The 55,092-nt window shown below is 69.4% G+C and carries 57 protein-coding genes and 1 pseudogene (1 of these 58 only partly in view); 29 read left to right on the plus strand and 29 right to left on the minus strand.

The annotated features are described in order from the left end of the window. Window positions 1-91: 91 nt before the first annotated feature. The 3 genes from ACFC1R_RS23490 to ACFC1R_RS23500 form a co-directional block, all read right to left on the minus strand. Complete coding sequence (locus tag ACFC1R_RS23490; RefSeq protein ID WP_375941605.1) at window positions 92-238, minus strand: hypothetical protein; 147 nt, start codon at window positions 236-238, stop codon at window positions 92-94. 244 nt (window positions 239-482) lie between these two features. After that, window positions 483-653: a hypothetical protein gene (locus tag ACFC1R_RS23495; RefSeq protein WP_375941607.1), complete on the minus strand. Its 171-nt coding sequence runs from the start codon at window positions 651-653 to the stop codon at window positions 483-485. Between the two features lie 53 nt (window positions 654-706). Then, window positions 707-940, minus strand: coding sequence for a hypothetical protein (locus ACFC1R_RS23500; protein WP_375941609.1), 234 nt, complete (start codon window positions 938-940; stop codon window positions 707-709). Between the two features lie 247 nt (window positions 941-1,187). Between ACFC1R_RS23500 and ACFC1R_RS23505 the strand changes: the two genes are divergently transcribed. Together ACFC1R_RS23505 and ACFC1R_RS23510 are read left to right on the plus strand one after the other, a co-directional pair. After that, window positions 1,188-2,378, plus strand: a complete 1,191-nt coding sequence (locus ACFC1R_RS23505) for a helix-turn-helix domain-containing protein (protein ID WP_375941611.1) — start codon at window positions 1,188-1,190, stop codon at window positions 2,376-2,378. Then, a complete protein-coding gene (locus ACFC1R_RS23510; protein WP_375941613.1) occupies window positions 2,375-2,950 on the plus strand; it encodes an HD family hydrolase in 576 nt (191 codons plus the stop codon). Before ACFC1R_RS23505 ends, ACFC1R_RS23510 begins: the two co-directional genes overlap by 4 nt. A gap of 374 nt (window positions 2,951-3,324) precedes the next feature. Here ACFC1R_RS23510 and ACFC1R_RS23515 read toward each other — a convergent pair whose 3' ends face one another. Further along, window positions 3,325-3,492, minus strand: a complete 168-nt coding sequence (locus tag ACFC1R_RS23515) for a hypothetical protein (protein ID WP_375941615.1) — start codon at window positions 3,490-3,492, stop codon at window positions 3,325-3,327. Between the two features lie 398 nt (window positions 3,493-3,890). Between ACFC1R_RS23515 and ACFC1R_RS23520 the strand changes: the two genes are divergently transcribed. The 3 genes from ACFC1R_RS23520 to ACFC1R_RS23530 are packed head-to-tail and all read left to right on the plus strand — an operon-like array spanning window position 3,891 to window position 5,458. Beyond that, complete coding sequence (locus ACFC1R_RS23520; RefSeq protein ID WP_375941617.1) at window positions 3,891-4,622, plus strand: hypothetical protein; 732 nt, start codon at window positions 3,891-3,893, stop codon at window positions 4,620-4,622. Window positions 4,623-4,629: 7 nt separating this feature from the next. Then, on the plus strand, window positions 4,630-5,310 hold the full coding sequence (locus tag ACFC1R_RS23525; protein WP_375941618.1) for an HEXXH motif-containing putative peptide modification protein: 681 nt from the start codon (window positions 4,630-4,632) through the stop codon (window positions 5,308-5,310). Window positions 5,311-5,335: 25 nt separating this feature from the next. Continuing rightward, complete coding sequence (locus tag ACFC1R_RS23530) at window positions 5,336-5,458, plus strand: hypothetical protein (RefSeq protein ID WP_375941620.1); 123 nt, start codon at window positions 5,336-5,338, stop codon at window positions 5,456-5,458. Window positions 5,459-5,533: 75 nt separating this feature from the next. On the opposite strand, the gene ACFC1R_RS23535 is transcribed toward ACFC1R_RS23530, so the two are convergent. The 4 genes from ACFC1R_RS23535 to ACFC1R_RS23550 all read right to left on the minus strand — a co-directional run bounded on the left by ACFC1R_RS23535 (window position 5,534) and on the right by ACFC1R_RS23550 (window position 9,372). Next, a complete protein-coding gene (locus tag ACFC1R_RS23535; protein ID WP_375941622.1) occupies window positions 5,534-6,709 on the minus strand; it encodes a cytochrome P450 in 1,176 nt (391 codons plus the stop codon). A gap of 2 nt (window positions 6,710-6,711) precedes the next feature. Beyond that, window positions 6,712-7,959, minus strand: coding sequence for an MAB_1171c family putative transporter (locus ACFC1R_RS23540; RefSeq protein ID WP_375941623.1), 1,248 nt, complete (start codon window positions 7,957-7,959; stop codon window positions 6,712-6,714). A 16-nt stretch (window positions 7,960-7,975) separates the two neighbouring features. Next, a complete protein-coding gene (locus tag ACFC1R_RS23545; RefSeq protein WP_375941625.1) occupies window positions 7,976-8,473 on the minus strand; it encodes a regulator component in 498 nt (165 codons plus the stop codon). A 188-nt stretch (window positions 8,474-8,661) separates the two neighbouring features. Continuing rightward, window positions 8,662-9,372, minus strand: a complete 711-nt coding sequence (locus tag ACFC1R_RS23550) for an SDR family oxidoreductase (RefSeq protein ID WP_375941627.1) — start codon at window positions 9,370-9,372, stop codon at window positions 8,662-8,664. 453 nt (window positions 9,373-9,825) lie between these two features. Here ACFC1R_RS23550 and ACFC1R_RS23555 point away from each other — a divergent pair, with 453 nt between their 5' ends. Beyond that, window positions 9,826-10,647 (plus strand): helix-turn-helix transcriptional regulator, encoded by an 822-nt coding sequence (locus tag ACFC1R_RS23555; RefSeq protein WP_375941629.1) that lies wholly within the window; start codon window positions 9,826-9,828, stop codon window positions 10,645-10,647. An 85-nt stretch (window positions 10,648-10,732) separates the two neighbouring features. Here the strand turns inward: ACFC1R_RS23555 and ACFC1R_RS23560 are convergent, their stop codons facing one another. Further along, on the minus strand, window positions 10,733-11,179 hold the full coding sequence (locus ACFC1R_RS23560) for a Secondary metabolite protein (protein ID WP_375941631.1): 447 nt from the start codon (window positions 11,177-11,179) through the stop codon (window positions 10,733-10,735). Between the two features lie 434 nt (window positions 11,180-11,613). On the opposite strand from ACFC1R_RS23560, the gene ACFC1R_RS23565 reads away from it, so the two are divergent. The 8 genes from ACFC1R_RS23565 (at window position 11,614) to ACFC1R_RS23600 (ending at window position 18,087) form a co-directional block, all read left to right on the plus strand. Next, window positions 11,614-11,931, plus strand: coding sequence for a transcriptional regulator (locus ACFC1R_RS23565; protein ID WP_375941633.1), 318 nt, complete (start codon window positions 11,614-11,616; stop codon window positions 11,929-11,931). 1 nt (window position 11,932) lies between these two features. Next, a complete protein-coding gene (locus ACFC1R_RS23570) occupies window positions 11,933-12,952 on the plus strand; it encodes a hypothetical protein (protein WP_375941635.1) in 1,020 nt (339 codons plus the stop codon). Beyond that, window positions 12,952-13,647 (plus strand): ATP-binding protein, encoded by a 696-nt coding sequence (locus ACFC1R_RS23575; RefSeq protein ID WP_375941637.1) that lies wholly within the window; start codon window positions 12,952-12,954, stop codon window positions 13,645-13,647. Before ACFC1R_RS23570 ends, ACFC1R_RS23575 begins: the two co-directional genes overlap by 1 nt. A gap of 117 nt (window positions 13,648-13,764) precedes the next feature. Then, window positions 13,765-14,334, plus strand: coding sequence for a WhiB family transcriptional regulator (locus ACFC1R_RS23580; protein WP_375941639.1), 570 nt, complete (start codon window positions 13,765-13,767; stop codon window positions 14,332-14,334). Continuing rightward, entirely contained in the window at window positions 14,331-15,377 is a 1,047-nt protein-coding gene (locus tag ACFC1R_RS23585; RefSeq protein WP_375941641.1) for a DUF2637 domain-containing protein, read from the plus strand. The genes ACFC1R_RS23580 and ACFC1R_RS23585 overlap by 4 nt, the downstream gene beginning before the upstream one ends. A gap of 93 nt (window positions 15,378-15,470) precedes the next feature. Continuing rightward, complete coding sequence (locus tag ACFC1R_RS23590; RefSeq protein ID WP_375941643.1) at window positions 15,471-15,695, plus strand: hypothetical protein; 225 nt, start codon at window positions 15,471-15,473, stop codon at window positions 15,693-15,695. A gap of 230 nt (window positions 15,696-15,925) precedes the next feature. Continuing rightward, window positions 15,926-16,348, plus strand: coding sequence for a plasmid mobilization relaxosome protein MobC (gene mobC / locus ACFC1R_RS23595; RefSeq protein WP_375941645.1), 423 nt, complete (start codon window positions 15,926-15,928; stop codon window positions 16,346-16,348). Beyond that, window positions 16,348-18,087 carry a relaxase/mobilization nuclease domain-containing protein gene (locus ACFC1R_RS23600; RefSeq protein ID WP_375941647.1) on the plus strand — a complete coding sequence of 580 codons (1,740 nt, stop codon included), beginning with the start codon at window positions 16,348-16,350 and terminating at the stop codon, window positions 18,085-18,087. The genes mobC and ACFC1R_RS23600 overlap by 1 nt, the downstream gene beginning before the upstream one ends. Window positions 18,088-18,259: 172 nt before the next feature. Here ACFC1R_RS23600 and ACFC1R_RS23605 read toward each other — a convergent pair whose 3' ends face one another. From ACFC1R_RS23605 to ACFC1R_RS23690, 18 genes are all read right to left on the minus strand, one after another. Then, window positions 18,260-20,092: a hypothetical protein gene (locus ACFC1R_RS23605; protein WP_375941649.1), complete on the minus strand. Its 1,833-nt coding sequence runs from the start codon at window positions 20,090-20,092 to the stop codon at window positions 18,260-18,262. Then, window positions 20,085-20,546: an ABC-three component system middle component 2 gene (locus tag ACFC1R_RS23610; protein WP_375941651.1), complete on the minus strand. Its 462-nt coding sequence runs from the start codon at window positions 20,544-20,546 to the stop codon at window positions 20,085-20,087. The genes ACFC1R_RS23605 and ACFC1R_RS23610 overlap by 8 nt, the downstream gene beginning before the upstream one ends. Further along, entirely contained in the window at window positions 20,543-21,637 is a 1,095-nt protein-coding gene (locus ACFC1R_RS23615) for an ABC-three component system protein (RefSeq protein WP_375941653.1), read from the minus strand. Before ACFC1R_RS23615 ends, ACFC1R_RS23610 begins: the two co-directional genes overlap by 4 nt. Window positions 21,638-21,945: 308 nt before the next feature. Continuing rightward, the gene (locus ACFC1R_RS23620) at window positions 21,946-22,536 is read right to left on the minus strand and encodes a DUF4913 domain-containing protein (protein WP_375941655.1); all 591 of its coding nucleotides are present in this window, start codon (window positions 22,534-22,536) and stop codon (window positions 21,946-21,948) included. A 330-nt stretch (window positions 22,537-22,866) separates the two neighbouring features. Then, the gene (locus ACFC1R_RS23625; protein WP_375941657.1) at window positions 22,867-23,064 is read right to left on the minus strand and encodes a hypothetical protein; all 198 of its coding nucleotides are present in this window, start codon (window positions 23,062-23,064) and stop codon (window positions 22,867-22,869) included. Between the two features lie 432 nt (window positions 23,065-23,496). Next, a complete protein-coding gene (locus tag ACFC1R_RS23630) occupies window positions 23,497-24,654 on the minus strand; it encodes a DnaB-like helicase N-terminal domain-containing protein (RefSeq protein ID WP_375941659.1) in 1,158 nt (385 codons plus the stop codon). Continuing rightward, window positions 24,651-25,112, minus strand: a complete 462-nt coding sequence (locus ACFC1R_RS23635) for a hypothetical protein (RefSeq protein WP_375941661.1) — start codon at window positions 25,110-25,112, stop codon at window positions 24,651-24,653. Before ACFC1R_RS23635 ends, ACFC1R_RS23630 begins: the two co-directional genes overlap by 4 nt. A gap of 30 nt (window positions 25,113-25,142) precedes the next feature. Further along, window positions 25,143-26,930 (minus strand): type IV secretory system conjugative DNA transfer family protein, encoded by a 1,788-nt coding sequence (locus tag ACFC1R_RS23640; protein ID WP_375941663.1) that lies wholly within the window; start codon window positions 26,928-26,930, stop codon window positions 25,143-25,145. Between the two features lie 145 nt (window positions 26,931-27,075). Continuing rightward, window positions 27,076-27,573: a hypothetical protein gene (locus ACFC1R_RS23645; RefSeq protein ID WP_375941665.1), complete on the minus strand. Its 498-nt coding sequence runs from the start codon at window positions 27,571-27,573 to the stop codon at window positions 27,076-27,078. Between the two features lie 28 nt (window positions 27,574-27,601). Then, entirely contained in the window at window positions 27,602-28,417 is an 816-nt protein-coding gene (locus ACFC1R_RS23650) for a hypothetical protein (protein WP_375941667.1), read from the minus strand. Between the two features lie 14 nt (window positions 28,418-28,431). Beyond that, complete coding sequence (locus ACFC1R_RS23655) at window positions 28,432-29,136, minus strand: hypothetical protein (RefSeq protein WP_375941669.1); 705 nt, start codon at window positions 29,134-29,136, stop codon at window positions 28,432-28,434. 119 nt (window positions 29,137-29,255) lie between these two features. Beyond that, on the minus strand, window positions 29,256-30,767 hold the full coding sequence (locus tag ACFC1R_RS23660; RefSeq protein WP_375941671.1) for an ATP-binding protein: 1,512 nt from the start codon (window positions 30,765-30,767) through the stop codon (window positions 29,256-29,258). 30 nt (window positions 30,768-30,797) lie between these two features. Further along, complete coding sequence (locus ACFC1R_RS23665; protein ID WP_375941672.1) at window positions 30,798-31,250, minus strand: DUF6238 family protein; 453 nt, start codon at window positions 31,248-31,250, stop codon at window positions 30,798-30,800. Window positions 31,251-31,287: 37 nt separating this feature from the next. Next, window positions 31,288-32,757, minus strand: coding sequence for an SCO6880 family protein (locus tag ACFC1R_RS23670; protein WP_375941674.1), 1,470 nt, complete (start codon window positions 32,755-32,757; stop codon window positions 31,288-31,290). 154 nt (window positions 32,758-32,911) lie between these two features. Next, window positions 32,912-34,411: an ATP-binding protein gene (locus ACFC1R_RS23675; RefSeq protein ID WP_375941676.1), complete on the minus strand. Its 1,500-nt coding sequence runs from the start codon at window positions 34,409-34,411 to the stop codon at window positions 32,912-32,914. A 28-nt stretch (window positions 34,412-34,439) separates the two neighbouring features. Next, complete coding sequence (locus ACFC1R_RS23680) at window positions 34,440-35,126, minus strand: hypothetical protein (protein ID WP_375941678.1); 687 nt, start codon at window positions 35,124-35,126, stop codon at window positions 34,440-34,442. Continuing rightward, the gene (locus tag ACFC1R_RS23685) at window positions 35,126-35,434 is read right to left on the minus strand and encodes a DUF6112 family protein (protein WP_375941680.1); all 309 of its coding nucleotides are present in this window, start codon (window positions 35,432-35,434) and stop codon (window positions 35,126-35,128) included. The genes ACFC1R_RS23680 and ACFC1R_RS23685 overlap by 1 nt, the downstream gene beginning before the upstream one ends. A gap of 71 nt (window positions 35,435-35,505) precedes the next feature. Beyond that, the gene (locus tag ACFC1R_RS23690; RefSeq protein ID WP_375941682.1) at window positions 35,506-36,645 is read right to left on the minus strand and encodes a C40 family peptidase; all 1,140 of its coding nucleotides are present in this window, start codon (window positions 36,643-36,645) and stop codon (window positions 35,506-35,508) included. 459 nt (window positions 36,646-37,104) lie between these two features. Between ACFC1R_RS23690 and ACFC1R_RS23695 the strand changes: the two genes are divergently transcribed. The 5 genes from ACFC1R_RS23695 to ACFC1R_RS23715 all read left to right on the plus strand — a co-directional run bounded on the left by ACFC1R_RS23695 (window position 37,105) and on the right by ACFC1R_RS23715 (window position 42,454). Then, window positions 37,105-37,913 (plus strand): IS5 family transposase gene (locus ACFC1R_RS23695; protein ID WP_375941684.1). Its coding sequence is split into 2 segments (ribosomal slippage): window positions 37,105-37,441 and window positions 37,441-37,913, totalling 810 coding nucleotides; the frame shifts between segments, so codons are not numbered across the junction. 136 nt (window positions 37,914-38,049) lie between these two features. Next, window positions 38,050-38,862 carry a hypothetical protein gene (locus ACFC1R_RS23700; RefSeq protein WP_375941686.1) on the plus strand — a complete coding sequence of 271 codons (813 nt, stop codon included), beginning with the start codon at window positions 38,050-38,052 and terminating at the stop codon, window positions 38,860-38,862. Between the two features lie 600 nt (window positions 38,863-39,462). After that, a complete protein-coding gene (locus ACFC1R_RS23705) occupies window positions 39,463-40,656 on the plus strand; it encodes an NAD(P)/FAD-dependent oxidoreductase (RefSeq protein ID WP_375941688.1) in 1,194 nt (397 codons plus the stop codon). Further along, window positions 40,653-41,570, plus strand: a complete 918-nt coding sequence (locus ACFC1R_RS23710) for an RNA polymerase sigma-70 factor (protein WP_375941690.1) — start codon at window positions 40,653-40,655, stop codon at window positions 41,568-41,570. The genes ACFC1R_RS23705 and ACFC1R_RS23710 overlap by 4 nt, the downstream gene beginning before the upstream one ends. A gap of 512 nt (window positions 41,571-42,082) precedes the next feature. Continuing rightward, window positions 42,083-42,454 carry a hypothetical protein gene (locus ACFC1R_RS23715; protein ID WP_375941691.1) on the plus strand — a complete coding sequence of 124 codons (372 nt, stop codon included), beginning with the start codon at window positions 42,083-42,085 and terminating at the stop codon, window positions 42,452-42,454. A gap of 372 nt (window positions 42,455-42,826) precedes the next feature. Here ACFC1R_RS23715 and ACFC1R_RS23720 read toward each other — a convergent pair whose 3' ends face one another. Continuing rightward, window positions 42,827-45,334 (minus strand): helix-turn-helix domain-containing protein, encoded by a 2,508-nt coding sequence (locus tag ACFC1R_RS23720; RefSeq protein WP_375941693.1) that lies wholly within the window; start codon window positions 45,332-45,334, stop codon window positions 42,827-42,829. A gap of 223 nt (window positions 45,335-45,557) precedes the next feature. Here ACFC1R_RS23720 and ACFC1R_RS23725 point away from each other — a divergent pair, with 223 nt between their 5' ends. The 9 genes from ACFC1R_RS23725 (at window position 45,558) to ACFC1R_RS23765 (ending at window position 53,986) form a co-directional block, all read left to right on the plus strand. Continuing rightward, window positions 45,558-46,148, plus strand: a complete 591-nt coding sequence (locus ACFC1R_RS23725) for a hypothetical protein (protein WP_375941695.1) — start codon at window positions 45,558-45,560, stop codon at window positions 46,146-46,148. A gap of 10 nt (window positions 46,149-46,158) precedes the next feature. Then, the gene (locus ACFC1R_RS23730) at window positions 46,159-46,458 is read left to right on the plus strand and encodes a hypothetical protein (RefSeq protein WP_375941697.1); all 300 of its coding nucleotides are present in this window, start codon (window positions 46,159-46,161) and stop codon (window positions 46,456-46,458) included. A gap of 44 nt (window positions 46,459-46,502) precedes the next feature. Then, the gene (locus tag ACFC1R_RS23735; RefSeq protein WP_375941699.1) at window positions 46,503-48,668 is read left to right on the plus strand and encodes a hypothetical protein; all 2,166 of its coding nucleotides are present in this window, start codon (window positions 46,503-46,505) and stop codon (window positions 48,666-48,668) included. A 60-nt stretch (window positions 48,669-48,728) separates the two neighbouring features. Beyond that, window positions 48,729-49,412 (plus strand): hypothetical protein, encoded by a 684-nt coding sequence (locus ACFC1R_RS23740; RefSeq protein ID WP_375941700.1) that lies wholly within the window; start codon window positions 48,729-48,731, stop codon window positions 49,410-49,412. Between the two features lie 68 nt (window positions 49,413-49,480). After that, window positions 49,481-50,374: a protein phosphatase 2C domain-containing protein gene (locus ACFC1R_RS23745; RefSeq protein ID WP_375941702.1), complete on the plus strand. Its 894-nt coding sequence runs from the start codon at window positions 49,481-49,483 to the stop codon at window positions 50,372-50,374. Next, window positions 50,371-52,317 carry a hypothetical protein gene (locus ACFC1R_RS23750; RefSeq protein WP_375941704.1) on the plus strand — a complete coding sequence of 649 codons (1,947 nt, stop codon included), beginning with the start codon at window positions 50,371-50,373 and terminating at the stop codon, window positions 52,315-52,317. Before ACFC1R_RS23745 ends, ACFC1R_RS23750 begins: the two co-directional genes overlap by 4 nt. Before the next feature lie 32 nt (window positions 52,318-52,349). Next, window positions 52,350-52,577: a hypothetical protein gene (locus tag ACFC1R_RS23755; RefSeq protein WP_375941706.1), complete on the plus strand. Its 228-nt coding sequence runs from the start codon at window positions 52,350-52,352 to the stop codon at window positions 52,575-52,577. Between the two features lie 297 nt (window positions 52,578-52,874). Then, the gene (locus ACFC1R_RS23760) at window positions 52,875-53,579 is read left to right on the plus strand and encodes a sensor domain-containing protein (protein ID WP_375941708.1); all 705 of its coding nucleotides are present in this window, start codon (window positions 52,875-52,877) and stop codon (window positions 53,577-53,579) included. Between the two features lie 278 nt (window positions 53,580-53,857). After that, the gene (locus ACFC1R_RS23765; RefSeq protein WP_375941754.1) at window positions 53,858-53,986 is read left to right on the plus strand and encodes a helix-turn-helix domain-containing protein; all 129 of its coding nucleotides are present in this window, start codon (window positions 53,858-53,860) and stop codon (window positions 53,984-53,986) included. Window positions 53,987-54,065: 79 nt separating this feature from the next. On the opposite strand, the pseudogene ACFC1R_RS23770 reads toward ACFC1R_RS23765, so the two are convergent. Further along, a pseudogene (locus ACFC1R_RS23770) lies at window positions 54,066-54,866 on the minus strand (helix-turn-helix transcriptional regulator); the annotation flags it as partial. A 71-nt stretch (window positions 54,867-54,937) separates the two neighbouring features. Here ACFC1R_RS23770 and ACFC1R_RS23775 point away from each other — a divergent pair. Beyond that, on the plus strand, window positions 54,938-55,092 hold the beginning of the coding sequence (locus tag ACFC1R_RS23775) for an SDR family oxidoreductase (protein ID WP_375941710.1). It continues 562 nt past the right edge of the window; only the first 155 of its 717 coding nucleotides appear in the window; it begins with the start codon at window positions 54,938-54,940; the stop codon falls past the right edge of the window.

A 55,092-nucleotide genomic window follows, 5' to 3' on the forward strand; every position in this document is an offset into this window, starting at 1 on the left:
CAGTTGCACTCGCGTCACGCGACATGATCTACCTGATCAGGCCTCGCCGTGAGAGCGAATCCCACAGATTGATCACGACCCGATACCCGCCCTAGAAGCGGTTGGAGGCGATCAACGCCGTTGCCAGCGCTCTCAGCGCGAACAGAGCGAGCGTGTAGGCGACGGCTACCGGTACCGGGGTCGGGACTCCGCGTGCGGCTTGCGCGGCCGCCTCGCGGTACTCGTCCTGGTCGTCCACGCCGTCCTACGCCGTCCGCTTGTCGAGCGCGGCCCGCAGCGCGGCGCGGCGCAGGGGGCTACGGGCGCGGGTGATGCAGTCGTTGCAGACCGAGTGGCAGGTGCCCTGGGCTTCGCCGGGGGCCTGGAGCCAGGTGCCCGCGCAGACCAGCGTGTCCCTTGGCAGGCCCAGCAGGTCCCCTGCCGGTAGCCGTCGGGCCGGTCGGCGATGGTCCCCTCGCCCGTGGGCGAGGAGGGCAGCGCGTTCAATCCGCGGCCTCCAAGTCCGCCAGCAGGACCATCTCCGGGTACGGGTCGCTGGAGCTGTCCCGGTTCACCCAGGCGTGGTTGGCGAGCTTGCTCGGGATCTCGGCGACGGTACTCGTCCAGCCGTCCGTGCGGTGCCGGACCGGGTCGCCCTGGATCACACTGTTCACAGTTGCGCCTCTCCATCGAGTCGGGGCCTGCGGGGCCGTTGCGCCGGTCGTTCTCAGGCCGAAAGGGCCAACGGGTCGGTGCGGCGGGCCGTGCAGTCGCGGCAGGAGCAGGTAGACCGCACCGCGTCGATCTGGAGCCGCGTTCCCACGGACAGGGGCTGCTCGGCTGCGCGCGCTGCCCGGTAGTCGTCCAGCGGGTTCCAGCCAGCGGGGAGCACGGCCAGCTCAAACCTCGTCGGACCGGTCACAACCTCGCGATACTCGCGCTTGGGGTTGCGCCTCGCCATCGTTGCCCTCCTTTCTGAAGAGGCCGGGGAGGCGAGCGAATCGGGATCTTGCGGGTCGTCGGCAGGGCCACCCGGTCGTGTGGGCTGGGCGGCCGGGCATCACTGTTGTCCGCGGGAGACCGAGTTGGTATTAGGCTTCCGCTGTCATCGGCGATGCCGTAGTCATGAAGTTACGGTCGGTGAATCCAGGGTTCGACGGACTGCCAGTACGAGTTACCCGGACGATCGAGGCCAAGGGGGGCCCGCAATGGCTGCTCGGACACCGCCGAGGCGCATCGAAACACTGACTGGCAGTCAGCCCGAGGTCGTGCGGCTCCCCGAAGGGGTGATCTCTGGCTTCCTGTTCAAGGTCATCCGGGAGCAGATCCCGAGGACTCAGGACGAGTTGGCCGCGGACCTAGGCATCGACAAGAGCACCGTCCAAGGCTGGGAGTCCGGCCGTCGACCGCTCTCCTCCACCAGGGCCGGGAACCTGGTGGTGCTGCGCCGGAAGCTGATCCTGCTCGGCGCGCCGGCCGGGATGGTTGACCTGATCAGCCTCGCGATGGACGCGGACTTCGTCCTCGGCGAGATACTGCGGTCACGGCCCACGAGGTCCGAGGTTCTGGAACATCCGCTGGCCGGGTGGGTGCTTACCCGGGACACCACGCACATGATCGGCTGGGCTGTCAGCGGGGTTCTGCCCGGCGCGGTGGCCGCCGAGTTGAGCATCCCTGCCGCCCGACGCGGGCCGGTCTCCACTGCACCGCTCCTCGGACAGGGCGAGCGCTCGCGCTTCTTCGACAACCTCCGGCATACCGCCGACCTGGTGGAGGCCGGAAGTGAGGAGACCGCGCTACTTCGCAGACAGGTCTGGTACTTGTCCTCCTACGACCGGGCCCGCGATGTGGTCGAGTGGTTTGGTGGGATGCACCGCCGAGGCCGGATTCCCTCGGCCGGCTCGGGGTGGTCACCCCGCTGGGCCGAGGCGCGGTCGGTCGCGGCGGCATTGGCGCGACAGGGGGATCCCGAGCTACTCCGGGACTTCATCGCTCGCTCGATCACCGACAACGACGACTTCGAAACCGCGAACTTGAACTACTGGGCTCACTGGCTCGGGCTCGACTCACGTCCCCAGACCAGCGATGACTTCATGGCCGAGCACGAACGTCCAGCGTGGGATGCTTCCTCGCTGCTGCGACAGTTCGCCATCCGGCTGGACCGCGCGGGCGAATACACCGACCTGTACGTCCATTCGATCTGGGCACTCATGCTCAGCCGACGCGGCCTGGCCGACGCGGACCCCCGTACAGCCCGCGACCTGGCCGCACGAGTGCGCACGCTGCTCGATGGTGACGGTCTTTCACAGCAGTCCCGCCGCGAGCTGGAGTCTGTGCACTACGGTCTGCGGGTAGGCGGTTATAGCAACAACCGCTCCAACAGTGAAGGACAGCGATGACGGACGACAAGCAGGCGAAGGGCACCGCGAGCTACCTGTTCGAGGCGGGCATGCTCAAGCGGGCGAAGCGCTCCGGCTGGTGGATCGCTGGGGTCAAAGACCCCGAGACAATCGCCGAGCACTCGTTCCGGACGGGTGTCGTCGGCGCGGTGCTCGCGATGATGGAAGGTGCCGACCCAGCCAAGGTCGCCCTGCTCTGCCTGTTCCACGACACCCAAGAGACCCGGGTCAGCGATATCCCGCACATCGGCCGGCGCTATCTCACCGCCGCCTCGAACGAACGCGTGACCGCCGACCAGGTCAGCGCTGCTCACCCGGCCGTCGTTGCCGGAGTGCAGGCAATCGTGGAGGAGTACGAGAACGCCGAGAGCCTGGAAGTCACCGTCGCCCATGACGCGGACAAGCTGGAGTGCCTGATTCAGGCTGTGGAGTACCGCGAGCAGGGATACCAGAACGTCCAGCCGTGGATTGACAGCAGCCTCGGCAGCCTCAAGACCGAGTCGGCTCGCACCCTTGCTGAGGCCGCACTGACCATGACGTCCTTGGAGTGGCAGAGGGTCTACCTCGGGTGACGCTGCCGACGGGCGATAAGGAGCCCGCTCGGGAAGACGCTCCGGTGTACCGCTATATGGTCCGTTACTGACTTCGGCGCTTCAAGGTGGTGGCGGTGGGAGGTCGAGAGAGAGTCCGGTCCCGGTGAGGACCCCGTCTTCGAACAACCCGGCGGCCTCCAGCCGCGCCGACTCGCGGTACTGACGTGCCTTCGCCGTCAGACCGCCCCCATCCGCCCAGCGCATACCAACGGCATAGCGCGCAGATGACCGCCGGTCAGCTACGCAAACAGGCCAATCACCTTGAAGCGCCAAAGTCAGTAGCTCACCTCCCCACCCCCACCCCCGCTTACGGCGGAGGCGGGGGTGTTCTCCTCTCGGGCTTTGTTGCCCAGTTACATCAGGAGGGGGGTGGAGCCTGGTGCCACTCGGCACTTCTCCTCTTCCTCCGGCGGCGGGAGCGGGACAGCGATGGACAGCTCGATGGCCGCCACCTGGCGGGTGAGGTAGCCCGAGCGGCCGGCGGCTGCACCGACCCACGCCCCGGCAGCGTCCTTGGGCATCCAGACACCCCCGTGCTTCTCCACTGTGCCCGATCTGTTCGCCCAGGCCCCGGACGCCGAGGTAGTGGCCTCTGCGGCCTTCGGAGTCGAGTTCGAAGAGCCGGTCGTCCCACCGGCCGTCGGGTAGGACGTTGTCGGGGTGGTTGCTCAGGGGTGGTTCCTTCCGTTCGGACGGGTGGGGGTGGAGCCTTGTGCCATCGGCGAGCAGGGCCGGTGACGCACTGACGGGTGGAGGGAACGGTGCTGTCCGGGGCAGGGATGGGCTCTGGTGCCTGCTTGCGGATCTCGACTCCGTCGGCGAGCAGCTGCCGCACGGCGGCGTCAGCCTGATGCCGGTAGGGGTGGCGGGAGATGAAGTGCCCGTTCTCCCGGATCTCGTACATGTCCGAGGCGAAGTCGTGCTCGTTGAGGGTGACGTCCAGGCGGCGGTCGTGCCCGGCACCGGTGACGCTCCAGCGGCTGGCACCCACCGCGGACCACGTCAGGTCGATGTCCGCGCCGGTGCGGGCGCGCTCGGCACGCTGGCGCTCGGCCTGCTCGTCGGCTCGGCGCTGGCGGGCGGCGTCCAGCTCGGCCTGGTGCTGCCACTCGGCACGCTGGCGCTCGGCCTGCTCGTCGGCTCGGCGCTGGCGGGCGGCGTCCAGCTCGGCCTGGTGCTGCCACTCGGCCTCCTCACGACGCCGCAGGAACTCGGCGCGGCTCTGGGCAGCCTGGCGCTCCAGCTCCAGAGCGCGCTGGCGGGCGGCTTCGCGGCGGCGGGCGGCTTCCTGGCCGCCGGGAAGCGGGGGCAGGGCCTGGGGCTCCGCGCGGGCGGCCCAGGGCTCGGCGAGTTCGGCGCGGTGGTGCCGCCAGATGGCGAGCATGGCGTAGCCGTCTGCGGTGGCGACGAGGTCGCCGTCGTCCCGCTGCTGGAGGAACCCGGCGGCGAGGGCCAGGTCCACCACCTTGCGGCGTACGCGGCGGCCCATGGCCCCGAGGTGGGCCCCGGCGGGGATGAGGCGGTAGCCGGTGCCGTCCCACCACACCCCGCCTTCGCAGCCTGGCAGGGTGGCCGCCGCGACGAGGTCGTACCCACCCGGACTTCTCGCGATCTCGGCGTGCCGCGCGGTACTCGTCGTCCGTCTCCATGAGCTGGTCGTGGGCGAAGTCCTCCAAGCTCTCCCACTCGCCCGCGTAGGCATCAACGATCAGCTCCGGCAGTCGCCACTCTCGGAGACGGCCTACTACCTCATCGCACTGGAGACCGCGCCTGCCCCGGTCGGTTTGCATGAACTGTTCGAGGCCACTCTGGGTTCCGTCCGAAGGCAGGGCGGCGGGCTGGTGGATCAGCACGCGCTGTTTGTCTGTCTGCTCGAACGCCGGGAACTGCGTGGCACCCTCCCCAGTTGGAGCATCACACGCCTCCCCGGCACCTTGTTCACCGACTACGTCGGTGCGGCAGAGGTGCTTGCGCGTGACTTGATCTATGAGGCTGGCCACCACTGGTTCAACTACGCCCTGGCCACGGCAGCGGTATTGCTACCGGACGACGTCACGTTCTACTCGCCGTGGCGCGAAACAACATGTCCCGTCTTCGGGTTCCTCCATGCATGCTGGGCCTTCTCCCTCACGGCGATCTACAGCGCCAGTGCCCTCGACGGTGCCCCGCCTCCCGCTCGCGCTTTTCTGGACGGCTACCTGACCGAACAGGGGCGCTTTCTGCGAGCAGCCGTACTGGACTTCGCTAAGGCCGCCACCTTGATCACATCCACGCCGGTCCGGGAACGAGTCTCCTGGGCGATGGACGCGGCCCTGCAATGCACGCCGCGTCCCCAATGAGCGAACACCGAAATCGGATGCTCTCGTGCTGACCGAGCTGGCCGTGACGCACAACGCGAGCCCCAGCATCGCCGCGTTCGCCCGTGACGGCCTGTCAGACCTGCTGACCACCGATGACGGCCAGCATCTGCCGGTACCAGTTGATTGATCGAAAGGAAGTCGGAATGGGCGGCTGAGGAACACCGGCTCCTTCCCACAGGCGGATGGTCATCAGGCGATCGGTCTATGGCAGAACAGGCAGCGATTCAAGGCCCCGCATGAGCCGGTTGTGTCGCCATTTCAGCTCAACACTGGGCACCGCCAGGCGAAGACGGGGGAATCGGGCCACGATGCGCCGGAAGGCGATCGCGGCCTCGGCGCGGGCGAGGGACGCCCCGAGGCATCGGTGGATGCCGTGGCCGAAAGCGAGATGCCCCTTGGCGTCCCGGTCGAGGTCGAGTCGGTCCGGGTCGGAGAATCGCGCGGGGTCGCGGTTGGCGGCGCCGGGCGCAATCAGCACCGGTGAGCCCGCGGGGATCTCAACGCCGCAGAGGCTGATGGCCTCGGTGGTGAATCGGAAGGTGGCCATGCTCACCGGGGAGTCGAGCCGGAGAAGCTCGTCCACGGCCGCGTCGACCAAGTCGGGCTCGTCGCGCAGGCGGTGCAACGAGTCCGGGCTCTGCAACAGGGCTAGTAGACCGTTGCCGATCAGGTTGCTGGTGGTCTCGTGCCCGGCTACGAGAAGGAGCACCGCGAGGGAGACGAGTTCGTCCTCGCTGAGCCGGTCCTCGCCGTCGCGGGCGCGGATCAAGGCGTTGAGCAGGCTGTCGTCGGGGGTGCGGCGCTTGGCCGTGATGAGGTCAGCCATGTAGCCGGCGACGGCGTGCGAGGCGGAGTCGATCCGTTCCGGGTGTCCGGCCGCGAAGAGTTCGTTGGACCATGTGCGCACCGCCGCGCGGTCGACGTCGGGAACCGCCAGCAGCTGGCAGATGACGGTGACCGGCAGCGGGACGGCGAGGCTCTCGATGGCGTCGGTCTGCTCTCCGGGCACCCATGCGTCGAGCAGTTCGTCCGTCACGCTAGCGATGTAAGGGCGGAGCCGAGCGACGGCGCCCGGCGTGAACGCCTTCGTCACCAGGCTCCGCAGTCGTGTGTGCTGGGGTGGATCGGTGGCCAGCATGCTCTGGGATACGGCGGGGTGCAGGTTCCGTCCGGTGTCCTTGCCGGCGAAGTAGGCCCCCGTGTCCTTGGACAGCCGCGGGTCGGTGAAGGCTGCTCTGGCTTCGGCGTAGCCGGTAACGAGGTAGCTTGACCGCCCTCCTCCGTTGGGTACTTCCTGGACCGGCGAGGTGCTTCGGAGTGCCGCGAGGGTGGGGTACGGGTTTCGGAAGAAACCTGGGTCCTGAAGTGGGTTGCTCATGCTCATCCCTGTGCCGTCTCAAGCATCGGTGCCTCGCGCGATGCCGTCTGGACGATGTCGCTTGCGGCATACGCCCGTGCCACAGAGCGTAGCCAGATGGTCTCGGCGCGGAGGTCTCCCGCACGGCTGGCGGTTGCGGAAGCCTGCGGTGCCAGAGCGAACTCCGGCTCGGCGCCAGCGCGCATCGCACGGATGGCCGCTGCCAGGATGGCTGCCTCGACCGTTGCGTCACCGTCGGCAGTGCCGGCCAGGTTCCGACGCTCAACCTCGCGGATGGCTGCTTGCTGGACCATGAGCGAGCGGTACGGGCGCAGGCTAAGGATGCCGTCGTTGATCTCGACGATGCGACGGTGGAGCAGGAAGTCGACCTCGCTCTCGACCACGGCATCGTCATCGAGGACGATCTCGGGCAGGGCCGCGGTGAAGTCATGCCACAGGGGATCGAGGTCGGCGATCGACTTACGCTCCCAGCGGCGGCGGAGGAACTGCGTGAGCGGCCAGAGTGCGGCTGGCAGGGTCAGGCCAGCGGTGATGAGGAGCACGCCGACGGCCGGAGCTGTGACGCTGAGGGCGCAGGAGACCGGAGAAATCAGGCTGCTGCAGCGAGGCCCGCCGGGGATCACCTCCCAACCGAACAGGGCTCCAACGGCATTGATGGTCTTGTAGGCGGTGTAGACGAGGGCGAAGACGCAACCGACGGCCGTGATGCGAAGGCCGACGCGCTGGCTCTTCCGGGTGGCGGTGCGCGATCGGGTCCACGTCTGGGTGAGGCAGTCATAGACGGCGTATCCGAGGAACGCGATGTACGCGGCGGAGTAGACGTGCAAGGAGGCGGGAGCCTCATCGAGCTTGCCTTGGAGCTCGGCCGCACTCCACATCAGAGTGCGCGGGGTGACCGCAAAGGCGACGGCCATCGTGGCGACAGCCACGGCCAGGAATCGAAGTCGCCATCGCAGCCGGCGCCGAGCCTCGCTCGCATCGTGGTTGAGAAGGAGGAGCACTGAGACGACACTGGCCGCCGCGGACAGGGTCGCGGAGTTGCTCACCAACCGGGAGAAGTCCGGCGAGACGGAGTCTTCCAGAGCCCGGATCGCCGGTTCGTAGGCACTGAAGGCAATCGCGAAGCACGTGAGGAAGGCGGAGAGGCTCAGGGTGCCGGCGGGACGCCGGCCGGGGCGGCGTCTGAATGCCCAGTAGAGCGATGCGGCCAGCAGCAGCAGGGGCATGCCGCCGAAGATGGCGCTGATCATTGTCGTTACTTTCGGGTCAGGCGAAGATCGCATCCCAGCGCTCGTCGGCCACTGAAGGCCGACGGGCTGGGAGGAGGCGTTCGCGGTACACGCGTTGGCGGATGAGCGTGGCCATGTACTCGGCCTCGCGTTCGTCTGCGGTGATGTAGGCCGTACGGCCGGACATGCGCTGAACGAGCGTCGGATTCAGTCCGATGGCTGCGGCTGCGTTGTCGCCAAGGGAAAGCGAGCCCGGGTGGTCGCAGAGGATGTGGCTGATCTCGTGCGCCAGGATGTGCAGCTGGTGGGCGGCCGAGGTCCCCTGCTCGACGAACAGGTAGTCGACGGTAGGTGTCTCGACCCGAATGCCGCAGGGAGTGTTGGCAGCGCAGTTCGAGTCAAGGGACTGGAGGATGATCGGCTTTCCCCGCATGGTGGCGACAGCCTCGCGCAGCTGCTGGGTGCCGAAGCCGTGGGGCAGTTCAAGACGTCCGAGGCGTTCCTCGCAGACGGCTCGAAGGTGGCGCTTGTCCATGATCTCCCCTTACAGGGAACGGTCGCTGGGGCCTGCCGGCCGCTGGATGGCCGAGCAGAGGGTTTCGCGTGTAGCGGTGGAGATCGACGGCAAGACGGGAACCGCCAAGCGTGTGACGGCTCGCCGGCCGTCAACCTGACCTTGTCAGTGAGGCCGTCGGTCGGACGCGTCGTCTCGCTGTCGGAGCGTCAGTGGCCCATGGCGACGCCGCCGTCGACCGGGATGACGGCGCCCGTGATGTAGGCCGCGTCTTCGCTGGCTACGAAGCGGACCGCCGAAGCGATCTCCCGCGGCTGGGCGATTCGGCGGAGTGGGACCTGGGCGATGATGTGGTCCAGGCGTTCCTTGCTGAGGACCGCGGTCATGTCCGTCTCGGTTAGACCGGGGGCCACCACGTTTGAGGTGATGCCCTTGCCGCCGTACTCGCGTGCGAGGGAGCGAGCGAAGCCGATGAGCCCCGCCTTGCTGGCCGCGTAGTTGGATTGGCCGGCCTCACCGATCATGGCGACGGCTGACGAGATGAAGACCAGCCTGCCGCCTCGTCGCGCGCGGAGCATCGCGCGGACCGCGCGCTTGGCACAGCGGTATGCACCGGTCAGGTTGGTCTCGAGTGTCGCCGCCCAGTCCTCCTCGGCCATCCGAAGAAGGAGGCAGTCCCTGGTGACACCAGCGTTGATGATCACGACGTCCACTGGCCCCTGCTCCGCTTCAACAGCCACGAAGGCGCGCTCGACGTCGTCCGGGACTGTCACGTCGCACTGCACCGCGAAGAGGCCGAAGGGCGGTCCGCCGGAGCGGTAGGTGATGGCGACACGGTCACCATCCTCGGCCATCTGCCGAGCCACCTCCAGCCCTATCCCCCGACTTCCACCAACCACCAGAATCGACCGACCGGTCATTCCCCTGCTCCTTCACGCACAAGCCAGAACCACGCCGGGCAGGAAGCAGGCCGCTGACAGGCGTGTTGCCAAAACTGCTGCTTCCGGAAATCGGCGCTTCCTAACAATGCACTGACATGAGCGGAAGTCTCACTTCCGGGAATCGGCAGTTCCGCTCACGGAGTGTTGCCGATGGCGGCCGCTCGTTGAATTTTTAAGGTGATGCCAGGGGGTTGAGCCGAAGCGCCAATCGTGCGCTGGCGGTCAGAAGCGCCGCGGATTGTTCCGTGCAATTGACTCTGGGGCTCGACTGCCGCCTCGCGGGTCGCCTCCACCTGCGGGCGACAACTCGCACACGTTCCGTGAAGCTGATCTTGCTTTCAAGATTTTCTGACGCCGTGTCGCTTTTGGCGTGATATGAGCCACAAGATCGAATTAAGAAGATCGCCCAAGTTCCCCGTAAAATCACCACTCATGAGCGTGATCGAGGCGGCGGGCGCCGCAGAGGACCCTGCCGAGTCTCTGGGCGACCTGCTCCGGTGCTGGCGGGGCCGCCTCGATCCCCAGCGCATCCCCGGTCTGGTCCGCGACGGCCGACGCAGCTCAGGGCTGTCTCAGAGGGAAGTATCCCGTCTCACCGGTGTGAGCGATCGGTGGTACCGCGAGCTGGAGCTGGGGCGCCAGGCCAACTTCTCTGAGGACTTCCTGGATCGGCTTGCCTTTACGCTCCGCCTGTCCGACGTCGAGCGTCATGGCCTCTATCTGCGCGCTATCGGTCGGGCCCCCGCGCCGCGCGGCGGTGCTGATGCCAAGGCCATTCGGGCGTTGGACGGCCCTATGCAGCGACTCCTGGATAGCCAGCTCCCGCATCCGGCCTACCTCTCCGACGAGGCGTGGACCATCTTCGGGCACAATCAGCCGCAGGCCGACTGGTTCCCGTGGATCCCCTACGAGCCTAACCTGATGAGGTGGGCCTTCCTCTACCCCGAGGCCCGCGAGCAGCTGGTGAACTGGCGAGACGACTGGGCGCGCCCCTTTCTGGCGCAGATCCGTTTCGCCTGCCTCCAACTCCCCGGGAGTGAGCCCCTCAAGCAGCTCAAGCGAGACATTCTGAAGGGAAACCCCGAGGCGCGCGAGATCTGGGATCGGCACGAGGTGATCGAGCATCCAGACGGTCATGAACGCCGACTGAGGTTGCCCTACCACGGAGACCGGGAGATTGCCGTAAATATCATGGCCCTGACACCGCTCCGCAGTAGCACTGCGCGCTTCATCGTTCTGCAGATGGCGGACTAGGGCTGGCGGACATAGACAGCAGTGGGCGCATTCGAGCCAATGGTTCGAGTGCGCCCACTGCTGTCTATTGAACAATGCGCGTAGATTATTCGTTCAAATCGACGCCCAGGAAGTCATCTTCGGACGGGAGTCCTTCCAGGTGCCGGGCTTGCTGGATTACGGTGTGCACCATCCTGAGGCTCGCGGCCGACAGGCCGGCGGACCGGAGTGCCACCTGCGCGATCTGCTCGTCCCGCATCGCTGCCACGAGCTTAATCTCGGCCTCCGTGCGTTCGGCTACCTGGTCGTCGAAGAAGTAGCCGGCGGGCACGCCGAAGAAGTCGGCGAGTGCCTTGATGGTCGCCATCTTCGGGTTGCCTCGCGCGCCGGTGCGGAGCTGCTGGATCCCGCTCGCCGTGATCGCGCCGTCGCCCGCCTCCTTGATGGCCTGGGCCACCTCAGCGTACGTGTACGGGCCGCGGTTGTCGGGGTGGATCTCCTTGAACAAGTGGTCCAGCCGTTCGGCGAAGGTCCGCCCTGCTCTCTCGGTCATGTCCACCTCCTGTCGTCCCGACGAGTCTAACCACTGGAGTGTGTGGATCGGAATCCGAGAGCCTTTCGCTCAACACAGCAGTTGACGACGGGGCGCAACTGGAGTGTACGTTGATCCCGCAAGAGATCGCTCAGCAGTTGATATGTGCTGGTGAGGCCGGGTGGAAACCCTGGTCTGATCGCGAGCGTGCCTCGTATGGTGCTGCTCCCGCCGCCAAATGGGGGCCGGGAGGGGAGGGGACAGGCGATGCGCGGACCACCGTGACCGGCGAACCGGGGCGGAAACGAGACCGGCGTCCGGGAGCTACCAACTCCTGGACGCCGGGGCCAGCACCCCGAAAGGCACCGAATCACAACCACGCAGGCGGCGGGGCTTCTGCACGAGAACCGCCACCTGCGCTCCTACAAGCAACGGAGTATCGCATGCTCACGACCGTGAGTGGAACCCCGACATGCCGGGACGCCGCCCGCCCGCAGCGCCTCGCCGCGCAGCTCGCAGACATGATCCCCGGCGCCGCCACCATCCGCGTCAGCTTCACCGACCCCACCCAGCGGTGGCCTTACACGTACTCCCGTGCCTTGGACGCAGCGGGCGAGCCGATCGAGCTGAGCCGCATCACCGCCAAGATCGCGGCGCGCTGGATCCTTCGGGTATGGCCCGAGGCCGACTGGAGTCTGGCCCATACCCTCTTCCTCGCCACCGCGACGCTCACCCGCGGCAGTGCCCGAGCCGCGACCGGCCGGGGCCGCTGACATGGCGCGGATCCGGACCATCAAACCGGAGGCGTTTGTCTCCGAGTCACTCGCCGAAGTGACGGTCGAGGCCGAGCGGAGCTTCTTCGGCCTGCTGACCCAGGCCGACGACCACGGTCGGCACCGGGATAACGCGGCGATCATCGCTGGGCTCCTGTGGCCGCTGCGCGCCGAGCACACCTCGGTCCACGTCGAGGACGACCTCCACCAGCTCGCGAACGCCGGGCTGATCTGCCGGTACACCGGCTGCGATGGACGCCGCTACCTCCACATCGTCACCTGGTCCGAGCACCAGAAGATCGACAAGCCGAGTCAGTCTCGGCTGCCCTCGTGCCCGCACCACCACGCCGCCGACCGTTGCGGCCCCTGCAAGGGCACTTGCGCGAAGGCGGCCGAGGCGTCGGCGATGGCTACCCGAGGCTTCGCCGAACCTTCGTCGAACCATCCCGGAGCCCTCGATCTGCCGATGGAGGCAACTCCGATGCATTTTGCCGGACAGAGCCAGGCATCGACGACTCACCAGGACGCCCTGGCTGGCCTCATTGCGGCGCCGGACCACGGCGTCGGGAAAACAGCAGGCCAGGCGGCATTCTCCGAGGACTCCCCGAAGGCTCTCCGAAGGCTCGGCGAGGGCTCGGCGCCTGGATCTAGGATCTTGGATCCTGGATCTTCTTTCCCTACGGGGCGCACAGCGCCCGGCGCCACCGTCTCGGCCAAGGGCCTCCTCGCCGAGTACGTCACCGCCTGCGCCGAGCGCCCTCCGGGCGACGTCCTCGGACACCTTGGCCGGATCACCAAGAGGCTCCTGGACGATGGCATCGCGGTGGAGCACATCCGCGCGGGGCTCCAGCGGTTCGCCGAGATCCAGGGCCATCCGAGTCGCCTGCCGAGCCTGGTGAACGACTCCATGAACTCACGAGGCTCTGGTTTGGCGCGGCCGGGATTCCGGCCTACCGTGCCTGCTCACCAGACGTGGACCAACCCGGTCGACGCCGCCACCGACTACGCCGAGGAGCTGTGATGCGCACCCGCGACCCGCAGACCCTCGGCGAGGGCACGCTCGACCGGATGGCCCGGATCCTCGCCGCCCGGAACATCAACCCCGCGGCTGTGGCCGCCGTCACCGACGAGCCCGAGCCGTACTCGCCCTTGAGCGCCCTGGCGAACGCGATCCCGCCGCGCTACCAGGGCGCGACAGCCACCCATCCTATGGTCCTCGCCTGGGCCCGAGAGGTCGCCGAGCGAGCGATTGCCCCGAGCGTCGGCGCACGTCGACAGGTCACCACCGGTCCATCGCTGCTGCTGGCCGGCGTGGTCGGCACCGGCAAGACGCACGAGGCCTACGGCGCGGTCCGGCACCTGGTGCAGACCGGCCTCGGCGTGCGCTGGCGCGCCACGACTGCCGCCGACCTCTACGCCCACCTGCGGCCAAGGGCGGGAGTGGACAGCGAGCTGGAACTGGCGGCCGTCAGCCGCTGCCCGCTGCTGATCCTGGACGACCTCGGCGCCGCGAAGTCGAGCGAGTGGGTCGAGGAGATCACCTACCGCCTGATCAACCGCCGGTACAACCAGATGCTCCCGACGCTGATCACCACCAACCTGCGAATCAAGGACCTCCGGGACTACCTCGGCGACCGCGTCGCCTCCCGCCTCGCGCAGATGACTGCGCGGGTCCAGTTCGACGACGTCGACCGCAGACGACTCAGCGCCGCCTGACCCACGATCAGGCCACTCACCGGGCCGTGCCCACAGTGCGCCGCCCGTTCCTCCTGAACCAGCACACCTCTCCGCCGACGCCGCCCTGCGCGCGGAGAGCGATCGGAGCAACCCCGCATGACCATTACGACGACGACCCCTGCCCGCCACCGCTCGCTCGGCGACAACACCTGGCAGGACAAGGCCGTCTGCCAGTCGACCGTCCACAACCCGGTCGATCCCGAGATCTTCTTCCCCCACCCGGACGAGACCATCAAGATCGCCAAAGCCAAGCGCTTGTGCGGCCAGTGCCCGGTCCGGCAGGCATGCCTGGATGCCGCCCTGGAGCAAGGCGACACCCACGGCATCCGCGGCGGCATGACCGAGGAAGAGCGCGAACCCCTCCACGACGAGATCACCGCCCGCCTGGACTACTCCCGGGTCAACGCCACCCTGGCCGGACGCGACATCCACCTCACCAAGGCCGAACGCCGCGCGGTCATCCAAGCCGGATACCGTCACGGCGTCACGGTCGAGCGCCTTGCCTGGCTCCTGAAGATCACAGACGAGCACGCCAACAGGCTCTACCGCGAGACCCGCCAAGCGATTCGCAACCGCGACCTGGAACAGGCCACGAACACGCCCCGGCGACCCGGGACAACCAGCGAGCGCACCCTCGGCCGCGCAGACTTCGGGACGGCGGCATGACCACCCCAGCAGCGACCACGGCAACTGTCACCGGCTGGGACCGCGCCGTCGTCATCACCCTCGGCGGAGCCGGATGCGCCCTCTCCTACGACGCCCTGCAACAGATGGCGGTCGCCATCCACGTCCGCGGGTTCCTGACCTATCTCTTCCCGCTGGTCATCGACGGCTTCATCGCCTACGGCGTCCGAGCGCTGCTCGTCCTACGCAACGCACCGCTGCGCGCCCGCGCGTACGTCTGGCTGCTGTTCGGCACCGCTACCACCGCCAGCATCTGGGCCAACGCACTGCACGCGGTGAGGCTCAACCAGCAGAGGTCGGTCACCGGCCTGCGACTCGGGGACACCGTGGTCGCGGTACTGTCCACCCTCGCCCCGCTCGCGCTGGCCGGAGCTGTCCACCTCTACATCCTGATCGCCCGCGGGGCGACCGGGGACAGTGACCGAAGCAACCCCGGACAGCCGGACCATGTCGGCCAGGGGGGTCGGGCGAAACCGACCGAAGGCACTCAGACAGCCCGCGCCGGACAACCGCCACGAGGCGGACAGGCCGGCACCGGACAGCCGGACACCACGCTTGCCGGTGCACCAGGTCAGGGCACCCAGCGACCACGGCTGTCCCGGGACAAGCCGCTTCGGGCGAACGCGAAAGCGGCCGGGAACAGTTCAGCGGCGGACAGCGCAAACTCGGACAGCGCCGTCATCGGTCACAAGGACCAGGCACCGAAGGGCCCTGACCTCGGCGGACAACCGGACACCCGCTCGGCGGACAACGCCCAACCGACTGGCAACCGGTCGGACACCGGTCGACCGGACAGTAACCGGGCCACTGGGGCGACCGCTGGCCGGCGGAACGACCTGAACACCGAGGAGCTTCTGGAGATCGCCCGGACAGCGGTCAAGACCAAGGACAAGAAGCCGACCCGGAAGGTCGTCGCCCAAGCCATCCGCGGTCAGGACATTCCGCTGTCCAACGACCGGCTGACCGACCTCGTGGTCCAGCTGCGCGCAGAGTTCCGGCAGCCGCCCGAGACTTTCCTGGGTTGACCGGACACCTCCTCAGGGTGGCTGACCGGCCCGGACACCTTTAACCGGTCACCCACCCTGGACACCTCCATCAGCGAACCGGAGACCCTTGCCATGCGCATATCCCCTGCCACCCCGGCCGAGGCGGACACCTGGCTCGCCGTCCTGCACAAGCATGGCCACCTTCACCGCGCCGAAGCGGGCCCCGAAGGCTCTTGGACCGCCCAGCGACGCCGCCACAGCCGCCCGTGGACCCTGCACCACTCTGTCCTGGCCATGGACTGGATTGAGGAGGTCCTGCGCGACATCCACCACCGAGACGCGGAGACGAGCCGGTGACCGACAACGACCAGGCGGCCACCACCTCAGGACCGGAGCGTGACCACCCCACGGCCTCTGGCGGAGCAAGTTGTCGCATTGGATATCCCAACGGGCTATCCAACGCGAGCGTCCTCACCGAGGGCGGCGAGGACGGCTCCGCTGATCCCCAGGCGAGGGCGCCCGGAGACCAGCAGAGCGAAGGACACCGCGGGGTGCCGGGGATGGCGGAAGTAGAAGCTGATCCCGACATGCGTACCATCCGCCAGCCCGCCTTCCCCGATCGCCGACCCCGCCGCCGCACCTACCAGCCGACCCACCGCGAAGACGTCATCTCCGCCCGCCTGACCGCCGACGAGAAAGCCGAGATCACCGCTGCCGCCAAACGCGCCGGCATGTACCCCGCCGGCTACCTCGCCGCCGCCGGCCTCTCTGCCGCCCGCGGATCCATCAGCCCGAAGCCGAACGAGCAACTCGACGCCGCCATCGACGAACTGGCCGCCCTGCGCACCCAGATCTCCCGCGTCGGCAACAACGTCAACCAGATCGCCTGCATCTTCAACTCCGGCGGACAGGTACGCCCCGGCGAACTCGACCACACTCTGACCGCCCTGACCCGCACCCTGGCCCGCGTCGACGACACGGCCGACGCCTTCGTGAAGAAGCGCACCTGATGGTCCCCAAGATCCGACGAGGCTCCAACACCCGCGGACTGCTCGCCTACCTCTACGGGCCTGGCAAACGCGACGAACATACCGACCCACACCTCGTCGGATCCTGGGACGGCTTCGCCCCCGACCCCGGCCGCGACCCCGAAGCCACCCTCTCCCGCCTCGCCGCCTCCCTCGACCTGCGCGTCAAGCAGGCCGGCACCCAAGCCCCGGCCGAACACGTCTGGCACTGCTCGGTCCGCACCGACCCCGGCGACCGCCTCCTCGCCGACACCGAATGGGACACCATCGCCCGCCACCTGATCCAAGCCGTCAACCTCGCACCCAACGGCGACCCGGACGGCTGCCGCTGGGTCGCCGTCCGCCACGCCGACGACCACATCCACATCCTCGCCACCATGGTCCGAGGCGACCTGCGCCGAGCCCGCCTGAACTACGACCTGAAGAAGGCCCAGGCCGAATGCCGCCGCATCGAGAAGGAGATGGGCCTCCGCCAACTCACACCCGGCGACGGCACCGCCGCCAAGAAGCCCACCAGCGCCGAACGCTTCAAAGCCGAACGCACAGGCCGCACCGAAACCCCACGCGAAACCCTCCACACCACCGTCCGCCAAGCCCTCGCCGGAGCCGCCACCGAGGCCGAGTTCTTCACACGCGTGCGCGAGGCAGGACTACGAGTCAAACTGCGCCACGCACCCTCCGGCGACGTCCTCGGCTACACCGTCGCACTACCCGGCGACCGCAACCGCAACGCCGCACCGATCTGGTTTGCGGGCTCCACCCTCGCCCCCGACCTCTCCCTCCCGAAGATCCGCCAACGCCTGGCCGACGCAACCGTCACCACAGAACCGAACGCCCCTGGCACACCAGGACGCTGGTCGCCGCCAGCGAACGCCCGCCGCCACGCCACCCAGACCGCCGAACACGCCGTCACCCGTCTTGCCACGGACGACGACGAAGGCGCAGCTCAGCTCATCGGCGTCGGAGAACTGCTCGACGCCACTGCCCGGACCTCACCGGCTGCCACCCGCTCCGAACTGGTAGCCGCCGCCCGTGCTTTCGAACGCGCCACCCGCTCTCGTGTCCGCGCCGAACGAGCCGACACCCGAGCCCTGCGCTCGGCCGCCCGAGGCATCATCCAGGCCGGCGGAGCGCTCGGCCGAGGCGAAGACGGCGGCGCCACCGCCATGCTCCTGTCCACCCTCGTCCTCGTCACCCTGGCCGCCGCCCGCTGGCACTCCGCCCGCGGCCACGCCCAGCAGGCCGCCGCTTCCCGCCAAGCCGCCGAACACCTCCGCGCCGCCTACCAGCAGGCCGCCGCCACCCCCATGCACACGATGTGCGAGGCGGGCCGCGCAATTCCCGCGGCCGAACGCCGACACTACGACACGACGATCCGCACCGTCCTCGGCGACGACCAGCCGCCGTCGGCACCGGCCCGTGACCACGACGCCCTGGCAGCCGTCCTCGCCGAAGCCGAGAAGGCCGGCCACGATCCGACGGCCCTCCTCGAAGAGGTCACCTCCTGGCGGGGACTCGGCATTGCCCGCAGCCGCGACGACGTCCTAGTCTGGCGCATCCGCCGCATCGCCAACCTACCCGCCGACCCCGCACCGCCGCGCAGCGCTTCGGTCACCTCCACCCGGACCACCGCCAAGCTAGGACGAACCGCACCGCGCGTCGCCCAGTCGGCACCGGCCCAGCCCGCCACCGACCGGCGTCGCCCGACCCCGCGCCGCTGACCTCACAGGCCAGGCGAGCACCGTCCGGCTCGCCGGGCACGCGAACGGAGAGCTCGTGGCCAGAAGCGACGAGCGCACCACCAGTACCCCGGCCCTGACTACCACCTCGGTCCCGGTAGCCTCTGACCGGCTCCCGCAGCTGGAGTAGCGCGTCGAATTATGAGCCTCGGTCTCACCCCCCGTCGGTCGGAGAGATCGGGAAGAAACCAGGCCGGCCTCCCCCAGGCCCCGTGAAGCGGTACGTCGTGGCGGAGGAGAGCACGCTGTTTGGTGGGTCGCCGTTCTCGATGACGATGGCCTGGCCCGGGAACGTCAGCATGTCCTGGTAGAAGTGGTCGACGACGTTCGAGGTGATGTCGACGTCCTCCCCAACCGGTTCGCGGTAGGTGACTACAGGGGAGTCGAGGACGACGAATCCGGGATGGGGCAGGTCCCCGTCGAGGCAGTACCGGGCGAGGGCGGTGGTGAACGCCGAATGTAGGACCGAGCGGACGCCCTGGCCGCGTCCGGCCCGGGGCCGGCTGCCGGCCCGGACTTCCATCCCGTATTGGTCGTACTCGGCGAACTCGACCGAGGGAACCGACCACGCGGTCAGTGTCCGCCTCAGGACGTCGTCGAAGCTGGAGAGCACTCGGGCGGGGATGTGGGTGGCGGGCCGGTGGGAGCGGACCGCGCCCGCTCCGTCGAGCTTGTACCGTCGATCCTCCAGCTCCTCAATGCGGGCGTGGAGTTCGAGTTCACGTTCGGCAGCTGAGCGGGCCGCCAGGAGGTCGTCCATGTGTGTCCGCAAGGGTGAGAGGCGTTCCTCGGCCTCGGAGATCTCGGTGTCGAGTTCTCTGGCTCGCAGGAGCAGGACGCCCCTTCGCCCGACCAGCTCGTCCAACTGGGTCCGCAGGTCGACGATGGTCGGGAGGAGGTCGGTGAGGAGCGAGCTGGTCTTGGCAGCTTCGGCTTCGACGGCCGCGTGCAGTTGGGTCGTCTCCTGTTCTCCGTGCCCGTGGTGTTGGTGTTCGGGTTCGGCGCCGCAGAACACACAGGTGCCGACGCGGAAGTAGCCGAGGATGCTGCCGGCTTCACTGACCATCGCGAGCCGGTCGAGGTCGGAGCGGTACTGCTGTTCCAACAGCCCGAACCTGGTGAGCAGGTCGTGGACCTCGGCCAGACGGGACTCGACAACGGCGAGCTCCTGTGCGGCGGTCATGCGGTTGGCGACCGCTCCGACGTGGCGGTCGGTGATCACCCGCAGGGAGCGGGACTGGGCGTCGATGGTGGCTTGGATCCGCGTCAGCCGTTCGCGCAGTTGGCTGGCGTTCTCCCGGGTCGTCAGTTTGGCGGAGAGCTCCAGGACGATCTGGTCGAGGAGACCGATCTGGCCCTTGTGGACCCGGCGCTGGTTGGTGTTCGGTCCGGTATCGACCACCGGGTCGTCCTCGCCGGTCAGCAGGTACTTCATCACCGAGGCGGCAGCTGTCTTGCCGGGAGCCGCATTCGAACGCAGGACGGGGGAGAGGGGGTCGCCCATGCGGGTCTCGGTCACCAGGGACAGGTGCACGAGGTCGGCCAGAGACAGTCCTCGAGTGCCGCCGGCGTCGTTCTTGCGGATCTGCGTGTCGGCGTAGCCGAGTTCCGCGAGGAGCACGGCGGAGAGACTGCGGGAGCTGCCCGCGCGGTGGACCGCGGTCAGTTCCCGGTCGGACCGTCGAGTGACCAGGTCACGCAGGTCCTCGTAGTGGACGTGCACGGTGCCGGCGCCCGGTCGCCGGACCAGGGTGAGTGGCGCTCCGTCGGGCAGTTGCAACCCGAGGAGGATCTGACTGTAGCCCTCGGCTTCGGGGATGAGCGGGAGACGGGCGCCTCCGAGCATGTACTCGATGGACTCGACGATGAAGGACTTGCCCGTGTCGGAGGCACCGTAGATGACAGTCAGCTCGGGGCCGAAGGCCACGCGGGCGGTGGGCTTTCCGGATCCCGCGTAGGTGAGGTGGGTCAGTCGCAGGTCAGCCACGGGGGACCTCGGGGGGTAGGGGTGTCTCGGCTGGGCGGTTGAGGAGCGCACGCGTGGCCGCTCGCACGTCGGCGTCGGGCGCGTACTGGTGGACGGCCCATTCGGCGCGCTCGCGCAGACGTTCGACATAGGGGGCTTCGAGGAGCTCGACGAACGCGGGCCCCCGCTCCGTCGCACGGTAGACGAGGCCGTCGATAGCGGGCTCCAGCCGTGCCAGCTCGGCGCGGATCAGGACAAGCAGCGCCTGCTCCAACAGGCCTCGCTTCATGCCCAATTCACCGGACCGGGCGGGCAGGTCGGGGTGGAGGCTGGGTGGCCCGTTGAACTCGCCGCTGTGTAGGAGTGCGTAGTCGAGGAGGGTGATCTGGGCCAGGTCTAGAGGTTCGGGATGGCTTTCGGCCAGCAGGACCAGCGCACGCATCCCGATTTCGAGGGGGCTGTTCAGCGGATTCACGCGGCGCCTCCCCTGCACCAGATCAAGCGATTGGCGTTCGCCAGGTGGTGGCATACCCCCTTGCGGTCCAGCGGCCGCACGAACTCGGTGAGGATCGTTTTGGTGAGCTCGACGTTTCCGGAGGCGGCCAGTACCGCTTGCACGCGGTCGTACCCGAACTCGAACCTGCCGGCCGCGACCTCGACCACGATGTCGTAGACGTCATCGAGTATGGCCTCGAAATGCCCGTCCGACGTCGAGTCACGGGCGAACAAGCGTAGCGATTCCGCGCTGTAGAAGGCCTCCCGCTGTCTGCGTAAATGATCGCGTGCCTCGTCGTGTTCGGCGATGCGATCCAGGCTGTCGGCCTGCTCGCCCCAGAGTTCTCCGTAGGCCCACACCAACTGCTGGATGTAGCGGGCCTCCTTCGGGGCGTGCGCGTCAGGCGGGAGCATCCTCTGCGGACGTGGCGCCGGGGGTTGGGGGAAGCGCACCGCCCAGTGCGGCGTGGTCTGGTGCAGCGACAGCATCTCGTCCATGTCGATGGTGGTGAACATGGAGAAGTCCGTGGCCTCGGCGAGCTCGCGGAGTTCGCGCCGTCTCTCGGGGGTAAGCGAGGTGATGACGGGATCGCGGGTGGAAGCCAGCTCCTTGAGGAACTCGGCTTTGGACTCGGTCTTCTTGGACAATCGCCGGACGAGTCGGGGGCCGATGATCGGCGCGACGAAGACGTACTGCTGGGGAATGGTGAAGTGTCCGCTCACGACCGAAGCGAACATCTTACGCATCTCGGGAGCGGCCTTGGACCACGTTAAGGCCTCCCCGTAGTGCTTGCACTGGTAGTTGTGCCAGGCTCCCTCAAGTCCGTCCGGGGTCAGGTAGCCCGCGACATCGACCCCGTGATCGCCTGAACCACCGTGCCGTTGCACTGCGACGTACTTCGTCGCCAGAGCGGGGACCCATTCCTTGACAAACTCCTCGAACTCGTCGGGATCGTACGAGAAGACGATCTTCTTTGGGGATGGCACAGCGTGAGTTCTCAGCCAGGGACCGATGAGGGTCAGCGGTGGCGGATCGCTGTTGTCCGCCTCGGTGTCGACGCCATCAGACACTGCTTCCCAGCCCCCCAAGTCTCGCACGTTCGTGATCAGCTGATCACTCGGGGTCAAGTGATACCACTGTTACCCCGATCGAGAGAAGAGTACGAACCAGGTCTGACCGACCGTGACTCCCTCCAGGGGTAACTGGGGATCCACCCAGAGCGGCGGGAGTCTGAACCTCCCCTGTAGGGATGGGTTTCGAGCCAGGTGGGATTCAGGGCAGTTCCAGCACATACTGGCGCCAGCTGGCGGTCGGCAGGGGCGGTCTTCGGTTCCGCTGGGTCTGCGGGGCTGCGGGGCTGCGGGGTCGTGGTGGGCCGTCACGTGGCGAGTTGGAACTCGGTGTGTGCTGGGGTGGCCAGGACGCGGTGGTTGGGCCGGGTCGAGTTGGTAGTGCAGGCGGCGAATGGGCCGTCGGGGGCGCGGAGTTCGAGCAGGGCCGGGGCGAGGTGGTCGCGGTGCCAGGTGGAGGGACCAGAGAGTCCAGCCTCGGCGTCGGTCATTTGTTGCCACGCGAGCCACAGGCCGTGCAGGCGGGCGACGGCTTCGAGGTGCTTGTCCCACTCATAGCACCAGGGACGGGCGGTGCTGATCTCGCGGCCGTAGACAGGCAGGAGGAGGTGGTCGACCCAGAAGCGCAGAGCGGCGAGTTCGGCGTCGTACGCCTCGGCGGTCAGGGCGAGGATGAATACCGAGGTCGGCTTCTCCGGTTCGGCGGCGACGGCGGGCGGGGTATCGTCGGCCGCCCGGGTTGTGGAGATGGCGGCTTCTTCGGAGGTGAGGTGGTCGAGGAGGACACCGTGCTGGCGGACTTCGGCGATGGTCCGGGCGAGCGCGGAGGCGAGGTCGTGGAGGTCCTCGTCGGGTATGCGGATCGGGTCCGCGGAGGGATCCTGGACAGCTTTGGACATGAAGGTGACCTCTTCCTGGAGGAGAGCGGGGGGGACAGCGGGGGCGGATCGCCGCAGACGCTGACCAAGCCGAGATGGCCTCTGACGCAGGGTGTTGGCTGCCGGGCGCGGTGGTTCTCATCGAGTCATGCAAACTCCTGGAATATCAGCCCAGTTGACCGCTTCGATGTCGCCCGGATTCGGCATGGTGGGTCAGTGTTGGGCCAGGACCCTGGAGGCGTCGGGGCTTGTCTCGGCGCGCCAGTCGGCCCCTGAGGGCAGCCTGGACGCCCAGGTCCGGGCCGCCGTATCCCGAGCACAAGCTCCCGATCAGCGGCCCGCTGCCCGGCATCAGAGGCCCCGAGCCGGCCTGGTCGCCGGGGACGGAGCGGAGGTGGAGGTTTCGGCCAGGCGCTGAGTGAGCGAGAGCCCGGCGATGCTGCTGCGGCCGTGCGCGACACGGAGCCGGTTGGGCAGTGGACTGGTGTTCTGCACTGCTGTCTGCAGGCCGTCGGCGGCCTGGCGAAGGTAGTGCCTGGTGGCTTCCACCTGGTCGCCGATGTGCGATCGGACGGTGCTCGGCTGGTCTCGGGCGTGTCAGAGAGGCGCTGGAGGTAGGCGAGTTGCTTGTGGATCTCGTCGAAGGCGGTGATGGCCTGACCGGTGGGCACAGCTGCAGCGGTGAGTGCCGCGATCGCGGCCCGCTTCTCGGGCGATGGCTTGTCGCTGGCTCGCAGGGAGACCTCTTTGCTCAGGCGCTCGACCAGGTCGCCGAGTTCGGTGAGCCGGTTGGACGCGGCAGACTGGTCAAGGTCTTGGCCCGGTGGGTGGGGATGGGCAACTTGTTGCGCTGGGCGTCGAATTCGATGGCCGGCGCGTGCAGGCAAACGGGTAGGAGAACGTGGTCATGCAGACTCCTCGGGTGTGGTGGGCGAGGCAGCGGGCGCAGTCGTGGTCTGCGGTGGAGCGCGGCGGTGGTGTTCACGAGTGGCTCCTCAGCGGCGGTCGGGCGGCGGGTGTCCAGGTGGAGTCGGGGAGGGCCGGGGCGAGTGGAGTCGGAAGCCGGGGCTGGCTGCGGGCGAGCGCGGCGTCGGCACGCTTCGTCCTGGTGGGCGGATTCGGCGGAGGGGTCTTGGCCTGTGACGCGGTGGCGCGTTGCCAGCGGGTCCTGACCTCGTCGAGCGGGCCGAGGGCGTGCAGCGCGTGGTTGATGAGGCGGCCGGGGGCCAGCGCCTCGTCGCTGGCCAACTCCCGGATCGTGCGGGCCGAAGTGGCGGCAGCGCGGATGATGGAGGAGCGTATGACCCGTTCGCCGAGGTACTCGGCGGAACCGGCGCCCAGCCCGCCGCAGATCTGGCGCAGCCGGTCCACCGTGAGCGTGCCGTCCGTCAGCAGCCTTCGTCGCTGGGCTTCCCAGAGCGCGGTCAGCTGGTCGATCGGCTCACCCCGGTGGTGCAGCGCGCCCAGGCAGCGGTATAGGTGGCCGTGCCCGTGGTCGGCGAAGTCGGCAGGCCGAAGCCAGTCGACCACCTCGTCGACGGCGCCAGGCTGGTTCACCAACACGCACAGCAGGAACTCCTCGTCCGCCGCCTGGTCGGCACCGATCGGTTGATGTGTGCCGGCCGGTGGCAGGGTGGTGGCGGGGGCGGTTGGCCTGGGTTCGGTACCCCAGCGGCGGGCGAGGTCGGCAAGGACATCGGCCAGGATGTCGGCCTGGTGCAGAGCGCCTTCTATCCCGTCTTGGAGGGCGTCCGCGCGGGCGGCCTGGTGGAGGCGGATGGCGTGCTGGGTCACGGCGCGGTGGATCGCGCCTTCCAAAACCATGCGCCCGTACACCGGGGTGTTCCCGGGGCGTGGGCAAGCCGCGACCAGGGTGTGGGCGTAGGAGGCGGTCAGGCCACGGACGTTTCGGCCGGCCTCGGCGACGGTGTCGGTCACCCAGGTGAGCGGCACCTCCTGCCCATCCGCCGCGAACGCGGGATGCTGGTCGGCCTGGAGCTTGCGCATCGCGGCGAACAGCGCCTGGTGGACGGGGCGGAAGAAGTCGTCCGGGGTGAGCCAGGACAGGCGGTCGAGCTGGCCAGGGTCGATCAGGATGCCGCCGAGCACCGCCTGCTCGGCCTGCAGGAGTGGGCTCATCCGCGCCTCTGGCCATCGGGGTCGTACTGGTCAGTGGGAAGGTCGGCGACCGCCTGGTCGGCGGCGGCCATCGCTGCTGCGAACCGGTCCAGTTCGCCGGTGAACGTCGGGTCGGTGGCCAGGATTGCCCCGCTGCCGATGACCAGCCACCACTGGTCGTCGCGCCGGATGACCGGGGAACCGGCCAGTGGACCATAGCCAGAAACAGGAGGTGGAACGGGAGAAGACACGAGGAAGCTCCTGAAAGAGACCGAAGGAGAAGGGAGTTCATGCGGGTTGTATTCGCCGGTGATGGGCGCGGCGGAGCGGCAGGACCAGGTCGAGCAACGGTCCGGCTCGTAGGCCTCCAACTCGGCATCCGGTGGCGTCGAAGAGGTCGCCGCGGCGGCCGCACCGTTCTGCGCGGTGACCTGGCTGATCGGCCCCTCTCCGCGTGCGGACGAACTCGCGAGTGCCACGGGAGGGGACCGGGACCAGGTGCAGATCGCTCATGCCGACAGCCCGAAGTCTTTGTAGGAGGTGGACTTGGCGATGGCGCGGTCGGTGATGGCCTTCGTCGCGCGGGCGGAGGCGGCCCCGATCTCCTTGGCGGAGGGCTCCTTGTACCAGGGGCGCAGGTCGAGCATCGCGGCGCGCAGGCCGGTGGCGAACAGCAGGGCCCGGCCCTTGGGGAGTGCGCGGATGGCGTCGGGTGGCAGGATCCGCTCGGTGCGCATGCTCACGGAGGTGGACTTGCCGCTGTCGCTGGTGGAGACGGAGGTGGTCTGTACGTCGTGGTCGCCGATCATGCGGGAGAGGCGGTCGGCGAAGTCGGCGTCGTCGATGCCCGATCCGATGATTTTGGCAGTGGCGGCGGACCAGAGGGCGTCCATGCCTGCCTCGCCCCAGCAGCGCTGTCCCTGACGGTAGCTCTGAAGGATCGTCATGGGGATGACGCCCCGGCTGCCGAGGTGGCTATAGAGGTCCGGGAGGTCCGAGATGCGGCAGACGTTGGCGGCCTCGTCGAGGACGCAGAGAGCAGGCGGGTCGAGTCGGCCGCCGGAGCGTTCGGCGACTATGACGGCCGCGCGCATCACCGCGTCGGCTGCGGCGGCAATGATCGCCGAGGCCGAGCCGCCGCCGTCCTTGCTGAGCAGGTACAGGGTGTCGCGGGAGGTGGCGAAGTCGGTGGGCTTGAACTCCGGGACGTCCTTGGCCGGGGTGACCCAGGTCGCGATCTCCTGGTCGAGCAGGCAACTCGCGTACTGCCGGGCGGTCTCGAAGATGCCGTCCCTGGTCTCGGTCGCGCCGGAGACGGTGCCCTGGAGCTGGGCGGCGACCGCGTGGTGGCCAGCGTCGGTGAGGAGGTCGACCGGGGTGCGGTCGGCCGGGGAGGAAAGCCAGGCGAGCACGTCCGTGATCGGGCGCTTGGAACTGGCAGCGGCCAGGAACAGCGCGCCGAGCGTGTTCGAGGCGGCCGTCGACCAGAAGTCGGAGCCGTTGGACTCGTCCACACTGGCGGCGACGAAGTGCCCGGCCAGGCGCTTGGCACCGGCGAGGTCGCGGGCGTCCTCGAGGATGTCCCACCACATCTGGCGAGGGTGATGGGCTATCTGCTGCGGGTCGAGCGTCCAGATCGTGCCGACCTTCGCGCGGGCGTCGACCGTGGCGGTGAAGGCATCGCCTGCCGCTTTGTTGGAGGTGAGCAGGACCGGTCCGGGGGCGGCGAGGATGGCGGGGATCGCCAGGCCGGACGTCTTGCCCGACCGGGGTGCCATGATCGCGACGAGGACGTCCTCCCAAGAGGAGCGGACGTCGGCCCTGCCGGGCGAGAGAGCGCCGAGGAGGATGCCGCGATCGGCCGGGGCTATTTCCTTGGGCTTGAGGTCGGACAGGCTAGGCCGGAGACTCTTCGCCTTGGCCGCGATCTCCGGTTCCACAAGCGGGGCGAGGTCCTGCTTGTGGGCGAGCCCGTTCCTGGAGCCACCACGCAGCCGCAGCCAGACGATGAGGACAGCAGCGGTGGCGGCGAGGGTGAGCAGGCCGGGAGTAATCCGTGTACCGATGAGCAGCGCGAGGGGTGTCAGGTGCGGCCAGAGTGTGCCGGGGTGGAGGAGGGCGTCGGCGGGCTTGAACGGGGCCCACGGTCCGGTGCCGACCAGGCTGTTGGTGGTGTTGCCGATCAACCAGACGAGGGTGCCGAAGCCGATGGCGGCGCCGACGGCTGTGAAGAGCACGTAGAGGAGGGCGTCGCTGCCGCTGGTGGTTGAGGGCGCGCTGGTGCGAGGGGTGGGCATGAAGGGTCCAGGAAGAGGCGGAGGGCAACGGTGGGGCGGGGCGCGCGGTGCTCTTCTGGAGGTCATCGCGGAAGCTCCTTCTGGTGGGATGGTCTTCGTTCGGGTGTGGTGACGGTGCCCTGGGGCACCGTCACCGGTGGTCGGGTCAGACGAACGGGTTCTCGGTGGGGCGGTCGCGGTCGGTTGCGGCTTCCAGCAGTTCGGCGAGGTCATCGGGCTCGGATGAGCGCTGGTCGATCCACCATCCGGCCCGGGTGATCGTCCGGGCCGCGTCCTCGATCTGCTCCCAGGCCGCCTCGTCCGTGTCGCCTTCGAGGACGAGCGCGGTGTGGGCGACGGAGAGGATCTGGTGGCGGCAGCGCACGCCCCAGGCGACGGTGCGGCCGGTACCTTCCAGTGGCGGCATCAGGTACTGCTCGGACCAGGCTTCGGATTCGGCCTGTTCCTCAGCACGCTTGGCCGCCAGCCAGGTGGTCTTGTCCTCCGCGCTGTCGTTTCGGGCGGCCTTCCAGCAGTCGGTGCACTCCTGCTTCGCGAGCCATTCGGCGAAGCCGGCGCGGCGGTCTGCGGGACGGTCGGACAGGTCGCGCTCGACCTCGTGCCCGCAGGGGTGCTCGATCGTCCAGACCTTCATTACAGCCATGGTCCTTGCTCCTTAGTCGAGTTGGGGGTCAGTGGCTGCGGACCGTCGCGATGCGGGGATCGACGGGCCGGGATGTCGAGGCGGCGGCGGGCACCGGGACGGCCGTCTTACCGGGCAGGCCGGCCACGGCCGGGCTGGCTGCGAGCGCGGCGGCGCTGACCGGAACCCTGCCGGTACTCAAGCCTTGGCGGGCGTTCGTTGCCGGGGCGGAAGCCTGACGGGTCGCCACGTCCTGGGCAAGGCGAGGCTCTACGGCGACCAGCAGATCGGTGCGCTGCATGACCATGGTGGCCTGGGCGACCCTGCCGAGGGCCTCACTGCGATGGATGGTGATCGGCATGGTGTAGAGGTCGAGTTGGGCGTTGTGCCGCCATCCGTGCTGTTCGAGCATCTGGACCCCGCGGACCGCAGCGTGGGCGGTGTCGGCGGTGGCGGCGATGACGCCGAGCTGGGGGTGCTCGGCGAAGGTGATGTCCGGCTCGGCGAGGTGGTGCCGGGGTCGGGGCCGGATCGGCGCGTCGGGTTCGAACTCGGCGTCGGTGGCGACGGTATATCCGGCGGAGCGCAGCGTCCCAACGGCCTGTGCGGCCCGCTCCCGGCCGAAGGCAGTCTGGTTGGCAAGGGTGTACAGCTGAGGGTGGTCGGGGACGGGCTGGAAGCCGAGGCGTTCGAGCATCCATTGGCTGGCGGGCAGGTCGCGGGGGTTGGTGGCGACGATTCCGTGTTTGGGATGGCGGCCTATGGCAATGTCGGTGGTGTCCAAGGCGAGGTTCCTGGTGTGGTGGGGGAGGAGGGTGCGGCTGGGCGAGCAGGTTCTGCAGGCGGTGGACATGGCGGTCTTCATCAGTGGCCTGGTGATCAGCGGCTGCGGCCGGTTGGCCGGTTGACGACCGGAGCGGTGGTCGGCGCTGGCTGGGGAGCGCCGGTGGCCGGACCATCAGCTGCTGTCGAGCGGGCTCGCGCGGCCGCGACCATTGGTTCGCCGCTCGATGCCACCGGCGCGCTCCTCCCGGCACGGGCCGCTGCCGGAGGAAGCGAGAGATCCCGCTCGGCTTCGGCGAGATCGCTCTGGGCGAGGTCGAGCGCGCCCGCTGCCCTGGACAGCGGCGCGACGACGGAGATCGGGACCTCGCCGGGCGGCTGGCGGTCGGCCCAGGTGGCGGCGTCGGTCAGCAGGTTCGACAGCCCGGGAAGAACGCCGTGGTCCGGGTCGGACAGCACGGCCAGCAGTTCGGTGACGGCCTCGGGGCTGTCGGAACGCCTGATCTCGGAGGCCAGGGACTTGATTTCGCGTGCCGCGGTGCTCGGCCGGAACCGCAGCTCGGGTGCGATGGAGACCTCGTAGCGGGCAGCGGTGAGCATCTCGTAGGCGTGGGTGGCGATCTCGTTTTCCTCGGCCGGTTCGAGGTCATGGGGCACGCGCCACCAGGACGACCGGATCGTGGAGACGGGCAGGAACCCGGCCCGGTGCAGGAGAGCACCGGACAGTTCGTCCCAACTGCCTTCGGCGATCACCCCGGCGCCGGGTTCGTTGACGATGCGCAGAGCAGGAGAGGGCAGCATGGCTGGCTCCTTCGGTGATGGGCAGGCAGCGGGCTGCCGAGCCGGGCGGTGATGACGAGGATCGGCAGGAAACGCTGTTTGGCGGTGCCGGGAATCGGTGGTAGACCACCGGCCGCCGTTCAAGCGGCCAGGACCATGCGGGCATCCGTGTCGAACAGAGAGCGCTCGGCTGGGTGGAGGATGTGCTGCGTGATGAAGCTCCTGCCCGCGACCTTCCACAGTCCCCTGCCCTTGGTGAGGGCGGCCACGGCCTGGGTCTCGACACCGGTCAGGCCGAGCAGGGACGCGGCGGCGGCGAGCTGATCGGGTTCCTGGCGGTAGATGATCCGGGTGGAACAGTCGGCGAGAAGGCCCTCGGCGAGGACGCGCCCGCGCGAGCCCGCGTTACCGGCCGAGAGGAGATCGCTGAGCCGGTGGATCACCATCAGGTTGGCGATGCCGAGTCCTCGGGACAGCTTCCACTGGCTCTGCATGCGCTCCAGTAGGCCGACGTGGCGCATCACCCGCCATGCCTCGTCGTAGATCACCCAGCGTCGGCCACCGTGCGGGTCGGAGAGTGCGGACTCCATCCAGGCGCTCGCGCAGGTCATCGCCAACACGAGCGCTGTGTCGTCGCCCGCGCCGCCGAGCCGGGAGAGGTCGATCGACAGCATCGGCGCTGTGGGATCGAAGGCGACCGTGGACGGTGCGTCGAACATCCCGCTGAGGTCGCCGTGCACCAGGCGGCGCAGCGCGTGGGCGAGATCCTCGGAGGCCGGCCCCATGCGCCCTGCCTGGTCGCCGAGGGCTGCGTCGAGGCGCTCCGGGGAGCCGAGGGCCTGGGCGATTTCGCCGAGCAGCGGCACACTGCCGCGCACCTCGGCGTCGGTGACCACCAGGTCCAGGGCGAGGTCGAGGGCGGTGTGCTCCATCGGGTACAGGTCCCGCTTCAGCACTGTGCGCGCGAGGCCGGCCAGGAGCAGGAGGCGGCGCTTGCGGACCTCGCTCGCCCAGTCGTCCGCGCTCACCGAGGTGGGCCGCGCCGGAGCATCAAGCGGGTTCAGCCTGCCCGGAAGGCCTGGGCCGAGGGCGATGGTGTAGCCGCTGAGTGCCTGCGCGACGGCCGTCCACTCGCCCTTCGGGTCGCACGGGATGTAGGTCCGGTATCCGTGGGCGATCGCCCTGCTGGCAAGGGACTTGGCCAGGGCTGACTTGCCCATGCCGATGATCCCGGCCAGCACCACGTTCGGGTTCGTGAAGCCCTCGATCCGGCCGCTGCTGTAGAGGGAGAACGGGTCGTAGCAGAACGCCGCCTCCGCGTGCACGTCTCGGCCGACGAAGATCCCATCCGCACCCAGGCCGCCTTCCGCGAGGAAGGGGTAGGCGCCGGACGCGGTGGCGGTGGTCATCCGATGCTTGGGCAGGTGGAGTTTGCCGCCGCGCCCGGAGTCCGGGCCGGGCCGCCCGGACGGTGGGTAGGTCGCGCGCAGTTCCAGGTCGAAGTCGTCCTGTTCACCGTGTTCGGACGGAGTCTCGGCGAGGCGGGCCTGGCGGCTAGCCTCGGCGAACTCGGCTCGGGCGGTGCGCTGTTGGGCGCGGCTGGTCTTGCGGGGGACGAACAGCGGGCTGGCGCTGGCGCGGGTCCTGGGCATGGCGGTGTCTCCGGTCGGGAAGGGTGGGATTCAGTGGCGGATGAGGCCGGTGAACGGGTGGTGCAGGTCGGCCGCAGTGGTTCGGCTACGCACGATACGGGCGGCGCGCTGATGACGTTGACAGATCGTCAGCTCCGGGGCACCCTCGGGAAGCCGGGTCTGGCACGCTTCCCGACTGGGCACTCCGCCGCTGCCCGGTCGGGGTGCTGCGTGGTAGGCGGCGTGGACGTGGTCGGCGGCCTGCCACAGGCGGGTACGTGCGGCTTTGAGGTGGTCGCCCTCGATCTCGATCAGTGGCGCGGTCCGGTGGGCGTGTGAGTCGAGCAGGCCGTGCAGGGAGATGAGGTGGGCGTGCAGGGAGTCCAGTTCGGCGCGGCTGGCGACGAGCGGCCCGCCCGGCACGTTCAGTGCGAGATGGAAGTCGAGCGCGGCGGTCGCGTACGGCACGAAGTCCTGCGCGGTGGGGGTGGCGGCGTGCGGCATGACGGTGGCTCTTTCGGCAGTAAGGGACAGGGCCGGCTCAGGCGGCGAGGGCGAGCGGCATGGCGGCGGCGGTGAAGGCGTCGGCCTGCTGCCAGGTGAGCGGGCGCAGATCAAGCTGGGCAGCCACCGCTGCGGTCTCCACGACCGCGCAGGCGGAACGCAGTTCGTCCTCCGAGTCAGCCGAGACGGTCAGCAGGCCGGTCAGAGCGACGTCGGCGTGCCCGGCGATCAACTGGCGCTCGCGGGTCTTGATGTCCTGGTACTCGATCGAGTCAGTCTCGGCGTCGACTTGGCCCCGTCGGGCACGCTCGGCCGCATCCGCGATCACCGACGCCTTCTTGCGCTGGACATCGCGCAGCGCGGCGTCCAGGCCCTTCGGCTCGTAGGAGAGGCTGAGGGTTCGGCGGACCCCGGCCGTGAAGAGGAGCTGGTGCAGGAAGCCCGCGCCTGTCTCGGTCCTGGGCCAGTTCTCGACCCAGTACGTGGTGTGGAAGGCAGAGTCAGTGGCGATGTGGTCGGCCTTCTCGACCACGACCACCGGACCGGCAGCAGCCGGGTCGGCCTCGGGCCGGCCGGTGGCGGACCAGCGGTCGAGTGCGGCAAGGGCCTTGGGGTCGTAGGCGGTGCGGACGACGGCCGCGATCTCGGTGGCGGACAGCCAGCCGGTCGGGTTGAGCCCGGCGGTCCGGGCGGCCTGGTCGAAGGTCGCGGTGAGCTGGGCGAGGACGCTGAAACTGCCCGTCAGGCCGCCGCCAGCCTGCTTGATCAGCCGCTTGGTGGCCCGGGTGTCGAGGGCGACGGCGACGTACGCCTCGTGCGGGGCGGCGGCGGGGCCGGCGCTCTGGATCAGCTCACTGTAGATCTGGCCCGCGAGCGGTGCGTCGGATTTTCCGTGATCCTCCCAGTAGCGGCGAAGCGCGTCACCGCTGTCCGGCACCGTGCGCTCGATCACCTGGATCCGGGCAATGTGGCCGGTGCGGGCGAGTGCGGCAAGGGCGCGTCCCCACCCGGCGACTTTGGCGTTCTGGTTGGCTGGGTCCAGCAGGGCGTAGGCGCGGCTGGAGACCTTGACGACGGCGGTCAGGGTGCCTGCGTGCGGGTCGTGGACGGCTCCGTGCCGGCGGTCGGGGGCGGTGACCACGCGCAGGCTGGCGGCGGTGCCGGGCAGGTGCAGCAGGCCCTCGCGGACCGGTCGGCACGAGGGGCGGGCGAGCCAGATCACCTGACCCCGCATGCGTCGCAGCGAGTACCTGGTGACGATCGGCGCCCAGTCGGCCAGCGAGCGGCCTCGGTAGCGGACGAAGACGAAGAGGGCGATGGCGGCCCAGAGCGGTGTGAGTTCGAGCGCGCCGACCACGCCGCAGGCGAGGACGACGCCGAGCAGGAGCAGGCCGGTGACGGCGGAGGCGATCAGCTGTGGAGCGGCCAGGCCGAGGAGGATGCCGCGTCGGCTTCGGTGCGGGAACTTCACGGTGGCCGGGGCTGGGGCCTCGGTGGTGTCAGACATCGGGTATCCAGGTGGTGCGAGCGGGCGAGGAGGGGCGGGGGACACGGCGCTCTTCTGGACTTCATGACGAGACTCCTGTTCGACGGGCGGAGGTGCGGTGGGGGATCGGGCGGGCTGAGGCCATGGCCGCAGCCCGCCCGGGGAAGGGTGGTGGTCAGGTGCCCGAGGCGGGCGGCTGGTTCGGGAAGGCCCAGCGCGCCGGTGTCGGCGAGCCGGTCGAGGACGGCCCATTGATCGACGGTGGGGTAGCCGGGCGGTCGGTGTCGAGTCCGTCTGCCGCAACTACCAGAGCCGGTCCGGAGATCGGCGAACCGCTGGGTGCCGGTCCGGCATGGGAGACCGTGCCTGCGGCGGCGAGGGAATCCCCCAGGGAAGGGGCCGCCGGGACGGACTGGCCGGCAGGGCCGTTGTCGGTGGGCATGGCACTGGGCGCGGAACCGCCCTCGGCAGCGGCCTGGGCCGGGCGGGTGATCAGTGGCGGGATGCCGGGGCGCTGGACCAAGGCCCGGCCCTTGTCACCGGCAGCGTTCGAGTTCTCGCCGAACCGGAACTTGGTCTGCGGCTGCGGCGCACCGGCGTCGATGCCCTCCTTGCTGAACCGGCCACCGCCGGAGGGGTCGATCCCGGACGCGACGCCGTCCTTGCCCATGCCCGGGACCTGGCCGGGACCCTGCGGTGCCGGGCCGCCGCCACCCGACTGCATCGCGAGGCTGCCCGCGGTCTTCGCGGCGCCTGCGGCGACCGCCATACCGGCGACTCCAGTGCGGTGCAGGTCGTCGTGGCCTCCGCCGTCGGTCGCCCAGCGGACGAACTTGTAGGTGGCGTACGGGCACAGCAGCACCAGGACCATCACGACGATGCCCGCCAGGGCATCAGACAGGGCGCCCATGCCGTCCTTGGCGTCCGACTTGCCCATGGCGCTGACGCCGATGAGGAACACCACGGTCATCAGGAGCTTGCTGACGACGAGGGTGGCGGTGGCCTCGATCCAGCCGCGCCGCCAGCGCTTGGCGACCTCCCAGCCGCCGCCGGCCCCGGCGAACACCGCGAGAGTGACGAGGACCAGGACGCCGACCTTGCGGGCGATCATCACGCCCCAGTACATGAACGCGCCGATCGCACAGCCGATGGCGACCAGGGTGGGGATGGCCCAGCCGAGTTGGTACATCGCACCGAGCTCCGAGACCTTCACGATCCGCCGGACCGCGTCGTCCACGCTCGTGTTAGCGGCTTGGAACAGTCCGGCGGACAGCGCGTCGACCACGGTGATCGCCACGGTGGTGAAGCTGATGGCGCTGAAGCTGAACAGGACGCCGGTCATCGTGCCCCACGCCGCCTGGGCGAGTGCCCTCTCGTCCCTGCGCCAGGCGGCGAGTATGAGTTGCAGACAGAACGTCCCGACGGTCAGCGCGAGGCCGATCGGGAGCAGGAGTTGGTAGTTGTCCCGGAACCATCCGGCGTTCAGGTCGATACCGGTCGTCGCGTCGACCGCTTTCGAGGCGAGGTCCGCGGCGCTCGACGCCAGCTCACCCATCGACTTGGCGATCCACGCGCCGATGCCGTCCGTGACGGACTTGCCGGGGTCGCTCACGAAGTTGACGCCGTCGACGACGTTGCAGACCTGGTTCATCAGGGGGTAGTCGCAGACTCCCATGGGGATACCTCCTTTCAAGGGGTCGTGGTCAGGGCGCGACGGCCGGCAGGACGCCGACGAGAGCGCAGTTCCGGGACGGGCGGCACTGGACCGCGAGCGTCGTCGTCCGGTCCTCGGCACCACCGGCGGGCGAGCCGTTCCAGGCAATGGACTGCTTGCCGGAGACCGTGACGGCGTAGATGTAGGCCTGGGCGATCGCCCCGGGATCGGCCTGGAGGGCCTTGGTGAACGAGTCCGGGAAGTGAGCCTCGTTCACGACAGCGGTCGCGAACTGGCCGTTGTCGGCCATCCGCCCCCACAGCACCGGCGAGGGGACCTGGCTGTTGACCGAGGTGGTATCGGCGTACTTTTCCTCGCCGGTCAGCCACGTGTGCAGCGCGGCCAGCAGCTCCGGCTGGGAGTACGCGCGGGTGTCGTACGACCACAGCGTGGCGGCTGCCGCCTTGCCGAACGCGATCGGATCGCGCGTGGCCGGCGGATGCGGCAGTGCACCCTGGCCACCGGAAGCCGACGGCGACGCCGAGCCGAGGACGGGTACCGGGGCTGACGCCGAACTTCCAGGCCGGGCAGCGCTCTTGGCGGAGGTCCTGTCGTCCCGGGTGAGGTAGGCGAACAGGCCGGCGAGGGCGATGAGAGTGGCAAGAACAGCGGTGCCGAGCAGCGCCCGGCGGCGCACGGGGGATGCGCCGCCGGGGTTCGTGGAACGGTGAGGCATCAGTGGACCTGGGTCCCCAGCGTGCTGAAGAACGCCACCACGCCATTCGCCGCGCCCAACAGCAGGGCGGCGCCCGAGCTGACCAGGACACCCTTCTTGCCGTTGGCCTCGGCCTGGTGACCGCCCGAGTGGTGGCCCCAGGCCCACACGCCCGCGCTCACCGCGAGCGCTCCCACAACCGCGATGATCCCGAACAGATTGAGGGAGCCCATCACCTGCTTGAGCACGGCGAGGCCTGGCAAGCCGCCCTCGTTGGGGGAGATCCCCGGGTCATAGGCGAGCTGTACGACCTTGTCGGTCAGAATCACTATGCAACTCCAGTTCGAATTTTGGCACGCAAAAGCGGGCCTGGAAAGAGCGAGAGGGGGGAGGGCGCCGGTCAGACGACTCGGCGGGCCGCGAGAATCTGCGATTTCCAACTGGCCAGGGTCGAGATCTTGACCACGTCACCGGTGTGCGGCGCCTGCACGATCAGCCCCGATCCGATGAACATCCCAACGTGCTCAGGGACTTCGGCCGTGCCCTCGACGAACAGCAGATCACCGGCCCTGAGGGCATCCACCGAGACTGGCTGGCCCTCCTTGACCTGCGTGTACGTGGTCCGCGTGAGCGCGACCCCACCCGCCCGGTAGGACGCCTGCATCAGGCTGCTGCAGTCGCACCGGCCCATCGGATCGGGCCCGTGCGGAGCACTGCACTCGCCACCCCACTGGTACGGCGTGCCGAGCTGCCCGAGCGCCCACCGGATTGCCGTGTGCACCTGCGGCGGCGCATCGACTGGAATTGCGTAGCCGGCCGGCAACACCCCGGCGGGGATGGTCCCGAAACCGCTGCCGTCACCGCCGGTTGTACACCCGCCACCCGACGGACTCGGCCCAGGACTGCTGCCACCCCCAACAGGGCCGGACGATGACGGTTCGCCAGCCTTCGCCAGCAGCGGCGCGATCGCCTTCTGCAACGCGGTCGCCAGGGGTTCCCACTTGGCGTAGGCATCCGGAAAACCGGAGCGCTGCACCGTTTGGGCGGCCTGAGTGACGGTCATCGACTCCCAGCCCGACACCTGCTGAAGCGCCGAGTAGAACTCCGTGGAAGCGTGCACCGGGTCGAGGACCTGCTCCGCAGTTCCCCAGCCCTGCGACGGCCGCTGCTGGAACAAGCCCAGGCTGTCGCGGTCGCCGTAGGTGAGGATCCGCAGCCCGCTCTCCTGCAGAGCGGTCGCCAGCGCGACGACCTGCCCCCGGACCGGGATGTGCATCGCAACACCGGTCGCCTGGATCGCCTTGGCGTTCGGTATCTGTTCCGCAGGGCTATCCAGACCCGGGACGGAGACCACGCTGAACCCGTCGCCACCATCCAAGATGGCCTTCACCTGAGAGGCCACCGCCGCCGTATCCAAAACCTGCGCACCACTGGTAGAGCAGGCAGCGGACGCGTTACCAGCAGCCACCAAGACGATCGGAACGGCAAGCAGCAGTGGTGCGGCGGCGAGACCTACGACAGCTCCCGCGGTCCTCCTCATCGCAGCCGCCGTGCGCCACGCTGAAGAGCGTTGAGGGCACGAGGGGTTGAATCCGACAGCAGGTAAATCAGGGCATGCTGCATCGCAGCGGCTCCTCGCTTGTCGTAGGAGGCGCGGTGCAGGCTCCTCGTCGAAAAGCCGCCGGCACCGCGCCGTTGTGAATCCGCCTTCGAAGGTGGCCCGGGGTCAGAGAAGTTGGTAGCTCCCCGACACCGGTTTCAGATAGCGCGCGGCAGTCAGCCGCACTCGTAATCTCAGGCGGTACACGGAGATCCTCACGGTAGATCAGGAAGCGAATTCGGATATGAAGCCGCGCGATTGGACGCGACCGCAGATCAGCACGGCTAGCCAAGAGTGGGGGCAAAGTTCCCGCATCGGTGACACGGCGAGACACTAGGCGGAGATTCCGGTCGAACCAAGCGACCCAGTAATCGATCTCCAACCGGGCAGGCTGCTCATTTGGTGCGACCGGAAATCACGGTTACCGTTCGCCGCATCCCCGCTCTGAGGGGCCGACCGCGCAGGCGTCGCTCGGGGCGGTCGCCGGGACCGCGTCCGGTGGACGACCGGCGCTGTCTGCAGGGCATCCTGTTCGTCCTGTACACCGGGACCACCTGGCAGCAGCTGCTCATCGAGCTGGGCTTCGGCTCTGGACAGACCTGCTGTCGCCGTCTGGGTCCATGGCAGGAGGCCGGGGTGCTCGAGGCCCTACACCGCATACTCCTGGCCGAGTTGAACGCGGCCGGGCAGATCGACTGGACGCGCGCCCGTGTGGACGCCTCACACGTGCGCGCGAAAAAAGAGGCGAGACGACCGGCCCCTCGCCGGTAGACCGCCGCAAGACCGGCAGCAAACACCCCCTGATCAGCGATGGCGGCATCCCCTTCCGCGTGGTCACCACCGCTGCCAACGTCGATGGCGTCACCCAGACACTCGCCCTGGTCGACGGCATCCCACCCGTCGCCGGCCGCGTCGGCCACCCACGCAAACGGCCTGACGCCCTCCTCGGTGACAAGGGCTACGACAGCAACCTCAACCGCTGCGAACTGCGGAAACGTCGCATCCTGCCGATCATCTCCTGCAAGGGCGTCCGAGACATCATCGGTCTCGGCGAGTTCCGCTACGTCGTGGAGCAGACCTTCGCCCAGCTCCACCAGTTCAAGCGCCTCGCCGTCCGGTGGGAACGACTCCTCGACCTCCACAACGCCTTCGTCTCACTCGCATGTGGACTCATCTGCTGGCGACGTCCGAACGAGCAGGCCGCGTGATCGTATGACGAGTTCTGTGTGACGGTTCGATCCGGCCGGGTTTCAGATCCGCCAGGAGTCAGCGCCCTGTCGGTCGAAGATCGGCACGAGAGTACCGTTGCCCCGTTCTGTCGGAGCGGATCGGGGGAGGTGTGCCATGCCCAACAGTCGGATCATCGCATCGGCACTGAACGGCGACGCGGAGGAACTGAGACGCATCGTCGGACCGGGCGGTCTCGTGTGCGTCGCTCCCGGCCTGTCGAGCGTGTTCGTGGTCCGGACCACCGCCGACGGAGCGCAGACGGCAACAGTCGCCCTTCCCGGCAGCACCACGTTCGTTCCGCTGCCCAGGTCGTTCCAGGTGTGCCACATCGGTCACGACAGCGAGCGCTTCACCCTGACCAGCGCCGACGGGCGGTCCGTGACCGGCACGCCACGGCAGTTCAGCGCCTACTACAAGGTGATCGCCGAGAAGTACAACCCTCGGTACGAGGAGCACGTCGAGGAAGCCTTTCTGGCTACCAACCTGCTCCCGGACGGCCTGCCGTCGCCTCGCCTCCTCCACGTGGACACCGACCCGGCGCTGGGCGAGCTCCGGGCAGAGGGCCGGATCGCCGAGAGCTCGGTGACGGCCGCGGGGCAGCAGCTGGAGATGTGGTTCGACTGCGCCGGCCCGGAGAAGATCGCCGAACTGCTGCCCCATGCCCGACGATTGGTGGCCGACTTCGAACGCATCCGCCGGGACGGCACGGAGTTCATCTGGACCACGTTCGCGGAGGGTGACGAGACCGAGGAGGAGAAGGCCCGCTTCCCCGAGGTCATGACGCCGAACACGCTGGTCGTCTACCGCTCGGGAGACTTCGAAGTCCACTTCGGTGAGCCCGGGAGCCGCTACTTCATGGACGGCTACTGGCCGGCCGTCCAGTACCGCGCCGACATGACGCCCGTCCACGTCACGGTGGAGGCCTGACCACATCGACCCTCAGCGGTGTCTGGTGCGGTGGCCGACCAGGCCACACCCACAAGACCGTGTTACGAGCTCCGAGCGAGACGCCCGGATGCCGCTGACCCTCCAAGGGTCCGGCCACTGCTCTCGGCGATGGCTTCGGCGGACGGGCGGCCCCAAGTGGTCGGCTCCGGAAGACCTTCGGGGGCTGACTCCGGAGCCGGTCGTGGGCCCCGCCGCTGAGGTGCTGAGGTGCTGAGGTGCTGAGGATCGGTGATCCGGGTCCGGTTCGTTTCGAGTCAGGCTCGCGATCAAGTGGTGAGGGCGAAGTGCCGCTGGTCGGGGGTGGTGTAGGGGTGGTCGTGCCCGCGGGCGGCGTGGAAGCGTCAAGCCTTGCCGCTGACCTGCGGATCCTGTTGTTCCGTCAGTTTCGTTGCAGAGAAAGTCGATCATGATTGAATGCTGCGCGTCGCGGCGCTCGGGGTGCTGATGGCGCGCGCGCCCGGTCTCTCGTCGCGATGTGATGCGGGTCATATCGGCCCCATGTCACGAACGGAAGGGCAGCTTGCGTCTGGTGGTCGTCCGCACGGCGGGAACGACCGACACGAAAGAGACAGCAGAGCGATGAACGCGACAGCAGCGCAGCAGCACGAGGTCCTGATCCTGGGCGCCGGCTACGCCGGGCTCTCCGCCGCGATCCAGCTCGCGGCCCGCACCAGGAAGCGCGGTGACCTGCGAGTGACACTGGTCAACCCGTACGACACCTTCACCGAGCGGCTCCGACTGCACATGACCGCCACCGGCCAGGAAACGGCCGAGATGAACATCCCGGAGCTGCTGGACGGCACCGGCGCCGCCTTCGTCCGCGGCTGGGTCACCGCCGTGGATGCCGAGGCGAAGACCGTCCGGATCGACGACGACCGGGTCCTGCGCTACGACACCCTGGTCTACGGCCTGGGCAGCATCGCGGACACCGGCGTTGTCCCCGGCGTGGACGACCACGCCTACACCCTCAACAGCCCGGAGGACGCCGCCGTCCTTGCCGACCGGCTGACCCGGCTCGACGGGGGGACAGTCGTGGTCGGCGGCAGCGGCCTCACCGGTGTCGAGGCCGCCGCGGAGATCGCCGAGCAGCACCCAGAGCTCCAGGTGGTGTTGCTGGGTCGGGGGGAGCCGGGCGCGAGCATGCACCCGAGGGCCAAGGCCTACCTGGACGCGGCGCTCGGCCGGCTCGGCGTGCGGGTGAGCAGTGGCGCCGAGGTGGTCAAGGTGCTGCCGGACGGCGTCGAGCTCGCGGACGGCTCCAGCATCCCGGCGGCCGCGGTGTTGTGGACCAGCGGCACCCGCGTCTCGCCGCTGGCCGCCGCCGCGGGCCTGACCGTCGACGAACGCGGCCGGGTGGTCACCGACAGCGCGCTGCGCTCGGTCTCCCACCCGGATGTCTACGCCGTGGGCGACGCGGCGGCGATCCGTCAGGGCTACGGCGTGATGCACGGGACCTGCCAGAGCGGCATGCCCACCGGCGTGCACGCGGCCCTCTCGATCCTGCGGGTGCTGGCCGGCAAGGCGCCCAAGCCCTTTCGCTTCGGCTACTACCACACACCCGTCAGCCTGGGCCGGAACGACGCCGTCGTGCAGTTCACCCGTCCCGACGACAGCCCGCGCCGGCTCGTGCTGACCGGCAAGCGGGCCGCGAGGTACAAGGAGACGGTCACCGCCGCACCGTGGCCGACCTTCGCCCGCATGAAGAAGATGCCCGCCTCGGGCGCGTTCTGGCCGCACGGCGGCCGCTACACCCGGATCAGGAGCGCCAAGTGACCCAGCCGCAACAGGCCAACCCCGACCAGCTCGCCTTCCAGCAGTACCGCACCCTGCTCTTCTCCGTCGCCTACCGCATCCTCGGCACTGCCGCCGACGCCGAGGACGTGGTCCAGGACGCCTGGCTCAAGTGGTCGGCGGCTGACCGTTCCCAGGTCGCCGACCCCAAGGCCTACCTGACCCGGATCGTCTCCAACCTGGCGGTGGAGCGGCTCCGTTCGACCCGCCACCAGCGCGAGACCTACGTCGGGCCCTGGCTGCCCGAGCCGATCCTCACGGGCCCGGACACCGCCGACGGCGTCGCCACGGCGGACTCGGTCTCCATGGCCCTGCTGGTCGTCCTGGAGACGCTGAGCCCCGTGGAGCGCGCGGTCTTCGTGCTGAAGGAGGTCTTCGCCTTCAGCTACGCGGAGATCGCGGACGCGGTGGACCGCTCGGAGCCGGCGGTCCGGCAGGCCGCGCACCGCGCCCGGGAGCACGTCCAGGCCCGCCGGCCTCGTTTCACCGCGGACCGCGCCCGCCAACGCGACGTCACCGAACGTTTCTTCGCGGCGGCGACGGGCGGCGACATCAACACCCTCATGGAGTTGCTCTCCCCGGACGTGACGCTGTGGACCGACGGCGGCGGCAAGGTCCGCCAGGCCCTCAAGCCGGTCATCGGCCTGGAGACCGTGGCCCGTTGGTTCGCCGCGCTCGGCACCGTGACCTACCAGGGCATCGAGCCCGGGCAGATGCGGGCAGAGCTCACCTGGATCAACGGCGGCCCGGGCGTGGTCTTCCGCGGCCCGGACCGCGTGGTCGCCACGCTGACCTTCGACTTCGACCGGGAAGGCCGCATCTCGACCATCCACAACGTGGCCAACCCCGACAAGCTCCACGCCGTCGCCGACGGCACTCGGTACGAACTCTCCTGAGCCGCCCGATCGAAATCGACGCCCGCCGGAATCCCCGTGAACGCCCGGCCGCGCTGCCCCGGCACGGGTCGGGCCCAGGGGGAAGCGGATGCGGCAGGCTGTGGCCGTCGTGATCCACCTTGATGGCGAATCCGAAGCCGAACAGGAGAAGAGCGAGCAGCAGTACCAGGACGAGAGCGAGCATCGCCGGGTTCCTCAGACGATGGGATGATTCGCTGCTCGGAAGCCCCAGTTGCGCCGTGTCATGCCCCCGTGCCGGGCACGCGTCCAGCTGGCCAGGGCGGGCTCGCGCGGCGTGGGCCGAGGATTGCGCGACACGCCGCCTTCGAGGCGAATGGGGTGGCTTCCAAGCCTGGCACCATACGAACAGCGCGTGCCGCCCAAGGGGCAGGACTACCGCCACGCTCCGGATGGTTGTCGCATTCAGGGCTGACGGGTGGTCTGTTACGGGCTGCGCCGCTGGGGCATACGGCTGCGGTGCCAGGAAAGCGGCTACCGATCAGGGAGGCGCAGTGCTGTTGCTGTGGCTGGGCGTGTTCGGCGGGTACGGACTCGGGGCGGTGGTGACGGCCCGCGCTGTCTTCGAACGTGGCAGATCCGGCTATCTCGCCAGCGCCGCACCCGGCCGGGGCAACGAGCGAGCGGTGGGCGAGTTCGAGCAGCAAGAGCGCCAGCACATCGAGGTGATCGCCCTGTTCTGCGGGCTGCTGTGGGTGACCGCCGTCCCCGCGCTGCTGCTGAGGCACATCGTGGCGCGACTGGCCCTGGCGCGTCCGTGCGCCGGCCGGAACGCGGAGGCGGTTCGCGAGCGCATCGACGAACTGGAACGCTCGCTCGGCCTGGGTGCGTATGCCGACAGCGGCTGCCGTGCCGCCCGCAGATAGCCACTGCGCAGCACCCCGAACCAAGGCGTCGGGCGAGCACGGCACGCGGTCAGCCGGCACGGCACGTCGCACCACCTCGGCGCTCACCGCCCAGCTCGCCGTCTTCGGCATGCGTTCACGATCGGCGCCGACAAGCTGCAGGGCCAGGGCTTCGCGCTGTTCGGTGACCTGGACTCGATGGTCTTCGCCCGGCAGGCCGACATCGTCCAGCTGACGTACCTGAGCCGGCACAACAACGCGTGCACCGAGGCCGGGTTCAGGGCGACTTGCGGGCCGAGCGAAGCTGACGCGGGAGCAGCCGGGTCTGCCGGCCGGTGGGCTCCGTCACGACCTGCAGGTTCGCGGGTCCGGTTGGCCGTCAGGTGCTTGCCGTCATGGCGGTCCGGTCCGTGCGGAGGGGTATCTGGCCGGCCTGTAGTTGGTCTGCTGCTGGCGGAACGTGTGGCCGAGGTGATGTTGCAGGCGGATGTGGCGGAACTGGTACACGGCGCCGGTCTGGCGCAGTACTCCGCGGTGGTAGGCGTCGTCCAGGAAGGCGGCCGTGTTCCAGGGCAGTTTGCCGGTCAGCGGCAGCCAGAGGCGGGACAGTACGATCCACTGTCCCCAGGCGGTGAAGGCGAGGGCGTAGGAGGTTGCGCCGCCGAGCCCGGCGATCGTGCCGATGAACAGCGCGTCGGACAGTCCCCAGTTCAGCCGGCCGAGCGGGCCTTGGAGCAGGTCGACGACCAGGAATCCGCCGCCCGCGATCGAGAGGGTGAACGTCGGGGCCATGACGAGGATCTGGCGGTGCACCGTCGCGCGGTTGGCGGAGAGCAGGCTGAGCGGGGTGGCCGCGGAGGTGACGTCCACGGGGGCTTCGAGTGCGGCCGTGAGTCCGAAGACCAGTCCGGAGGCCGTGCCGAAGATCAGCCCGAAGCACAGCATGTTGATCAGGGTTGCTTCGATCGCAGTGGGGTTGGTGAGCGGGAGTCCCGGGTACAGCGCGCGTTCGAGGGTGAGGGCGCACGCGCATCCGACGCCTGAGACGAATCCGCCGAGGAGGCCGTCCCCAAGGCGGCGGATGAGTATTCGGTTCGGGCGGTGGCCGATGTTGTCGTGGGTGCCGGGCAGCCGCAGCCGTACGCGGGCCGGTTCGAAGACCGCCGGGCGGCCGACGGTGGTCACGATGGCGTACACGGATCCGAAGGCGAGGCCGGTGCCGGGCCCCATGAGGATCCCTTGCAGGAGGGCCTCGCCGATTCCGTACGGGGTCATGAGCGGGCTGATGAGCCAGTCGGCCAGGGTGACGCACAGCGTGGTGGCCAGCACGACGGCCAGGATGCGGGTGGGGCGTGGCAGTGAGTCGCTGATCTGCCACCAGGCGAGATCCTGCCGCTCGCGGTCGAGCCGGACCAGGTGGTGGGCGAGGAAGCCGAGCCAGTGCTGGGCGCGCTCGGCGTCCCAGTCTCGCTGTCGGCGCTGGTGGCCGGCGCCGGCCTGCTCGGGGGCGCGGCGCCGGTAGACGGCCGGTACGAAGCCCGCCAGCAGGTGCTCCTCCAGCGACCTCGTGGTGGGGAATCGCTCGGCGTCCAGCAGTTCGTCCGGGGCCCGGCCCGGCGTCTCGCTGTACATGGTGCGCGCCAGGGTGACCATCAGCGGGGTGGTCAGCACCTCGGCGAGGTTCGCGCTCGCCCGGGTTTCCCGGGTGCGCAGCTTTTCGAGGACTTCGTCCCACACCGCCCCGGTCCCACCGTCGCCGTCCTCGCCGCCGTCCGCGACCGTGCGAGCGGTTCGGGGCAAGTAGGTCATGAGGGTGTCGACAGTGAGGTCGGTGAGCTCGATGCCGGCCGCCCAGACCAGCGGTGCGCGCGCCGCGCTGACGGCCTCGGCGTACTCGTCACGTCGGCTGGTGAGGACGAGCGGCAGCGAGGTGGTGTTGAGTGCCTCAAGTGCCGCGCGTCGCAGGCCCTCCGCGATCTCGTCGAATCCGTCCAGGACCGGGAGGATCAGGTCGGCGTCGACCAGCGCGGAGGCCATGGTCGAGCCGCCGGGGCTCCGGCGAGCCAGGTGCGGGTGGTCCCGCAGCAGCCGATCGATCAGCCAGTCCCGCAGCGCGGTGGTCGTCGGATCCCAGGAGCCGAGACTGAAGATGACCGGCACCCGGCCAGGAACGGCCGAGGCTTCGAGGAAGTCCAGGACGAACCTGATGGTGAGGATCGATTTGCCCGAGCCGGCCCGGCCGAGAACCACCAGCCGTCCGGACTCGATCCGCCGGTAGACCTCCGCCACACTCCGCAGGTCACCGCTCAGGTCCATCTGACGCGGCACCACCCCCGGTCCGAGGCGCTGGATGTTCTCCGAACGGTCCGTCAGACGCACGGGCGCCTGCTGCCAGCGCACCGGCAGCGGAAACGGATCATGGACCCGGCGCTGCTCCTCCTCACGCCGCCAGCGACGCCTGATCTCGATCGCCAACTCCTGCACGGCGTCCGCGATTGCGCCGTGCACCGGAAACGGCCCCGGGACCGTGGCAGCGGCGGAAGGGACAGGCGGAGCAGCGGTCGGGCCGGGCGGAGCGGCAGTCGGGTCGGGCCGAGCAGCGGTCGGGTCGGGCCGAGCAGCGGTCGGGTCGGGCGAACCGGGATCCGGTTCAAGCGCCGCGGCGGACGTTGACCCCTGCGCTCTCGCGAGCGTGGCCGCCAGCAGCCGCCGATCCTCCAGCCCGGCATCGAGGGCGTCCGCCAACAAATTGAGCGTTCCCACCCGGTAGTCAGTGGACCTGCCGGTCTCCAGCCGGCGGATGGTACGAACGCTCACCCCGGACCGTTCCGCCACCTGTTCCTGCGTCAGCCCCGCCTGCTTCCGCAGTCGACGTAACAGCGTGCCGAGCTGATTCGTCACTGGATGCCTCTCTACTCGCCGAAGTCACCGGCCGGAGCTTACCGAGCCGACCGGACATGGATGGCCGGTTCCTTGACCTGTTCGCCGATCTGCACGAACTCCACCATCAGTGGCGAGGTGGCCGCCTGGACCGCGACAGATCGGCAGGAGGTCGGCGCCTCGTCACCAACACGACCGACCTGGGTCGATCACAGGCGAGTGAGAGCGGAGGAGGCGGATCCGAATGACGGATATCGGACATGGCGGGGCTCGGTCCACAGGCGCGGGGACCTCGTCGGCAGAGGTTCCCGAGGAGGTCGGCCGGCTGGCAGCGGCCAACGGGCTCGGCGAGCTGCTCGACGTTCGGCGCGGGATCTCGCCGAAGCGCGCGGTGGCGGTGGGATGGGGAACCGCAGCCGTATCCCTGGCGCTGGTGCTCGCGCTGGGCTCCGAGACCGTCAAGACCTCGATGTTCTCCTTCGCCCACTCGATCCTGCACGCGCTGACCATCGCCTTCCTGTTCATGACCGTCGGCGGCATCGGCTACGGCGTCCGGGGCCTCGTCGCCGGCGCCCGGGCGCAGTACCTGTACGCCGACGGAATCGTGCACCTGAGCAGGTCCGGCCCGCGTGCCGTCAAGTGGCCGGACGTCGCCCAACTGCGGAGCGTCCACCAGCGCGGCGACCAGAGCACCGTGGGCCGGGTCGTCGGCTACCGGCTGGAGCCCCGCGACGGCGCCGCGTTCCTCATCCCGCTGGTCCTGGTGGACGGCCGCGACGCGTTCGTCGACCAGGTCGTCGCCGCCGTCCGCCGGCACAATCGTCCGATCATCTGAAGGAGTTCCCATGTCCGAGCACGACACCGCCGCCTCGCCGACCGATCCGGCGGCCCCCCAGCCGCCGTACGCGAGCGGTCCCGCGCCGTACAACGTCGTCTCCCCGCAGCAGCGGGCGATCTGGGAGACCAAGGGCAGGCGCGCAATCGGTTTCGGCGTGGCCTGGCTCGTCGGCGGCCTGCTCGTCACCGTCGTGACGTATTCGCAGGCCCAGGGCGGCGGCGTGTACTTCGTCGCCTGGGGTCCGGTCCTGTACGGCGTCTACCGGATCGTCACGGGCCGGCAGCTCCTGAACAAGAGCCGCAGCTGACCCGGCAGGTCGGCAACCGTACCGAAGGCGAACGGGGAGTGGGGATGAGCACGGCCAAGAGCTCGACAGCGGCGCGAGTCCTGCTGATCCTGCTGATGCTCGTGGGGCTCGGCCTGGTACCGCGGGCGGCCTCGGCGCAGCCGGCGGACGCCGCGAACGACTACCGGGGGGAGGTACTCCCGTACTTCGACGACGGCCTGAGCGTCCTGGCGTTCCGCTTCCGGGACCGCCTGGGAAGCAGCTTCAGTGAGAACTCGAACGTCGCGGTCGCACTGATCGATCCGCGGGGCCTGTCCCAGAAGCAACTCGACGACCTGGTGGCCAGGAAGCCCAGCCAGGCCGACAACGGTCCCAAGGTCGGCTACACCACCGTGCCGACCTTCATGATGCGCGACTACCTGCCTGACGGCGCGCACGCCCAGCTCACCGGTGACCCGAACAACCGGGCGTCGGAACTGCTCGTGATCAGCGCGATGAGCTTCAGCGCATCGACCTACCGGGACAAAGGACTGCACTCCGAGGTCTTCATCAACCAACAACTGGCACTGCTGCGCGAGACGTACCCCGGCGTCGCCCTGACGATGCTGACCGAGTACTCCGAGCGAGCCTTCTGCGAGGCCTGTGATCCGCAGGTGCCGGACTCCGTCCGGGCCTTCTACTCCAGGCCCTACGGGCTCACCCGGTCGCAGATCCACCAGCGCGACGCCGAACTGGCGAGCGCCGGCACGAAGGAACAGCGCGAAGCCGTCCAGAAGCGCTTCGACGAGCTGGAGAAGTTGACGAACCAGAACACCCGGCTGCTGCTCAGTAAGGACATCTCCGCCGCTCGCGCGAGCCAGTCCCGGCTCGACCAGCAGGAGGCCGCAGCCAACACCGAGTTCAGCCCGCCCTGCCCACCGGGGAAGGGCTCCCAGGCATCGGCCGGCCAGCGGAGGAGCGGGCCGTTCGCCCTGGTCGCCGCAGTCCAGGAGCAGCCGTGCGGCGGCCGGCCGAACGGCGACAGGAGCGGCGGGTTGGCCTCCGTGCTGTCGCAACCCGGCACCGCCCCGGGCGGGATCGACTTCTCCACCCTGGAGCTGCACTACCTCGCCGACCCTGGTACCGGCGGCCTGCGCTACGCCTTCCGCGCCGACACCCCCACCAAGCCCCTCGACGGCAGCACCGCCACCGGCCTGGCTGTCTCACGGCAGTCCTCCGACGCGTTCTTCGTGTGGCTGGAGCTGACGCCCGACAAGTTCTGGGTGAACCTCAACCCCAACGAGCCCGACCGCATCGTCGACTCCGCGCTCGGGCGCACCGACGTCGGGCGCATCCTGCTCCAGGCCGATCTACGGATGAAGAAGACCATCGCGCAGCTCATCCACCCGGACACGACGCTCGGCGCCGACTACTGGAAGCAGCTGTCCGGGGACTGCATGTCCTTCCGCACCTGGATCGTTCCTGCGCCGGCCTCCGTCTACGACCAGGACGACCAGCTCTACATCCTGAACGCCCCGCTGCACGTCGAGATGGAGTCCCAGTACCTGCAACTGCACGGCTCGCAGGCCGCCGCGAGCTGCCCGCAGCAGCCTGCCGACGTCCGGACCCACAACGAGGCGGTCTTCCGCAGCATGATCCTCCCGCGGATCGAGCAGGCCGTGAACACCGCCCCGGAATATGCGGAGTTGCGCCGCGTCTACCTCAGCCGGGTCGCCGCCGAGTGGTACCGGCAGCTCAGCGAGAAGCAGCGGACCAGCTACGGCAACCTCATCGACCGGGGTGACATCGGCCCGTGGACGAGTCACTCGGGTTGGAGGCCCACGGACACCTTCCAGCAGTACGTGGACTCCTACACCAAGGGCGAGTTCAACGTCACCCACCAGACCGTCGAGGGCCACGAGACCGTCACCAGGACCTACATCTTCGGTGGCGTCGACTTCACCGGCGTCTCCTTCGTCCCCACCGCTTCCGCCCAGTTCCGTACCCAGTGGGCCGGCCTCACCGACCAGGTCCGGGCCTCGCTCAGCACACCTGCCCTGGGCGGACAGGCTGGGCAGGTCTGGCTCGGCGGGGACACCCTGGGTGCCGAAGACCTGGCGAACGGGCGTTCCCCCGACGGTGGTTGGCTCATCGGTCGGCCCGCCGCACCGTGGATCGCGATCGCCGTGGGCATCGCGGCACTGGTGGCGCTGCGGCTCGCACTGCGGCGACACGTCCGTCCTCGGCCCTAGGACCCACCTCCGGTCTACCCGAATCAACCAGCTGTGAAAGAGAGTCGAGGAGCGATCCCGATGACAGAGGCGAAGGGCGTATTGCTGCCGGCCTACGTGGTGGCCGACGAGTCGGCCTCGATGGGGCCGTATCAGCAGGAACTGAGCGGCGGAGTGACCTCGCTGTGCGAGGGGCTGCGCGCCGAGCCGATGATCGCCGCGAAACTGCGGCTGGCCGTACTGGGGTTCTCCGGCGACGTGCAGGTCCGGCTCGCGCTGGCCGACATGCGCACGGAGACCGCTGTGCCGCAGCTGATCATCCGCGGAATGACCAGCTACCGGGCCGCCTTCGACGACCTGGCGGCCCGGATCCCCGCCGACGTGCAGCGGCTGCGCGGCGACGGGTACAAGGTGCACCGACCGGTGGTCTTCTTCCTCAGCGACGGCCAGCCCACCGACGGCCATGCCTGGCACAAGCCGCACGCCGCCCTGATCGACAAGAACCGCACCCCGACCGCCCCGAACGTCATCGCCTGCGGAATCGGCGACGCCCAGGCGCAGACCATGGTCGACGTGGCGACCCGCCCGGAGTTCGCGTTCGTCGCCAAGCCCGGGACGGACGTCGGGAAGGCGATCTCGGAGTTCTTCCACGCGCTCACCGCGAGCCTGGTGGCCTCGGGGCACGCACTGAACTCGGCCGCCCCGCAACTGGTGGTCAACCGGCCGGACCAGTTCGTCATGGCGATCGACGAGGTCGGCCAATGACTGCCGCCCACCCGGAGAGCGCGGATCGGCTCCCGGGCCCACCCCTGCCACCACCCGTGGCGCCGGCCGTGCCCGGGCCGGCGCCGTGGCAGCGGATCACGGCCGGCACACCGGGAGCCGAGTTCGAGTCACGGCCGCCCGGCCAGTACGCCTTCGACTTCCCGGACAGCGAGTGCGACGGCTGGTCGACCGACGCGTTCACCCTGCGGTTCGCCTCGGTGCGCGGCGCGAAGCACCGGTACTACCGCCAGCCGCGCCAGGACGCGGCCCGGGCGGCCGTCCACGAGCCCACCGGCAGCATCGTCTTCGCCGTCGCCGACGGCGTCTCCAGTGCCGCCAACCCGGAACTGGGCGCCGTCGAGGCGTGCCGGGCCGCCCTGGAGCGGATCCTGCACCTGCTCTCGCCGGCGCCGGACCCGCTGGACTTCACCGATGTCGCGACGCACGCCGCGGAACGTTTGCGGGAGCTCGCGCAGTGGCGACTCGGACGAGCGGAGACCTGGCCCGCCGAGGTGGCCGCCCACTACGCGACCACCCTGATCGCCGGCGTGGTCCGCCGAGCAGAGGGCGGTCCCGTCGTCGAGCTCTTCCGGATCGGGGACTCCGGAGCCTGGCTCCTGGACCGTTCCAACGGCCGCTACCACCCGCTGTTCGACTCGAAGACCGGGGGCGGCAGTTGGCTGGTGACGAACGAGGTGTCGCCGCTGCCTCAGGTCCCTGCGCATATCGAACAGACCCGTGTCCGGCTGGCCGCGCCCTTGGTCCTACTCGTCGGCACTGACGGCTTCGCGGACCCGCTCGGCGACGGCGACGGACAGGTCGGCACGCTGTTCGCGCGACACCTCGCCACCGTGCCGCCACCGCTGTGGCTCGGGCACGTCCTGGACTTCTCCCGGGAGACCTTCGACGACGACCGCACCCTGCTGGCGGTCTGGCCCAGAGGGGACAGTGACCCACGATGAGCACCGACGGTGCACCCGCCGACGGCGCTCGTGGCGTCCCTCCGCCTGCCGTCGAACTCGGCGCGCTGGCCCTGGGACGCCGGCTCGGCCAGGGCGGTCAGGGTGCCGTCCACCAGGTGCTCAACAAGCGGATCAACGAGGGCGCGGGCAACGGCGGCTGGGAGGTCGTCTACAAGGAGTACAACGCCTCCGTGCTTCCCCAGCTCGACGCCGCCGCCCTCGAAGCCGGTGTGGCGCTGCTGAACGGGCTGAGCGCCGCCGAGGGACGCTGGTTGTGCGAGGCGACCGCGTGGCCCGCCGCCGTGGTCCAACGGCAGGGCCAGGCATGCGGATTCCTGATGCGCGCCGTTCCCGACCGATTCCACTTCACGTTCCAGACACTCACCGGCACGAACGCCGGAACACGGCACCTCACCAAGATGCAGTACCTGCTCAACGACGACGCCTACATCGCCGGGATCGGGCTGACCGTCAGCGACCAGGACCGGCTGCTCCTGCTGGCGGAGCTGGCCACGACCCTGGCCCGGCTCCACCGGCTCGGCGTCACGGTCGGCGACATCTCGCCGAACAACCTGCTGTTCGACACCTTCCCGCAGCCCGCGTGCTTCCTCATCGACTGCGACGCGATGCGGCTGCGGGGCGCGACCGTACTGCCGCAGGCCGAGACTCCCGACTGGCAGGTGCCGGCCGGCGAGGAACGGGCGACCGCGGCGAGCGACGTCTACAAGCTCGGCCTGCTGGCCGTGCGGCTCTTCGCCCGGGACCAGACGGCGACCGACCCCGCCGCGCTCGCCCGCACGAGCCCGGCGCTCGGCGACCTGGCCCGCGCCTCCCTCGACCCCGACCCGGCTCGGCGCCCGACCCCCGAGATGTGGGCCGAACTGCTCACCGCGGCCGCGGCATCCGCCCCGACCGGACCCACCCGCAAGCACACGAAGACTCCCGGGGGTCCACCCGGCGTCCACCCCGGCACCGGCGGGCCCGGGCGCACCCCGACGCGGCCGAAGCCGCCCGCGTTCAAGGCCGGCGGTGTGCTCGGCGTACTCGCCGCCGCGCTGGTCGTCGTCCTGCTGATCGCCGCCAACCAGCACCCCTCGCACACGGAACCCCCCGCAACAACCACCGGCCACCATGGGGTGACCTGGTACACCCCCGCCCCATTCCCACCCCCACCCCCACCCCCGACTCCGCCCCCGACGCCCGCCCCGACCCCGCCACCACTCCCGACACCCACCCCGACCCCGCCACCGCCGCCCCCACCGCCGAAGCCGACCGATCCCATCGCCACCGCCCAGGTCGGTGACTGCTTCTACGACCACGGCACGAACGGCCACGCCGACCTGTCCGCCACCAGCTGCACACCAGGGGCGTTCAAGGTGGTGCAGATCAACTCCAGCACCACCGACCTGAACAGCTGCCACAACGTCACCGACGACGACGAGAGCGTCTCGTCGAGCCTGAACAACCTCGTGCTGTGCCTCAGTTACCAGAGCCCCGGCGGTACCGCCTACCACGCGCGCCAAGGTGACTGCGTCTTCGCGCCCCCGAGTGTCTCCGCCTGGCAGAAACAGGCGTGCCAGACCGGCAACTTCAAGGTCCTCGCCACCTACCGAGGGACATCCGACAGCTCGAAGTGCAACAACTGGCCGCACTACGACTACTGGCGCCACTTCTCGGTCGGCGGCAACTCCAGCCTCGACGTCCTGCTCTGCCTGTCCATGAACTACCCGGACGACGCCGGCTACGCCACCGTCAACGAGTGCCTGTCCAAGTCGGGGTCGACCTTCACCAACGTCGGCAGCTGCGCGTCCTCGAACATCTACGTCACCGGACGGACCGGCACACCCGACGATCCCGCGTTCTGCGGACACGACGGCTCGACCTACTGGCGGTCCGGTGACTACCCGTCCTTCGGCTACACCGTGTGCTGGCGGTGGAAGTAACCGCCCTCCGCGACGATTTACGAGGAGTCACCATGGCCTACCGCTACTGGTGCGGCGAGTGCAGCTTCAAAACGCCCTGGCTCAGCGAATCCCAGGGCGAGCAGCGGCAGATCGAGCACTACGCCAAGCAGCACCCCGGAATTCCCCCCGGCGGCCACGTCGAAGTCAACCGCAAGAGTCCGGACGGAGGCCTCGGCTGCCTCCAGCTGCTGGTGGTCGCGGTCGTGCTGCTGATCCTCGCGGCTCCCTGCCATCGCTAGCGGCACCCCAGTGTGAAGAAGGAACCCATGAAGCACGACTCGCACGACGGCCCCGGCTCGTCACCGCTGCCCACCTGGCGGCAGACCCCCCGGGCGGTACCCCCGCCGATGGGTCCGCCCTCCCCTCTTCCCGGGCAGGCACCTCCCTCCCGGCCGACCGCTCCCGTCTCAGGCACGCCGAACGGGCCACGCACCGTCGACGCCGACGGGTCCGGCGCCTCGACGGGATCACCACCCCGCAAGGCGCCCCTGCGGCACCCGGCGCCACCGCCGACGAGGCCGTCGCCGTGGACCACCTTGCCCGCGCCGCCACGGCAGCCGAAGCATTCCGGTTACGGCCTGCGCCGTCTGGTGTTGCCGGTCGCCCTGGTCGCGGCTCTCACGCTGGCCGCCGTCGGCTGGTTGACTCGGCTCGACCAGCCGGCGGCCATTCCCCACCACGCGGTCGCGGGCACCGTCCAGGCGGACGTCCTCACCCCGGACCAGGTGAGCAAACTGGTCGGGACGGCGCTGGTCTCCGGCCCCAGCGTGAGCAAGCCGCCGGCCGAGCTCATCGTCGATCCGTCGAGCTGCGCCGTGGCTGCCGGACCCGCGACCCAGTCGGTCTACGGTCACGGGTGGAGCGCGTTCCTGTCGACGACCTACCAAAATCCTGCGGGCGTGGGCGAGGTCACGGTGACCCAGGTCATCGGCGTGTATTCCGACGGTGACAAGGCGGACTCGGTGTTCCGCACCCTGAGCGACGGCCTCAAGGCATGCCCGTTTGCCGTGCGGACCGACCCGGACCGGGGCACCTCCGCATGGGCTTACAAGGCCGACCCCGCGACCCAGGACACGCTCGGTTGGACGGCGACGCAGGACACCGGCGATGGCTGGGCGTGCTACGGCCAGGCGCGTCTGAAAGGCAAAGCCGTCATCCAGGTAGGGCTCTGCGAGGCCGGCGACGGCAAGCCGGCCGCCACGAAGATCGCCGACCAGTTCGCGGCGAAGGTGAACGGGTGACCATGAGACGGTCGGCGGCTGCTGATCGAAGACAATCTCACCCTCACAAGGGAAGAACACCGACAGCATCCCGAATTCGCGACGGAGCCGGAATCCTGACAGCCCCTGGCACGGCGGGCGTCGGGCCTGGCGGAGCGACGAGCGGCGTGGACACGGAGCACGTTCTTCCGACGACAGGCCGACCTGCCCCCGCCACCTGGCGCGCCGCGTACGGCGCGGCCGGCGCAGGCAGTGTCTGACCGGCGTCGTGGACATCGTCGGTGCGGCTGGAAGCCGGGATGCGGCTCGCCGGTGGTGAGGAGACCACGGCGGTAGCCCGCGATCTGCGGATCAGCGAGCGGTCGGTGGAGCGCTGGCGCCGCGCTTCGCACCAGGGCGGCTCGGGAGCCTTGCGGTCGGCAGGTTGAGCTGCCCCGCGTTTGGTGCCAGCAGCACGGACCCGGAGCGGTCCGGCCCAGCCTTCCGCTGCTTCAGGCCGCCTGCCTGGGCCAGTCCGTGCAGGGTCCGCGCGGCGGGTGATCCGGGGTCGGCTGTGATCAGGACGATTTCCTGGTCATCCTCGGGCACGAGCAGGACGTCGCAGTTCAACCGCAGCGTGCCGAACTCCGGGTGGTCGAGCGTCTTGCTGCGGTGCCCGGGAGCGTGGACCGGACGCGTCTCCCAAATCTGCCGGAACTCCTCGCTGCTGGCGTGCAGTTCGGCCAGCAGGGCGGTCAGCTGCGGGTCGCGCGGGTAGCGGTCGGCTGCCCGGCGCAGCCGCGCCACCACGATGTGCCCGAACTCCTCGGTGCTGGAGCTCTCATGCATCTGTCCCTGGCCCAGGAAGCGGCGCCGGGCCAGGTTCGTCGTTCCGCCTCCGAGGTCGCCCCCGCACAGTGCCTGGGCCAGGGGGTTCCAGGCGACGACGCCGTACGCCGCATCAGTGACGATGGCACCGGTTCCGGGCAGCCGCTCCAGCATCCGAGCCACGTGCGGGCGTACTCGCCGCACGGCGCTGAGGCCGGGCGGCGTGCTCGATCCCGCCAGGCGGAACAGGTGGCTGCGTTCGGCCGGCGTGAGACGCAGCACCTGGGCCAGCGCGTCCAGGATCCGGGCCGATGGCCGCGGTCCTCGGGCCTGCTCCAGCCGCGTGTAGTAGTCGACCGACATATGGGCGAGCTCCGCCACTTCCTCGCGGCGCAGGCCCGGTGTACGGCGAGCGGTGCCCGTCGCCGGGAGGCCGACCTCGTGCGGACTCAGGCGCGTCCGGCGGTCCCGCAGGAAGCGGGCCAGCTCCTGCCGCGCCATGCCACCTCCTCCCGCTGCCTGGTACAGGCTGTCCCTGGCAGGGAGTCCATGGCCGGGGAATCGTAGTTGCCATGAACGATCGCACAGCTCTGGTCACCGGTGCCAACAAGGGCATCGGCAAGCACATCGCCCGGCTGCTCGCAGCCGAGGGCTTCACCGTGTACGTGGGCGCCCGCGATCCCGGCCGCGGACAGCGGGCCGTCGAAGAGATCGGCGCCGGCGCCCG

Origin of the sequence: Kitasatospora sp. NPDC056138, from assembly GCF_042264695.1 — a bacterium.
In the GTDB taxonomy this organism is placed as follows: Bacteria; Actinomycetota; Actinomycetes; order Streptomycetales; family Streptomycetaceae; genus Kitasatospora.

What these genes read in the sequence shown, in the direction of transcription:
- ACFC1R_RS23500 (WP_375941609.1), bottom strand. Translation starts at nt 940, where the DNA reads ATGGCGAGGCGCAACCCCAAGCGCGAGTATCGCGAGGTTGTGACCGGT.
- ACFC1R_RS23505 (WP_375941611.1), top strand. Translation starts at nt 1,188, where the DNA reads ATGGCTGCTCGGACACCGCCGAGGCGCATCGAAACACTGACTGGCAGT.
- ACFC1R_RS23510 (WP_375941613.1), top strand. Translation starts at nt 2,375, where the DNA reads ATGACGGACGACAAGCAGGCGAAGGGCACCGCGAGCTACCTGTTCGAG.
- ACFC1R_RS23515 (WP_375941615.1), bottom strand. Translation starts at nt 3,492, where the DNA reads ATGCCCAAGGACGCTGCCGGGGCGTGGGTCGGTGCAGCCGCCGGCCGC.
- ACFC1R_RS23535 (WP_375941622.1), bottom strand. Translation starts at nt 6,709, where the DNA reads ATGAGCAACCCACTTCAGGACCCAGGTTTCTTCCGAAACCCGTACCCC.
- ACFC1R_RS23540 (WP_375941623.1), bottom strand. Translation starts at nt 7,959, where the DNA reads ATGATCAGCGCCATCTTCGGCGGCATGCCCCTGCTGCTGCTGGCCGCA.
- ACFC1R_RS23545 (WP_375941625.1), bottom strand. Translation starts at nt 8,473, where the DNA reads ATGGACAAGCGCCACCTTCGAGCCGTCTGCGAGGAACGCCTCGGACGT.
- ACFC1R_RS23550 (WP_375941627.1), bottom strand. Translation starts at nt 9,372, where the DNA reads ATGACCGGTCGGTCGATTCTGGTGGTTGGTGGAAGTCGGGGGATAGGG.
- ACFC1R_RS23555 (WP_375941629.1), top strand. Translation starts at nt 9,826, where the DNA reads ATGAGCGTGATCGAGGCGGCGGGCGCCGCAGAGGACCCTGCCGAGTCT.
- ACFC1R_RS23560 (WP_375941631.1), bottom strand. Translation starts at nt 11,179, where the DNA reads ATGACCGAGAGAGCAGGGCGGACCTTCGCCGAACGGCTGGACCACTTG.
- ACFC1R_RS23570 (WP_375941635.1), top strand. Translation starts at nt 11,933, where the DNA reads ATGGCGCGGATCCGGACCATCAAACCGGAGGCGTTTGTCTCCGAGTCA.
- ACFC1R_RS23575 (WP_375941637.1), top strand. Translation starts at nt 12,952, where the DNA reads ATGCGCACCCGCGACCCGCAGACCCTCGGCGAGGGCACGCTCGACCGG.
- ACFC1R_RS23580 (WP_375941639.1), top strand. Translation starts at nt 13,765, where the DNA reads ATGACCATTACGACGACGACCCCTGCCCGCCACCGCTCGCTCGGCGAC.
- ACFC1R_RS23585 (WP_375941641.1), top strand. Translation starts at nt 14,331, where the DNA reads ATGACCACCCCAGCAGCGACCACGGCAACTGTCACCGGCTGGGACCGC.
- ACFC1R_RS23590 (WP_375941643.1), top strand. Translation starts at nt 15,471, where the DNA reads ATGCGCATATCCCCTGCCACCCCGGCCGAGGCGGACACCTGGCTCGCC.
- mobC (WP_375941645.1), top strand. Translation starts at nt 15,926, where the DNA reads ATGCGTACCATCCGCCAGCCCGCCTTCCCCGATCGCCGACCCCGCCGC.
- ACFC1R_RS23600 (WP_375941647.1), top strand. Translation starts at nt 16,348, where the DNA reads ATGGTCCCCAAGATCCGACGAGGCTCCAACACCCGCGGACTGCTCGCC.
- ACFC1R_RS23620 (WP_375941655.1), bottom strand. Translation starts at nt 22,536, where the DNA reads ATGTCCAAAGCTGTCCAGGATCCCTCCGCGGACCCGATCCGCATACCC.
- ACFC1R_RS23630 (WP_375941659.1), bottom strand. Translation starts at nt 24,654, where the DNA reads ATGAGCCCACTCCTGCAGGCCGAGCAGGCGGTGCTCGGCGGCATCCTG.
- ACFC1R_RS23640 (WP_375941663.1), bottom strand. Translation starts at nt 26,930, where the DNA reads ATGCCCACCCCTCGCACCAGCGCGCCCTCAACCACCAGCGGCAGCGAC.
- ACFC1R_RS23645 (WP_375941665.1), bottom strand. Translation starts at nt 27,573, where the DNA reads ATGGCTGTAATGAAGGTCTGGACGATCGAGCACCCCTGCGGGCACGAG.
- ACFC1R_RS23650 (WP_375941667.1), bottom strand. Translation starts at nt 28,417, where the DNA reads ATGAAGACCGCCATGTCCACCGCCTGCAGAACCTGCTCGCCCAGCCGC.
- ACFC1R_RS23655 (WP_375941669.1), bottom strand. Translation starts at nt 29,136, where the DNA reads ATGCTGCCCTCTCCTGCTCTGCGCATCGTCAACGAACCCGGCGCCGGG.
- ACFC1R_RS23660 (WP_375941671.1), bottom strand. Translation starts at nt 30,767, where the DNA reads ATGCCCAGGACCCGCGCCAGCGCCAGCCCGCTGTTCGTCCCCCGCAAG.
- ACFC1R_RS23665 (WP_375941672.1), bottom strand. Translation starts at nt 31,250, where the DNA reads ATGCCGCACGCCGCCACCCCCACCGCGCAGGACTTCGTGCCGTACGCG.
- ACFC1R_RS23670 (WP_375941674.1), bottom strand. Translation starts at nt 32,757, where the DNA reads ATGTCTGACACCACCGAGGCCCCAGCCCCGGCCACCGTGAAGTTCCCG.
- ACFC1R_RS23675 (WP_375941676.1), bottom strand. Translation starts at nt 34,411, where the DNA reads ATGGGAGTCTGCGACTACCCCCTGATGAACCAGGTCTGCAACGTCGTC.
- ACFC1R_RS23680 (WP_375941678.1), bottom strand. Translation starts at nt 35,126, where the DNA reads ATGCCTCACCGTTCCACGAACCCCGGCGGCGCATCCCCCGTGCGCCGC.
- ACFC1R_RS23690 (WP_375941682.1), bottom strand. Translation starts at nt 36,645, where the DNA reads ATGAGGAGGACCGCGGGAGCTGTCGTAGGTCTCGCCGCCGCACCACTG.
- ACFC1R_RS23700 (WP_375941686.1), top strand. Translation starts at nt 38,050, where the DNA reads ATGCCCAACAGTCGGATCATCGCATCGGCACTGAACGGCGACGCGGAG.
- ACFC1R_RS23705 (WP_375941688.1), top strand. Translation starts at nt 39,463, where the DNA reads ATGAACGCGACAGCAGCGCAGCAGCACGAGGTCCTGATCCTGGGCGCC.
- ACFC1R_RS23725 (WP_375941695.1), top strand. Translation starts at nt 45,558, where the DNA reads ATGACGGATATCGGACATGGCGGGGCTCGGTCCACAGGCGCGGGGACC.
- ACFC1R_RS23730 (WP_375941697.1), top strand. Translation starts at nt 46,159, where the DNA reads ATGTCCGAGCACGACACCGCCGCCTCGCCGACCGATCCGGCGGCCCCC.
- ACFC1R_RS23735 (WP_375941699.1), top strand. Translation starts at nt 46,503, where the DNA reads ATGAGCACGGCCAAGAGCTCGACAGCGGCGCGAGTCCTGCTGATCCTG.
- ACFC1R_RS23740 (WP_375941700.1), top strand. Translation starts at nt 48,729, where the DNA reads ATGACAGAGGCGAAGGGCGTATTGCTGCCGGCCTACGTGGTGGCCGAC.
- ACFC1R_RS23750 (WP_375941704.1), top strand. Translation starts at nt 50,371, where the DNA reads ATGAGCACCGACGGTGCACCCGCCGACGGCGCTCGTGGCGTCCCTCCG.
- ACFC1R_RS23755 (WP_375941706.1), top strand. Translation starts at nt 52,350, where the DNA reads ATGGCCTACCGCTACTGGTGCGGCGAGTGCAGCTTCAAAACGCCCTGG.
- ACFC1R_RS23765 (WP_375941754.1), top strand. Translation starts at nt 53,858, where the DNA reads ATGCGGCTCGCCGGTGGTGAGGAGACCACGGCGGTAGCCCGCGATCTG.